At 64.1% G+C, this 51,955-nt stretch carries 18 protein-coding genes and 2 rRNA genes (1 of these 20 only partly in view); 10 read left to right on the forward strand and 10 right to left on the reverse strand.

Annotated elements, in window-relative coordinates:
- The 5 genes from AD659_RS17670 to AD659_RS17690 all read right to left on the reverse strand — a co-directional run.
- Positions 1–478, reverse strand: partial view of an alpha/beta hydrolase gene (locus AD659_RS17670; protein WP_053123570.1) — the start only. Its footprint begins 485 nt before the window's first position; 478 of the gene's 963 nt are visible here — the first part of the coding sequence; its start codon is at positions 476–478; its stop codon lies off the left edge, out of view.
- Positions 479–664: 186 nt separating this feature from the next.
- Entirely contained in the window at positions 665–13,174 is a 12,510-nt protein-coding gene (locus AD659_RS17675) for a non-ribosomal peptide synthase/polyketide synthase (RefSeq protein WP_053123572.1), read from the reverse strand.
- Positions 13,174–24,261, reverse strand: a complete 11,088-nt coding sequence (locus AD659_RS17680; RefSeq protein WP_053123574.1) for a non-ribosomal peptide synthase/polyketide synthase — start codon at positions 24,259–24,261, stop codon at positions 13,174–13,176. Before AD659_RS17680 ends, AD659_RS17675 begins: the two co-directional genes overlap by 1 nt.
- The gene (locus AD659_RS17685) at positions 24,262–36,801 is read right to left on the reverse strand and encodes a non-ribosomal peptide synthase/polyketide synthase (RefSeq protein WP_053123576.1); all 12,540 of its coding nucleotides are present in this window, start codon (positions 36,799–36,801) and stop codon (positions 24,262–24,264) included.
- Between the two features lie 234 nt (positions 36,802–37,035).
- Positions 37,036–37,770 carry a thioesterase II family protein gene (locus tag AD659_RS17690; RefSeq protein WP_053123578.1) on the reverse strand — a complete coding sequence of 245 codons (735 nt, stop codon included), beginning with the start codon at positions 37,768–37,770 and terminating at the stop codon, positions 37,036–37,038.
- A gap of 201 nt (positions 37,771–37,971) precedes the next feature.
- Between AD659_RS17690 and tam the strand changes: the two genes are divergently transcribed.
- From tam to AD659_RS17720, 6 genes are all read left to right on the forward strand, one after another.
- Positions 37,972–38,742, forward strand: coding sequence for a trans-aconitate 2-methyltransferase (gene tam / locus AD659_RS17695; protein ID WP_053123580.1), 771 nt, complete (start codon positions 37,972–37,974; stop codon positions 38,740–38,742).
- Between the two features lie 91 nt (positions 38,743–38,833).
- Positions 38,834–39,967 (forward strand): cupin-like domain-containing protein, encoded by a 1,134-nt coding sequence (locus AD659_RS17700; RefSeq protein ID WP_053123581.1) that lies wholly within the window; start codon positions 38,834–38,836, stop codon positions 39,965–39,967.
- A gap of 208 nt (positions 39,968–40,175) precedes the next feature.
- A complete protein-coding gene (locus tag AD659_RS17705) occupies positions 40,176–40,976 on the forward strand; it encodes a glucose 1-dehydrogenase (protein ID WP_053123582.1) in 801 nt (266 codons plus the stop codon).
- On the forward strand, positions 40,969–42,792 hold the full coding sequence (locus tag AD659_RS17710; protein WP_053123583.1) for a glycoside hydrolase family 15 protein: 1,824 nt from the start codon (positions 40,969–40,971) through the stop codon (positions 42,790–42,792). The genes AD659_RS17705 and AD659_RS17710 overlap by 8 nt, the downstream gene beginning before the upstream one ends.
- A 256-nt stretch (positions 42,793–43,048) precedes the next feature.
- A complete protein-coding gene (locus tag AD659_RS17715) occupies positions 43,049–43,426 on the forward strand; it encodes a hypothetical protein (protein ID WP_053123584.1) in 378 nt (125 codons plus the stop codon).
- Positions 43,427–43,454: 28 nt separating this feature from the next.
- On the forward strand, positions 43,455–44,357 hold the full coding sequence (locus AD659_RS17720; protein ID WP_053123585.1) for an alpha/beta fold hydrolase: 903 nt from the start codon (positions 43,455–43,457) through the stop codon (positions 44,355–44,357).
- Here the strand turns inward: AD659_RS17720 and AD659_RS17725 are convergent.
- Positions 44,326–45,318 (reverse strand): GlxA family transcriptional regulator, encoded by a 993-nt coding sequence (locus AD659_RS17725; protein ID WP_053123587.1) that lies wholly within the window; start codon positions 45,316–45,318, stop codon positions 44,326–44,328. The genes AD659_RS17720 and AD659_RS17725 overlap by 32 nt on opposite strands.
- 99 nt (positions 45,319–45,417) lie before the next feature.
- Between AD659_RS17725 and inhA the strand changes: the two genes are divergently transcribed.
- Entirely contained in the window at positions 45,418–46,104 is a 687-nt protein-coding gene (gene inhA / locus AD659_RS17730; RefSeq protein ID WP_053123589.1) for an isonitrile hydratase, read from the forward strand.
- Positions 46,105–46,287: 183 nt separating this feature from the next.
- On the opposite strand, the gene AD659_RS17735 is transcribed toward inhA, so the two are convergent.
- Positions 46,288–47,025 carry an SDR family oxidoreductase gene (locus AD659_RS17735; RefSeq protein ID WP_053123591.1) on the reverse strand — a complete coding sequence of 246 codons (738 nt, stop codon included), beginning with the start codon at positions 47,023–47,025 and terminating at the stop codon, positions 46,288–46,290.
- A gap of 204 nt (positions 47,026–47,229) precedes the next feature.
- Here AD659_RS17735 and AD659_RS17740 point away from each other — a divergent pair, with 204 nt between their 5' ends.
- Positions 47,230–48,177 (forward strand): AraC family transcriptional regulator, encoded by a 948-nt coding sequence (locus AD659_RS17740; RefSeq protein WP_053123593.1) that lies wholly within the window; start codon positions 47,230–47,232, stop codon positions 48,175–48,177.
- 177 nt (positions 48,178–48,354) lie between these two features.
- Entirely contained in the window at positions 48,355–48,690 is a 336-nt protein-coding gene (locus AD659_RS29385) for a hypothetical protein (protein ID WP_082343581.1), read from the forward strand.
- Positions 48,691–49,153: 463 nt separating this feature from the next.
- Here AD659_RS29385 and AD659_RS17750 read toward each other — a convergent pair whose 3' ends face one another.
- Complete coding sequence (locus AD659_RS17750; protein ID WP_053123597.1) at positions 49,154–49,612, reverse strand: SRPBCC family protein; 459 nt, start codon at positions 49,610–49,612, stop codon at positions 49,154–49,156.
- 154 nt (positions 49,613–49,766) lie between these two features.
- On the opposite strand from AD659_RS17750, the gene AD659_RS17755 reads away from it, so the two are divergent.
- Positions 49,767–50,168 carry a lysozyme inhibitor LprI family protein gene (locus AD659_RS17755; RefSeq protein WP_053123599.1) on the forward strand — a complete coding sequence of 134 codons (402 nt, stop codon included), beginning with the start codon at positions 49,767–49,769 and terminating at the stop codon, positions 50,166–50,168.
- 121 nt (positions 50,169–50,289) lie between these two features.
- Here the strand turns inward: AD659_RS17755 and rrf are convergent.
- Positions 50,290–50,405, reverse strand: a 5S ribosomal RNA gene (rrf, locus tag AD659_RS17760).
- A gap of 153 nt (positions 50,406–50,558) precedes the next feature.
- Positions 50,559–51,955: ribosomal RNA gene (locus AD659_RS17765) — 23S ribosomal RNA — on the reverse strand; the annotation flags it as partial.

The raw sequence follows: 51,955 nt of genomic DNA on the forward strand, positions 1-51,955 counted from the left end.
CGAACGCCACGCGGCTGAGGTCCAGGCCTTCGGCGTGGCCCTGCCGGGCCAGCCAGTCGAGGGCGTCGGCGCCGTCGTTCAGCGGGGTCGGAAAGGTGTGCTCCGGGGCCAGGCGATAGCCCACCGACAACACCGCGCACGGTGTCCGGGCGCAGAATTCGCGGCAGACGCCATCGTGGGATTCAAGACTGCCGACCACATAACCACCGCCATGAAAGTACACCAGCACCGGCAGCGCCTGGGCCGCAGCCGTGGCGGGACGGTACAGACGCAGCGCCAACGTCGCGCCGTCACGGGCCGTGAATGAATGCGCGGCGCACTGCACATCCGCCGGAGCGTTCCAGCGCAATTGCCCAGTGGTGCGCTCGAACGCCTCACGGGCCTGGGCCGGCGTCGACAGGTGAAACGGCCCGGGGCCCTCGGCCTGGCTTTCTTCGGCCAGGTCGAGGAAGGCATTGAGTTCCGGATGCAGCGACATCGCAGGGGTTCCTTGTGAAAAACCATGGGTAAAAGATGAGCCACTCAGGCTCATGCAAAACCCTGTGGCGAGGGAGCTTGCTCCCGCTGGGTCGCGAAGCGGCCCCAAGCATTTTGTCTTGGAACAAAAACTTGGGCCTGCTGCGCAGTCCAGCGGGAGCAAGCTCCCTCGCCACAGGGGCACGTTTTAAGCCGCCTGCGCCACGCAGTGCTCGATCAACGCTTCGAGCTCTTCCTGGTACGCACGCATCAAACCCTCGACAGTCTCGGCACGGTAGCGGCGGGTGCTGAAGATGCAACGCAGCGCCAGGCGCCCGTCGTACACCTGCCCCACCACTTCCAGCCAGTTGCCCAGCGCGGCGTGCGGGCTGTAGCAACTGCCGTAGCTTTCCGCCGCCGGCACCAGCAACGCCTTGTCGTCGAAGCTCTGGTCGAACTGCCCCAGGTAGTTGAACGTCACCCGTGCCTGAGGGGCACGCCCCAAGGTAGCGGCCATCGGCTCGCCGCTCATGTAGCGCAACACGCCGTAGCCCAAGCCCTTGTTCGGCACCGCGGCCAACTGCCGTTGCACCGCCCGCACCGACGTGCCGATATCGGCTTCGGGGCTCGGGGTCAGGCGCACCGGGAACATGCTGGTGAACCAGCCCAGGCTGCGGCTCAGGTCGATGTCCTTGACCAAGTCCTCGCGACCATGTCCTTCCAACTGGATCAGCACCGAAGGCTGCTGGCTCCAACGGCACAACACCCGACTCAGCGCCGCCAGCAACACGTCGTTGATCTGCGTCTGGTAGACCGCCGGCACTTGCTTGAGCAATTGCTGGGTGTGCTGCTCCGACAGGCTCAGATGCGCCACCGACTGGTACTGCACCTGGTTCTTGCCGCGCAGGTTGTCACACGGCAACTCGCTGCCCGGCTGGTCGATCTGCTCCAGCCACCAGGCTTTCTCTTGCGCCGGATAATCCAGCGCATAGGCTTGCAGGCCCTCGGCCCAGGCCCGGTAGCTGCTGGTGCGAATCGGCAGGTTCGGCGCCTGGCCTTCACTGTAGGCCGTATAAGCGGTCTGCAGATCCTGCAGCAGCAAACGCCACGACACCGTGTCGATGACCAGGTGATGAATGACCATCAGCACGCGGATTTCACCGTTGCCCAAGGTCACGTGCGCCGTGCGCCACACCGGGCCGTTGTGCAGATCGAGGCTGCGTTGCACCTGTTCGGCGTACAACTCCAGCTCGGCTTCATCGGCCACGCTGTGCTGCCACAACAAGGGTTCGCTGGCCCACTGCGCCTGCATGTCTTCCAACGCCTGGTAATGCTGCAGATGACGCCCGCCGACTTCGCTGAAGCGCAGGCGCAAGGCATCGTGCTGTTGCATCATGCCGCGCAACGCCAATTCCAGCGCGGTCAGGTTCAACCCCTGACGGGCCCGCAGCATCAATGCCTGGTTGTAATGATGGGGTTCGCTCATGCGCTGGTCGAACCACCACTGCTGGATCGGAATCAGGTTGAACTGCCCTTCGGCCGCCACCTGGGTCACGTCCTCGGCCGTCACGGCGACCGCGTTCGAACGCTGGTCGAAAATCGCCTCGATGGTCTGGCCGCGCATCAGGTCCCGCAGCTTGAGCTCCATCTTCAGCTCGCCATGGTTGCGCACCCGCGAGACCACTTGCAGGCTGAGGATCGAGTCACCGCCCAATTCGAAGAAATTGTCGGTGATGCCCACCCGCTCGACTTGCAACACCTCGGCCCAGACCTCGGCCAGCAGTTGCTCGTCGCGGTTGCGTCCCGGCACATACTCGGCGCCCTTGAATTCCGGCTCCGGCAGGGCCTGGCGATCGAGCTTGCCGTTCGGCGTGACCGGCAATGCCTCCAGACAGATGACCTGGGCCGGCACCATGTAGTCCGGCAATTGCGCCCGCAGTTCAGCCTTGAGCCGGTCGCCGATGGCCACACCGTCGGGGGTGACCACGTAGCCGATCAGTTGCTTGCCCGAGGCACTGTCGCGGGCGATCACCAACGCATCGCTGACGTCGTCCAGTTGCCGCAGGCTGGCCTCGACTTCCCCCAGTTCGATGCGGAAGCCGCGCACCTTGATCTGGTGGTCGATACGCCCGACGTAATCGAGCACGCCGTCGACGCGCTGGCGCACCAGGTCGCCGCTGCGGTACAGGCGGTCGCCCGGCTGGCCGAACGGATCCGGCACGAAGCGCTCGGCACTCAGGTCCGGGCGACGGTGATAACCACGGGCGATGCCCGCGCCACCGATGTACAACTCGCCGGCGATGCCCGGCGGCAACGGGTTGAGGTTATCGTCGAGCACATACAAGGCGCGCTCGCCCACCGCACGCCCGATCGGCGCGTAGGCGGCCTCGCAACGTTCGCTGGCCGGCACCTTCCACAGCATGGGGGTGACCACGGTTTCCGTCGGGCCGTAGCCGTTGGTGAAGAATTGCGGACGCAGCGCTGCCTTCACCTGCTCGAAGGTCTGGTCCGGCACCGCATCGCCGCCGAAGCAGTACACCCGCACCGACGGTGGCGCCAGTTGGCTGTTGGCGGCGTATTCGGCCAGTTGCTTGAGGTAAGCCGGCGGGAAGCAGGCGATGGTGATGCCGTGACGGTGCAAGGCATCGAAGGTTTGCTCCGGCGTCCACAGCGCACCGTCGCGGATCACCAGGGTGCCGCCGCTGAACAACGTACTCAACCAGCGTTCATGGGCGCCGTCGAAGGCGAATGACATGAAGTGCAGCTCTCGGGTGTGTTCGTCCATGTCATACAGCCCGGCGATGGCCTGGCAATGCATGCTCATCGGCCCGTGTGCCACGGCGACGCCTTTGGGTCGACCGGTGGAGCCCGAGGTGTAGATCAGGTAGGCCAGGTTGCCGCCGAGCAAACCGCTGCGCGGCGGCAGGTCGCTGTAGCCACGGCTGTCGAAACCGTCGATGGCCAGGCGCGGCAAACCGTCGACGTCAGGCAGGCGCCCCTGCACCCGGCTGTGGGTCAGCAACAGCGCCATGGCCGAATCTTCGATCATGAACGCCAGGCGCTCGGGCGGATAATCAATGTCGAGCGGCACATACGCCGAGCCGCTTTTCATCACCGCCAGCAGCGCCACGACCATGTCCACAGAACGCTCAAGGGCCACGCCGACCACCACTTCCGGGCCGGCGCCGAGTTCGATCAAGCGGTGGGCCAGGCGGTTGGCCCGCCGCTCCAGTTCGCCATAGTCCAGCGCGTCGTCGCCACACACCAGCGCCGTGGCCTGCGGACGCGCCTGGGCATGCCGGCCAATCAGTTCCGGCAACAGCTGCGACTGATAGCAGCCGTTCGGCGTCGCGCTCCATTGTTCGAAGGCCTGCCACTGTTCCACCGACAAGCGCTGCAGGTTGCCCAGGCACGCGTGGGGCGCATGGATCATCGCTTCGAGGGTGTCTTCCATGGTCCGGCGGATGCGCTCCACCGCTTCGACGCTGAAGGCGTTGCGCAGGAACAGGTACTCGATGGACAGCGTTTCGCCCAGGTTGACCGCCAGGTCCATCGGGAAGTTGGTCACGTCATGATTGCGCGACTCGCCGAAGCTCAGGCCGGTGTCCTGCTGGTCGCCCAGGCGTTCGTCGATGGGGTAGTTTTCGAACACGATGATGCTGTCGAACAAGCCCTGCCCGCCCAGGCCCGACCAGCGTTGGATGTCCGCCAGCGGTGCATGGGAATGCTCACGGATATCCGTGTTGTAGGCCTGCAACTGTTGCAGCCATTGATCCAGTGGCTGCTCGGGATCCAGGGTCTGGATCACCGGCAAGGTGTTGATGAACAGGCCGAGAATGTTGTCGGCGTTGACCAGCCCCGCCGGACGCCCGGCGACGGTGGCACCGAAGACCACGGTGTTCTGCCCGGTGAAGCGTTGCAACAACAGCAGCCACGCCCCTTGAATCAACGTATTGGGGGTGATCTGCAAGGCGCGGCAGGCCTGTTGCAGGCGAGCGGTCTGCGTCACGTCCCAGCGCGAATACAACGCCTCGTGCCCCGGCAATGCCTCGACGTGCCGCGGGAACATCGCCTGGTTGAGGGAGGTCGCCTGTTCCAACGAATCGAGTCGGCTGCGCCAGAAACGTTCCAGTGCGCCCTGGTCCTGGCGTTGCAGCCATTCGATGAACTCGCGGTAGCGACCATTGCGGCTGGGCACCTGCCCGTGGGCGTAGAACTGCATCACCTCGCCAAACAACCGTGAACTGCTCCAGCCGTCCATGAGGATGTGATGACAGGTCCAGATCATCTGGTAGCGATCGTCTCCCAGGCGCAGCAACAGCACCCGTTGCAGGGGCGCACGGCTCAAGTCGAAACCGGCCAGGTAATCGGCGGTCGCCCGGGCGCCGATCGCCTGCTCGCTGATGTCCTGTCCACGCCAGTCTTCGATCTGCAACGGCAGCTCAACGCGACGATGGACGATTTGCACCGGCGCGCTCAAGCCATCCTGCCAATGGAAACTGGTGCGCAGGATGTCCTCGCGTTCGATCACCGAGGTCCAGGCCCGGGCGAAACGCTCGGTGTCCAGGCCATGCACCGGCAGGCTGATCTGGTTGATGTACAAGCCGGAGCTGTCGTCGGCCAGGGTATGGAACAGCATGCCGTCCTGCATCGGCGACAGCGGATAGATGTCTTCCACCTGCGCCACCGGCACCGGCAAGCCGTTGAGTTGCGCCTGGCTCAGGCGCGCCAGCGGGAAGTCCGAAGGGGTCAGGCCCAAGTGCCCGTCGGTGCAGCAATGGTCGATCAGGCGCTGCAACGCCACGGCGTAGGCATCGGCCACCTGCTGGAGCGTAGCCTCGTCGAAGACATCGCCACTGAAGGTCCAATCGAGGGACAACTGGCCGTTGAAGATCCGCCCGTCAATGGTCAGCCAGTTGCCCAGCGCCACGTCATCGCCGTGCCCTGCGCCACTGCCCTCCTCACTCGGCACGAACAGCGCCTGTTCATCGAAGCTCTGGTCGAACTGCCCCAGGTAGTTGAAGGTGATGCGCGCTGGCGGCAGTTTTGCCAGCCGCTGTTGGACCGCTTCGGCGCCGAGGTAGCGCAGGACGCCGTAGCCCAGGCCCTTGTTCGGCACCGCGCGCAGCTGTTCCTTGATCCGCTTGATCGACTCGGCGGGGTCGCTGGCCGGTGTCAGCAACACCGGGAACAGGCTGGTGAACCAACCAACGGTGCGACTCAGGTCGATGCCATCGAACAGCTCTTCGCGGCCATGGCCTTCGAGCTGCACCAGGCAGGCCGGTTGCCCGGTCCATTGGCAGACCACTTGCGCCAGGGCGCTGAGCAGCAAATCGTTGACCTGGGTGCGATAGGCCGTCGGCGCTTGCTTGAGCAAACGCTGGGTCTGGGTGGCGTCCAGGCGTGTGCTCACCGAACGGCCATGGGCCGCGGCCTGGCTGCCTTCGGGCCGGGCCCGTGGCAACGGTGGCAGAGGCTGATCCAATTGCCCGACCCAATAATCCAATTCCTTGTTCAGGGTTTCGCTGTGGGCGTAATCCTGCAACTGAGCGGCCCAGGCCTTGAACGCCGTGGACTTGTCCGGCAAGGCCGGCGTCTGGTTCGCCCGCAGTTGGCGATAGACGTTCTGCAGGTCTTCCAGCAGCACCCGCCACGACACGCCGTCCATGACCAGGTGATGAATCGCCAGGTGCAGGCGCGAACTGCCGTCCTGCACCGCGATCAGGCTGCAGCGCAGCAATGGGCCGTGTTGCAGGTCGAGGCTGCGTTGCGCCTGGTCGGCGATGGCGACGATCTCGGCGGCGTCCTGGGCGGTGCGCTGCCAGATCTCCAGCGGTTGCTCATCCACGGCCTGATGGCTGGCGTGCCAGCGGCCATCGTCGGCCTGGGCGAACCGCAGGCGCAGGGCATCATGATGGGCCACCACCTGCTGGAGGGCCTGTTGCAGAGGGGCGATCTCCAAGGGTTCGCGCGGGGTCAGCAGGACCGATTGGTTCCAGTGATCGCGGTGCGGGATATCGCTGGCGAAAAACCAGTGCTGCATCGGCACCAGCAAGCTGTCGCCGGTGACCGGTCCCTGGTCGATCACCGCCTCATCGGCCACCGTGGCGACCCGCGCCAGGGCCTGGATGGTCTGGTGCAGGAACAGGTCCTTGGGAGCCAGGCCGATGCCTTGGGCACGCGCCCGGCTGACCACCTGGATCGAGTTGATCGAGTCGCCGCCCAGGGCGAAGAAGTTGTCGGCTGTGCCCACCCGCTCGACGCCGAGCACCCCTTGCCAGATCTCCACCAGCGCCCGCTCGATGGCGTTGACCGGTGCCGTGAATGCTTCTTGACGTTCGGCCAGGTCCGGCGCCGGCAACGCCTTGCGGTCGAGTTTGCCGTTCGGGCTCAGCGGCATGTGTTCCAGGCGGGTCAGGTGCGTCGGCACCATGTGCTCCGGCAGGTTCAGGCGCAAATGGGCCAGGAGCGTCTCGCGCAGCAGCGTCCAGTCGCCGGTTGCAGCGGCCTGGGCGACCACGTAGCCGCTCAGCACCTTGCCGCTGCGGCTGTCCTGGGCCACCACCACCGCTTCGCGCACCGTCTCATGTTCAAGCAGGCGCGCTTCAATCTCGCCCAATTCGATACGGAACCCGCGGACCTTCACCTGATGGTCGATCCGGCCGATGTAGTCGATCACCCCGTCCGGGCGATAGCGCGCCAGGTCGCCAGTGCGGTATAGCCGCTCGCCGGCCACGAACGGACTGGCGACGAAACGCTCGGCGGTCAGTTCGGGACGACGGTGATAACCGCGGGCCAAGCCCTGGCCGCTGAGGTACAGCTCGCCGTTGACGCCGTTCGGCACCGGGTTCAGCTCATCGTCGAGGATGTAGGTCAGCAGGTTGGCAATCGGCTCGCCAATCGGCACCGCATCGCGCCCTTCGTCGCGGCAGGTCCAATGGGTCACGTCGATGGCCGCTTCGGTCGGACCGTAGAGGTTATACAGCCGCGCATTGGGCAACTTGGCGAACACCCGTTGCTGGGCGTCCACCGGCAGGGCTTCGCCGCTGCAAACGATGCGGGTCAGGCGGGTGCAACGGCTGACATTGGCGTCGAGCACGAACGCTTGCAGCATCGACGGCACGAAATGCAGGGTGGTGATGGTTTCCCGTTCGATCAGGCTGACCAGTTTTTGCGGGTCGCGATGATCGCCCGGTGCCGCGACGACCAGGCGCACGCCGGTCATCAATGGCCAGAAGAATTCCCAGACCGACACGTCGAAGCTGAACGGCGTCTTTTGCAGGACACTGTCGCCTGCGCCCAGGCCATAGGCCTGTTGCATCCAGCACAAGCGGTTGGTCAGCGCGCCATGGCTGTTGCCGGCGCCCTTGGGCTTGCCGGTGGAGCCGGAGGTGTAGATCACATAGGCGAGGTTCTGGGCGCTGACCCGGGATGGCGGATTGTCGGTGGCGTTGTCCCGCAGCCAGTCGTCATCCCCATCCAGCACCAGCGTGGTGACACCACCCTCTGTGGGAGCGAGCCTGCTCGCGATGAGGCCATCACATTCAACATCAATATCGACTGTCAGGCCGCCATCGCGAGCAGGCTCGCTCCCACAGAACTGGCTGAGCAGCGATTCCTGGGTCAGCAGCCATTGAATGCCGCTGTCCTCGATCATGTAGGCCAGGCGTTCCGGCGGGTAATCCGGGTCCAGCGGCACGTAGGCGCCGCCGGCCTTGAGGATCGCCAGCAGGCCGACGACCATTTCCACGCTGCGCTGCACCGAGATGCCCACCAGCACATCCGGGCCGACGCCACGGGCGATCAAGGCGTGGGCCAACTGGTTGGCGCGGGTGTTGAGCTGGGCATAGCTCAGCGATTGTCCTTCGAACACCAGCGCCTCGGCATGGGGATCACGCTCGACCTGGGCTTCGATCAGATGATGGACCGGGACATGGTTCGGGTAAGCGGCGTAGGTGCGGTTCCAGTCCTCGACGATCAAGCGTCGCTGTGCCCCGTCCAGCATCGGCAGTTCGGCGATGCGCTGGGTCGGGTTGGCGACGATGGCGCGCAACAGGTTCAGCCAGTGCTCGCCGAGGCGGGCGATGGTGCTCGGCTCGAACAGGTCGCTGGCATAGGTCAACGCGGCACTGAGGCCTCCGGCATACTCGAAGGTGTCCAGGGTCAGGTCGAACTGGGCGGTGCCTGAATCCCAGGTCAGTTGCTCCAGGCTCAGGCCCGGTAACGCCGACAGGTCCCGGCGGGCATCGCTGGCATGGTTGAACATCACCTGGAACAGCGGCGTGTGGCGCAGGTTGCGCGCCGGGGCCAGCAGTTCCACCAGTTGTTCGAACGGCAGGTCCTGGTGGGCCTGGGCACCCAATGCGCGTTGCTTGACTTGATCGAGCAACTGGTCGAACCGCAGGTTGCCGTCGATGTCGGCCTTGAGCACCTGGGTATTGACGAAGAAGCCCAGCAAGCGCTCGGTTTCCACCCGGTTGCGGTTGGCGATCGGCACGCCGACGCGGATGTCGTCCTGGCCGCTGTAGCGGTGCAGCAAAGTCTGGAAGCCGGCGAGCAAGAGCATGAACAGCGTGCTGTTGTGCTGCTGGGCCAGGCGCTTGAGGCCTTCGGCCAGGGCCGGTTCGATGACGATGGGCAGCCGTGCGCCGCGATAGCTTTGCTGGGCCGGGCGCGGATGGTCGGTCGGCAGTTCGAGAATCGGTTGCTCGCCGCCCAACTGTTCGATCCAGTAGTCGAGTTGACGCTGCTGCTCCCCCGCCGCCAGCCATTGCCGCTGCCAGTGGCCGTAGTCGGCGTACTGGATCGGCAGCGGCGCCAGTTCTACCGCCTGGTCCTGGCTGAAACCTGTGTACAACTGCAGCAGGTCGTCGACCATGATCTGCATCGACCAGGCATCGGACACGATGTGGTGCTGGGTCAGGATCAGCACATGATCATCAGCGCCCAGTTGCAGCCACTTGACCCGCAACAACGGGCCGCGCTGCAAATCGAACAGTTGCCGGGTTTCGGCTTCGATCAGGCCGCGCAAGACTTGGTCATCGACAGTGGCGTCGATCGACTCGATCGCCAGGGCCAGCGGCGCCGGTTCGTCGATCACTTGCAGGGGGTGTTCGTTATCGAGCACGAAGCGGGTCCGCAGGCTCTCGTGACGCGCCACCAGCGCATCGAAACTCCGTTGCAACGCGGCACGGTCGAGGGCACCGCGCAAACGCAGCGCTGCGGGAATGTGGTAGGCGCTGCTGGTGGGTTCCAGTTGCCAGAGGAACCACTGCCGTTGCTGGGCGAACGAGAGCGCCAGCGGCTGGTCGCGAGCAATGCGCGGGATGCTCGCTTCATCCTGCGCCGATGCCGTGCCCATAGCCTCGACAAATGCCCGCAGGCTGTTATGGGCGAACAACAGGCGCAACGGCAACTGGACGTTCAGTTGCTGGCGGATCCGCGACACCACCTGGGTCGCCAGCAGGGAGTGGCCACCCAGTTCGAAGAAATTGTCCTCCAGACCGACCCGCTGGACCTTGAGAATATCGGCCCAGATCGTCGCCACCGCCTGTTGCGCGGGCGTCTGCGGCGCGACATAGGTTTTCTGCCACTGGTTGGCATCGGGCTTGGGCAACTGCTTGCGATCCAGCTTGCCGTTGGGCGTCAGTGGGAAGCGCGGCAACAGCACCATGTGCGCCGGCACCATGTAGTCGGGCAGGTTGACCTTGAGCCGTGCGCTGAGGCTGTCGCGCAGGCCGCTCTGGGCGGTGGCGTCCAGGTCGCTCAGTTCCGCGCTCGGCACGATGTACGCCACCAACGCCTGGCCGCCCGGCGCCTCCTGGGCCAGCACCGCCGCTTCACGCACGCTGTCCTGTTCCAGCAGGCGCGCTTCGATCTCCCCCAGTTCGATGCGGAAGCCGCGGATCTTCACCTGATGGTCGATGCGCCCGAGGTACTCGAGGATGCCGTCGGCACGCTGGCGCGCCAGGTCACCGGTACGGTACAGGCGCTCGCCGGCGACAAACGGATGAGGCACAAAACGTTCGGCGGTCAGTGCCGGACGTTGGAAATAACCACGGGCCAGGCCCTGGCCGCCGATCAGCAATTCGCCGGCCACGCCATAGGGCACCGGCATCAGGTCGGCACCGACAATGTACAGCGCGGTGTTGTCGATGGGTCCGCCGAGCCACGGTTGTGGGGCCTGGGTCTGCAACGGGTGCAAGGCCGACCAGATGGTGGTTTCCGTCGGGCCGTAGAGGTTCCACACTTCACCGCCGAGGGCGAGCATGCGCACGGCCAGTTCCTGGGGCAGCGCCTCGCCCCCGCACAGGCATTTGCAGCCGCGCAGACCCTGGGCGTTTTCATTGTCCAGCAACATGCGCCATGTGGACGGCGTGGCTTGCACCACATTGACCTGCTCAGCCGCGATCAGCGCCAACACCGCATACGGGTCCTGGGCGACGTGCTGGCCGGTCAGCACGATGCACGCGCCGACCATCAGCGGCACGTAGATTTCCAGGCCGAAAATATCGAACGAGAACGTGGTCAGCGACAGCGCCCGGTCCCCGGCCGTCATGCCCGGTGCCTTGGCCATGCTCGCGACGAAGTTGGTCAGCGCGCCGTGGCGCACCATCACGCCCTTGGGCTTGCCGGTGGAACCGGAGGTGTAAATTGCGTAGGCCAGGTGCTCCGCATCCAGGCGCGTCACGGGTGCCTCGCAGCTATAGCCGTCGAGCCAATCACCCGCCTGATCCAACACCAATGTCTTAACGCCAACCCCCGCCCCTGTGGGAGCGAGCCTGCTCGCGATAGCGTCGGCACACCCACCATCGCCATCGACTGAACCACCGCCTTCGCGAGCAGGCTCGCTCCCACAGGGTGGTGAGAATTGGTTGAGAAGCGAACGTTGGGTCAGCAGCAGCTCGATGCCGCTGTCTTCGATCATGTACGCCAGGCGGTCCTGGGGGAACGCCGGGTCCAGCGGCAGGTAGGCGCCGCCGGCCTTGAGGATCGCCAGCAGGCCCACCAGCATGTGCGCGCTGCGCTCCACGGCAATGCCCACCAGCACGTCGGAGGTTACGCCGAGGCTCTGCAGTTTCCCCGCCAACTGGTTGGCCCGGGCATTGAGTTGGCCATAGCTCCAGCGCTCGCCATCAATCACCAGCGCCGGAGCGTCCGGCGTGCGCGCTGCTTGTCTTTCGAACAGTTGATGGACAAAACCCGCCTCGGGCGCTGGCGCCGCGGTGCGCTGGCCATCGTCGAGCAGCGCCTGGCGCTCGGCTGCGTCGAGCAGCGGCAATTCACCGATGCGCTGCGCCGGGTCGGCCACGACCGCCCGCAACAGGTTCTGCCAATGCCCGGCCATGCGCGCAATTGTTTCGGCGCCAAACAGGTCGGTGGCATAGATAAGTGCAGCCGAAAGGCCTTCGCCATGCTCGACGGTTTCGAGGGTGAGGTCGAATTGTGCCGTGTGAGAATCCCAGCTCAGCCCCTCGACTTTCAAGGCACCGACCGGCCCCTCGCCCGCCGGGCCTTGGGTCCGGTGGTTGAACATCACTTGGAACAGCGGGCTGTGGCTCAGGTTGCGTTCCGGCTGCAACGCCTCGACCAGTTGTTCGAACGGCAGCTCCTGGTGAGCCTGGGCACCCAGGGCTGTGTGTTTCACTTGTTGCAGCAGGGCACCAAACGAATCCTCGCTCTGCACATCGCTGTCGAGCACCTGGGTATTGACGAAAAAGCCGATCAGGCGCTCGGTCTCGACCCGGTTGCGGTTGGCCGTTGGCACGCCGACACGAATATCGTTCTGGCCGCTGTAGCGATGCAGCAGCGCCTGGAACGAGGCCAGCAAAATCATGAACAGGCTGACGCCCTCACGCTGGGCCATCTGCTTGAGGTCACCGGCCAGTACCCCGTCGATGGCCAGCTCCAGCCGCGCGCCGCGATAGCTCATCACCGCCGGACGCGGAAAATCGGTCGGCAATTCCAGCACCGGTTGCTGGCCACCCAGACGTGCGGTCCAGTATTCCAACTGGCGCTCGCGCTCGCCCGCTTCCATCCAGTGCCGCTGCCAGATGGCGTAGTCGGCGTACTGGATCGGCAGCGCTGGCAGTTCCGGCGCGTGGCCCTCGCTGAAGGCGGCGTAACCGTTGACCAATTCCTCGACCATCACCTGCATCGACCAGCCATCGGCAACGATGTGGTGCAAGGTCACGATCAGCACATGATCATCCGCCGCCAACCGCAGCAGGCGCGTGCGCAGCAATGGCCCCTGTTGCAGGTCGAAGAGCTGGCGGGTTTCTGCTTCGATCAACTGGCGCAGTTGCGTCTCGTCCGGCAATTGCTCCAGGGTGTCTGCCTGCAAACGCACCGGCGCCGCCGCGTGCACCTGCTGCACGACCTGCTCGCCATGGGTCTGGAAAGTGGTGCGCAAGCTCTCGTGACGCGCCACCAACGCCGTGAAACTCCGCTCCAGCGCAGCGATGTCCAGCGGCCCGCGCAAGCGCAGGGCCGTGGGCATGTGATAAGCCGCGCTCTCGGGGTCCAACTGCCACAGGAACCATTGGCGTTCCTGGGCAAACGACAGCGACAACGTGTCGAACTCGGCACTGACGGGCGCAATGGGCAGGTTCGCCGGGGAAACGTTCTCTTCGAGCATTTTCTGCAAGTACAAGCGACGTTTTTCCAGCGGCAGCGTTATGAAGCGCCTGGCAATACGTTGTGCGACAGCGGTGTCCATCAAACCTCCTCAAATTCATCGAGCAGCGCTTCAAGCTTGCTCAATTTCGACGTACTCATGGGTTCGCCGGCAGGCTCGAGTTGCGCCACGAACGCGCCGAGTACCGGGAATTGGAAAATCAGTTGCGGGGTCAAGGTCAGGCCCAGCTCCAGTTGCAGGCGCGAAACCACGCTCACCACCAGCAGCGAATGCCCGCCCAGTTCGAAGAAGTCGTCGCCCAGCCCGACCTGCTCGACCTTGAGCACGTCTTGCCAGATCGCCGCGACCCGGCATTCCAGATCGCTCTGCGGCGCCAGGTAGGCCGATTGCAGGGCACGGGTGTCCGGCGCCGGCAAGGCCTTGCGATCGAGTTTTCCGTTGGGGGTCAGCGGCAAGCGGTCGAGGAAGACCCAATGGGTCGGCACCATGAAGTCCGGCACCTGGACCGCCAGTCGCGCCTTGAGCTGTTCGCCCAGGCTGGCCGTGTCGATCATGCTGTCTTGGCCGACCAGATAGGCCACCAGGTTCGGCCCGCTCACGTCGTCCCGCGCCAGCACGACCGCATCGCGCACATCGGCATCGGCCTGCAGGCGCGCTTCGATTTCCCCCAGCTCGATGCGTAAGCCACGGATCTTCACTTGGTGATCGATCCGGCCGACGTATTCGATCACCCCGTCCGCGCCATAACGCGCCAGGTCACCGGTGCGGTACAGGCGACCGCCCGCAACGGGAGCGAACGGATCGGGAATGAAGCGCTCGGCAGACAGTGCCGGTCGTTGGTGGTAACCACGGGCCAGGGACTCACCGGCGATGTGCAACTCGCCGATGGCGCCCACGGCGCAAGGCTGCAACGCCGCATCCAGGACGTAGGTGCGCACGTTATCGATGGGACGGCCAATGGCGATGATTCGCTCGGCGTCGTCTTCGCTGTCGCGCACCACGGCATGGCTGCTGGTGTCGATGGTCGCTTCGGTCGGGCCATACAGGTTGCGCAGTTCGCCATCGAACAGCGCCATGACCTGGCGCGACAGGTGCGCGCTGAGGGCTTCGCCGCCGCACAGCAGCAGCCGCAGGGAGGCCAGTTGTTCGCGGGTCGCCAGTGGCAGCAAGGCCTGCAACAGCGAGGGCGCCATTTGCAGCACGCTGATGCGCCACCGCGCCACGTCGGCCCAGAGGGTGGTCAGGTCAAGGTTCAGGTGCGGGCTGGCGAGCACCAGTTGCGCGCCGCTCATCAACGGCAGCCAGAACTCCCAGACCGAGGCATCGAAACTGATCGCGGTTTTTTGCAGGACGCGGTCGGCGGTCGTCAGTTTCAAACAATCTTGCATCCACGCCATGTGGTTGCTCAGGGCAGCATGGCGCAGGGTCACGCCCTTGGGCTTGCCGGTGGAGCCGGAGGTGTAGATCACGTAGGCGAGGTTTTCGCCGTCGATGACCACGCCAGGGTCGCGCTCGCTGTAGTCGGCCAGCCATTGCCCGGGTTGATCCAACAGCAGCGCGGCCACGGCAGCGTCGCCGAACAGCGGCAGCACATCGGTTTCAGTGAGCAACAAGGCGATGCCGCTGTCCTCGACCATGTACGCCAGGCGGTCCCGGGGATAGGCCGGGTCCAGCGGCACGTAGGCGCCACCGGCCTTGAGCACCGCCAGCAAGCCGACCACCATCTGCACGCTGCGCGACAACGCCAGGCCCACCAAGACATCGGGGCCGATGCCGCGTTCGATCAAGCCATGGGCCAGGCGATTGGCCCGGGCATTGAGCTCGGCGTAAGTAAGCGTTTCCTGCTCGCTGACCAGGGCGACTGCGTTGGGGCTGCCTTGGGCCTGGGCTTCGATCCATTGATGAACCGGGCGCCGAGGCGGCTCCACCACCGAAGTGGCGTTCCAGTCGCCCAGCAGCCTGTCGCGGGTCACCGTATCCAGCAGTTGGATATCGCCCACGCAACGGCCAGCCGGCAAGCTCACCATCTGCGCGAGCACGTGTGCCACCTGCTCAGCCAGGCGCTCGACGGTGTGTGTAGGGAAAGCAGCATGGGCATAGGTGAAGTGCAGGCTCAGGATGTCAGTTAGATTGACGGCCAGGGTCAACGGGAAATTAGTCTGTTCCTGGCTGGCCACGCTGCCGAAGCTCAAGCCCGAGGGCGCCTGCTCTTGCAGGGCCTGGGACACGGGGTAGTTTTCGAACACCAGCAAGGTGTCGAACAAACCGTCGCCGCCCTGCCCGGCCCAGCGCTGGATCTCGAACAGCGGCGTGTGCTCGTGCTCGCGCAAGGCCACGTTCTGGCCCTGGACCTGTTGCAGCAATTCGCTCAGCGCTTGCTCCGGGCGCGGGCTGGCGATGACCGGCAAGGTGTTGATGAACAGGCCGATCTGCTGCTCGACCCCTTTGAGCTCGCTCGGACGCCCCGACACAGTGGCACCGAAGGCCACGGTGGCGTGCCCGGTGTAGTGCTGCAGCAGCAACAGCCAGGTCGCCTGGACGACGGTGTTGAGGGTGACTTTCTGCTGGCGGGCGAACTCGCTCAGGCGTTGGGTCTGCTCGGGCGTCAGGTCGTGATAGTAGCTGGCGTGGCTGCTTTCCAGCGCCGCTTGCAGCGGCGCGAAACGGGTCTCGGCCAGACGGGTCGGCGCCTCCAGGTTTTGCAGTTGCGCCAGCCAGAAGGTTTCGCTGGCCTGGGCGTCGCGGCCTTGCAGCCAGGCGATGTAGTCCCGATAACGCCCGGCCGGGCGTGGCAGGGCCTGGCCGTCATAGCGTTGCAGCACTTCGCCGAGCAACTGCGAGTTGCTCCAGCCGTCCATCAGGATGTGGTGATGGGTGTAGACCAGGTGATAACGCTGCTCACCCGTGCGCACCAGCACCAGGCGCAGCAACGGCGCGCAGGCCAGGTCGAAGCCCTGCTCGCGCTCGGTGCCCGCCAACTCGTCCAGGGCCTGGCTGACATCGGCACGGGCGCTCCAGTCCAGGGAGGTGAATGGCACGCGCACCTGTTTGTGCACCACTTGCACCGGACGCTCGCTGCCCTGCCAGATAAAACTGCTGCGCAGAATGTCATGGGCATCGACCGCCGCTTGCCAGGCCGCCTCGAACCACCGCGGATCGAGGCCTTCGATGTCCAGGCGCATCTGGTTGATGTACTGGCCGCCGCCCGCCTCGTAGAGGCTGTGGAACAACATGCCCTGCTGCATCGGCGCCAGCGGGTAAAGGTCTTCCACCCCGCGCGCCGACAGCGCCAGGCCATCGAGTTGCGCCTGGGTCAGGCCGGCCAGGGGGAAATCCGCCGGCGTCATGCCCTCGCTCGTCGGGTCGCAGCAATGAGCGATCAACAGCGCCAGCTCATGGGCGTAGTCATCGGCCAACCGCTGGATGGTCGCCGGCTCGAACTGTTGCGCACTGAACGTCCAGCCCAACCGCAGCGCGCCATCGAACACCTGGCCGTTGAGCGTCAGCCAGTTGCCCAGGGTGGTCAGCGGGCTTTGCTCGTCACCGGCGCTTTCGCTGGCCGGGCTGAAGAGCGCGCCTTGGTCCTGATCGAAACTGCCGTCGAACTGGCCGAGGTAGTTGAACGTGATGCGCGGCACCGGCAACGCCTCCAAGGCTGCCCGGCTGGCGTCGTCGCCCAGGAAACGCAGCGCACCGAAGCCCACGCCTTTGTCGGGAATCGTCCGCAGCCCTTGCTTGATCGACTTGATCGAGTCCGCCAGTTCCATGGCCGGCGACAACCGCACCGGGAACAGGCTGGTGAACCATCCCACCGTGCGGGTCAGGTCGACGTTGGCGAACAGCTCTTCGCGGCCATGGCCTTCGAGCTGGAGCAACAGGCTGTCGTGACCGGTCCAGCGGCAGATCACCCGGGCCAGGGCCGTGAGCAACAGATCGTTGACCTGGGTGCGATAGGCCGCGGGCGCCTCTTGCAGCAACTGCCGGGTCAAGTGCGCATCCAGTCGTGTGTGAACGGTGACGGCCTCGCGGTTTTGCGCGGTCGCCTTGGCGTCGAGGCACGGCAGGTCGGTCGGTGCGTCGTGCAGTTGCGCTTGCCAATAGGCCAATTGCTGTTGCAGTTGCGCACTGCGAGCGTGGGCCTGCAATTGCTCGGCAAACGCCTTGACCGAGCTGGTCTTGGCCGGCAGTCGCAACGGCTGTCCGGCGAGCAATTGCTGGTAAGCGGTTTGCAGGTCGTCGAACAGAATCCGCCACGACACACCGTCCACCGCCAGGTGATGAACCACCAGCAACAGGCGCTGGCTGCCATCGGCCAAGGTCGCCAGGACACCGCGCATCAATGGCCCGGCGTGCAGGTCGAGGCTGCGCTGAGCCTGATTGGCGAGGGTTTCCAACGCGCTGGCATCGGCCACGTCACGCTGCCACAGCAAACCGTTGTTCGCCCAAGCTTGCTGTTGCGCCGCCACTTCACGGTGCTCGGCGCGCCAACCTTCGGCGGCTTCAATGAAGGACAAACGCAAGGCGTCGTGGTGCAGCACCAACGCCTGCAAGGCCTGCTCCACCACCGACGCTTGCAACGCACTGGCCGGTTTCAGCAGCACCGACTGGTTGTAGTGGTGACGCTCGGGAATCGCCTCGGCGAAAAACGCCTGCTGGATCGGCAACAACGGCGTCGCCCCTTCGGTCGGCGCCTGATCGATTGCCGGTTCTTCCCCACCGGTCTGGGCGATGCTTGCCAGTGCCTGCACGGTCTGGTGCTGGAACAAGTCCTTGGGGGTAAAGCGGATGCCCGCCTGACGGGCGCGACTGACCACCTGGATGGAGACAATCGAGTCGCCGCCCAGCTCGAAGAAGTTATCGCTCAAGCCAACTTGCTCGACCTTGAGCACGTCTTGCCAGATCGCCGCGATCTGTTGTTCCAGCTCGCTTTGTGGCGCCACGTAGTCCTGCTGGACCTGGCTGGCGTCGGCGGTGGGCAAGGCCTTGCGGTCGAGCTTGCCGTTGGCGGTCAACGGCCATTGGTCGAGGAACAACAGGTGCGTCGGCACCATGTAGTCCGGCAGATCGGCCTTGAGCTGAGTCTTGATTTGATCGCGCAGGCCGGCGGGATCCTCGCCGATGTACGTCGGGATCACGTAGCCCACCAGTTGCTGGCCGCTCGGCCCTTCCTGGGCCAGCACCAGCGCTTCGCGCACCGCTGCCAGGGCGCTCAGGCGCGCTTCGATCTCGCCCAGTTCGATGCGGAAACCACGAATTTTCACTTGATGGTCGATGCGGCCGATGTACTCGATCACGCCATCACTGCGGTACTGCGCCAGGTCGCCGGTGCGGTACAGCCGTGCGCCGCTTTCGCCGAACGGGTCGGGGATGAAACGCAATGCGGTGAGGTCGCCACGGTTCAGGTAGCCCCGGGCCAGGCCGGCGCGACCGACGTACAGTTCACCGATGCAGCCTTTCGGCACGGGGTTCAAATCACCGTCCAGCAAGTACCACGACAGGTCGGCAATCGGCTCGCCAATCGGGCTGCTGGCGTCCTGCTCCAGGTCGGCTATCGATAGCGGACGGTAGGTCACGTGCACGGTGGTTTCGGTGATGCCGTACATGTTGATCAGTTGCGGCGCGGCATCGCCGAAGCGCTCGAACCACGGGCGCAGGGATTTGACGTCCAGCGCCTCGCCGCCGAACACCACGTAGCGCAAGGCGTTGGCCCGGTCATCGGCGCAGGCTTCGTGCATCAATTGCTTGAACGCCGACGGCGTCTGGTTGAGCACCGTCACCCCGGCGTCGCAAAGCAATTCGTGGAACTGCTGCGGCGAACGGCTGACGTCGTACGGCACGATCAACAGCTCACCACCGTGGAGCAGTGCGCCAAAGATCTCCCAGACCGAGAAGTCGAACGCGTAGGAGTGGAACAGGCTCCAGACATCCTCCGCGCCGAAGTTGAACCAGGCTTCGGTGGCCTCGAACAGGCGCAGCACGTTGTGGTGCGGCAGCAAGGTGCCTTTCGGGTTGCCGGTAGAACCGGAGGTGTAGATCACGTAGGCGAGGTTCGCTGCGTCCGTTGCTACGTGCGGATCATTGTCGGCGAACGCACTGACATCGGCGTCCAGCAGCAGCGTTTGCACGTCGGCCGGCACTGGCAATTGATCGACCAGGGCCGCTTGGGTCAGCAGCAAGCGAATGCCGCTGTCCTGCATCATGTAGGCCAGACGCTCCTGGGGATACGTCGGGTCCAGCGGCACGTAGGCGCCACCGGCCTTGAGGATTGCCAGCAGGCCGACCAGCATGTCGAAACCCCGCTCGGCCGCCAGCCCAACCAGCACATCCGGGCCGACACCGTGGGCGATCAACTGATGGGCGCGGCGGTTGGCCTGGGCATCGAGTTCGCCGTAGGTCAGGGTTTGCGCGTTGAAACGCAGAGCGATGGCGTCGGGACGCAAGCGTGCCTGCTCCGCGATGCGCTGATGCAGGCACATCTCGCCCGGGAAGCTGCGCGGGGCCGGGTTCCATTGGCCGATGTGCTGCTGTTGCTCGGTGGCGCTCAGCAACGGCAGTTCACCCACACGTTGATGGGGATCGGCGACGATGCCGCGCAGCAGATTCAGCCAGTGCTCGGCCAGGCGTTGCACCGTGCTGGCGTCGAACAGGTCAGTGGCATAGGTCAACGCCGCACCCAATTCGCCCTCGGCTTCCAGGGTGTCGAGGGTCAGGTCGAACTGGGCGGTCTGGCTTTCCCATTCCTGGGCCTTGATCACCAGCCCGGGCAGCGCCGGCAGTGCCTGGCGAGCCACGCTCTGGTGGTTGTACAACACCTGGAACAACGGGCTGTGGCTCAGGTTGCGTTCAGGCCGAAGTGCTTCGACCAGTTGTTCGAACGGCAGGTCCTGATGGGCCTCGGCGCCGATGGCCGCCTGTTTGACCTGCGCCAGCAATTCACTGAAACGCCGCTGCGGATCGACCTCGGCCTTGAGCACCTGGGTGTTGACGAAGAAGCCGATCAAGCCTTCGGTTTCCACCCGGTTGCGGTTGGCGATGGGCACGCCGACACGGATGTCCGACTGGCCGCTGTAACGGTGCAACAAGGCCTGGAACGACGCCAGCAAGACCATGAACAACGTGCTGCCTTCGCGCTGGGCCAGTTGTCGCAGTTGTTGGCCCAAAACCGGCGGCAAGTCGATGGCCAGGCGTGCCCCGGCAAAGCTCTGCCGGGTCGGGCGCGGCCGGTCGGTCGGCAGCGCCAGCAACGGTTGCTCGCCCCCCAGCACATCGGTCCAGTAGGCCAGTTGCCGTTCCCGCTCGCCGGCATCCATCCATTGACGTTGCCATACTGCGTAATCGGCGTACTGGATCGGCAGCTCGGCCAATGCCAAGGGCCCACCCTGGCGGCACGCGGCATAACCTTGCATCAGTTCCTGCACCAGCAATTGCATCGACCAGCCATCGGAGACGATGTGGTGCTGGGTCAGCACCAGCACATGCTCGTCGGCCGCCACCCGCAGCAGTCCGACCCGCAGCAGCGGGCCGTTTTGCAGGTCGAAGGGCTGGGCGATCTGCTGGCGGACGAAGGCTTGGATCTGTTCGTTACCGCCGTCGAGCATCTGCGGGATTACGACCGGATTCATCTGCGGGTGAATGACCTGGAACGCTTGCTCATCGACCTGGACGAAGGAGGTGCGCAGGCTCTCGTGGCGCTGCACCAGGGCGGCGAAACTTTGTTGCAAGGCTTGCAGGTCCAGGTCGCCCTGAATCCGCAGCGCTGCTGGAATGTGGTAAGCCGCGCTGTCGGGCTCCATCTGCCAGAGGAACCACTGGCGTTGCTGGGCGTAGGACAGCGGCAGCGGCGCCTGGTCCCGGGAAAGCCGCGGGATGCTCGCCGGCCGAGCCACTTCGCCGTCCACCAGCGCCGCCACACAGGCTTCAAGGCTGGCGTCTTCGAACAGCTGGCGCAGTTGCAGATTCAGGCCGAGGGCCTGGCGAATGCGCGACACCATCTGCGTCGCCAGCAGCGAATGGCCGCCCAGTTCGAAGAAGTTATCGCTCAAGCCAACCCGCTCGACTTTGAGCACGTCTTGCCAGATCGCCGCGATCTGTTGTTCCAACTCGCTTTGTGGCGCCACGTAGTCCTGCTGGACCTGGCTGGCGTCGGCGGTGGGCAAGGCCTTGCGGTCGAGCTTGCCGTTGGCGGTCAACGGCCATTGGTCGAGGAACAACAGGTGCGTCGGCACCATGTAGTCCGGCAGATCGGCCTTGAGCTGAGTCTTGATTTGATCGCGCAGGCCGGCGGGATCCTCGCCGATGTGCGTCGGGATCACGTAGCCCACCAGTTGCTGGCCGCTCGGCCCTTCCTGGGCCAGCACCAGCGCTTCGCGCACCGCTGCCAGGGCGCTCAGGCGCGCTTCGATCTCGCCCAGTTCGATGCGGAAACCACGAATTTTCACTTGATGGTCGATGCGGCCGATGTACTCGATCACGCCATCACTGCGGTACTGCGCCAGGTCGCCGGTGCGGTACAGCCGTGCGCCGCTTTCGCCGAACGGGTCGGGGATGAAACGCAATGCGGTGAGGTCGCCACGGTTCAGGTAGCCCCGGGCCAGGCCGGCGCGACCGACGTACAGTTCACCGATGCAGCCTTTCGGCACGGGGTTCAAATCACCGTCCAGCAAGTACCACGACAGGTCGGCAATCGGCTCACCAATCGGGCTGCTGGCGTCCTGTTCCAGGTCCACTATCGACAGAGGACGGTAGGTCACGTGCACGGTGGTTTCGGTGATGCCGTACATGTTGATCAATTGCGGCGCTGCATCTCCGAAGTGCTCGAACCATGGGCGCAGGGATTTGACGTCCAGCGCCTCGCCGCCGAACACCACGTAGCGCAAGGCGTTGGTCCGGTCATCGGCGCAGGCTTCGTGCATCAATTGCTTGAACGCCGACGGCGTCTGGTTGAGCACCGTCACCCCGGCGTCACAGAGCAGTTCATGGAACTGCTGCGGTGAGCGGCTGATGTCGTACGGCACGATCAACAATTCACCGCCGTGCAGCAGTGCGCCAAAGATTTCCCAGACCGAGAAGTCGAACGCGTAGGAATGGAACAGGCTCCAGACATCCTCCGCGCCGAAGTTGAACCAGGGTTCGGTGGCCTCGAACAGGCGCAGCACGTTGTGGTGCGGCAGCAACGTCCCCTTCGGATTGCCGGTGGAACCGGAGGTGTAGATCACGTAGGCGAGGTTCGCGGCGTCCATTGCTACGCGCGGATCGCTGTCGGTGAAGGCGCTGACATCGGCGTCCAACAGCAGCGTTTGCACGCCATCCGGCACCGGTAACTGATCGATCAGGGCCGCTTGGGTCAGCAGCAAGCGAATGCCGCTGTCCTGCATCATGTAGGCCAGACGCTCCTGGGGATACGTCGGGTCCAGCGGCACGTAGGCGCCGCCGGCCTTGAGGATCGCCAGCAGGCCCACCAGCATGTCGAAACCCCGTTCGGCCGCCAGCCCCACCAACACATCGGGGCCGACGCCGTGGGCAATCAACTGATGGGCGCGGCGGTTGGCCTGGGTGTTGAGTTCGCCGTAGGTCAGGGTTTGCGCGTTGAAACGCAACGCGATGGCGTCGGGACGCAAACGCGCCTGTTCGGCGATGCGTTGATGCAGGCACGTCTCGCCCGGGAAGCTCTGCGGGGCTGGGTTCCATTGGGCGATGTGCTGCTGTTGCTCGGTGGCCGCCAGCAGTGGCAGTTCACCGATGCGTTGGCTGGGATTGGCGACGATGCCGCGCAGCAGGTTCAGCCAGTGCTCGGCCAGGCGTTGCACGGTGCTGGCGTCGAACAGGTCGGTGGCATAGGTCAACGCCGCACCCAATTCGCCCTCGGCTTCCAAGGTGTCGAGGGTCAGGTCGAACTGGGCGGTGTGGGAACTCCAGTCGAGGCTCTCGACCTGCAACCCAGGCAATTGCAAGGCCTGGGCCGCGCCGTTGCTCTGGTGGTTGAACATCACCTGGAACAGCGGGCTATGGCTCGCCTGCCGCTGGGGGGCCAGTGCCTGCACCAATTGCTCAAACGGCAGGTCCTGATGGGCCTGCGCCCCCAGCGAAGCCTGCTTGACCTGCGCCAGCAATTGCTCGAAAGGCAAGTCACCTCGCACCTGGGCATTGAGCACCTGGGTGTTGACGAAAAAGCCGATCAGGCCCTCGGTTTCCGGGCGATTGCGGTTGGCGACCGGCACGCCGACACGGATGTCCGACTGGCCGCTGTAACGGTGCAACAAGGCCTGGAACGAGGCCAGCAAGACCATGAACAGCGTCGAGGCTTCGCGCTGGGCCAGTTGCTTCAGGCCCTGGGTCAGCGCGGCATCGAAAGTCAGGTCCAGGCGTGCGCCGCGATGGCTCTGCACCGCCGGACGCGGGCGGTCCGTCGGCAACGGCAGGACTTCGCCGCCGTCACCCAGCCGTTCGGTCCAATAGGCCAGTTGCCGCTCCAGCTCGCCGGCCTCCATCCATTTGCGCTGCCAGATCGCATAGTCGGCGTATTGGATCGGCAAGGTTGCCAGGGCCGGCGCCTGACCGCTGCGGTGAGCGGCGTAGAGCTGGACCAGGTCGTTGACCATGATCCGCGCCGACGCACCGTCGCAGATGATGTGGTGCTGGGTCAGCACCAGCACATGATCGTCCGCGGCGAGTTGCAGCAGCTTGACCCGCAGCAGCGGCCCTTGTTGCAGGTCGAACAATCCAGCGATCTCGTCATCGATCAGGGCTTTGAGCGCGGCGTCATCCACTGGCCCCGATACCATCTGGGGCTCGATCGCCAGGCTCAAACTCGCCTGCACCACCTGTTGGGGCCCTTCCGGGCTGTCGACGAACACGGTGCGCAGCACGTCGTGACGGGCCAGCAAGGCGTCGAAACTGCGTTGCAGCGCCGGCAGTTCGAGAGCGCCGCGCAAGCGCAGCGCCGTGGGCACGTGATAGGCGGCGCTGTGGCGGTCCAGTTGCCAGAGGAACCACTGGCGCTCCTGGGCGTAGGACAGGTCGAGCGTCGCGAACTCGTCGCGCATCGCCGGGATCGGCAACGCCGCCAGGCTCATGTGCTTGCTGTGCAGCTTGTGCAGGAACGCTTGCCGTTGGGCGAGCGGTAAACGGATGAATCGCTGAACCAGAGACAGGTTATCGAGCTGAGTCATTCAAAGGGTCTCCAGGTCTGCCAGGAAATCATGCATCTCACTCAGGTCGTCGCTGGAGTGAGGGCTCAGGTGGGCCGCCAGTTGGGCGGCGTAGTCGGCCAGGGACGTGGTGCTGAACAGCAAGTCCAGGGGCACCGCGGCGCCTTGCTGCATTTGCAGGCGCGCCGTCGCTTGCGTCGCCAGCAGGGAATGCCCGCCCAGTTCAAAGAAGTTGTCGTCACGCCCTACCCGTTCGAGCTTGAGCACGTCTTGCCAGATGTCAGCGATGCCCTGCTCGAGCGCGCCCTCGGGCGCCACGTAGGCACGCAGCAGTTGCTGGGCGTCCGGCAGCGGCAAGGCCTTGCGGTCGAGTTTGCCGTTGGGGGTCAGCGGGAAGCGTTCGAGCAACAGCCAGTGCGCCGGCATCATGTAGTCGGGCAGCAACGGCGCCAGCTGCGCCTTGAGGGCGTCGCGCAAGGCCGCCGGTTCCGCCGTCTCTGGATGGGCAGCGATCAGGTAGGCCACCAACTGCAGGCCGCCCGGCCCTTGTTGTGGCACCACCACCGCTTCGCGGATCGACTCTTGGGCCAGCAGGCAGGCTTCGATTTCCCCCAGTTCGATGCGGAAGCCGCGGATCTTCACCTGATGGTCGACCCGGCCGAGGTACTCGATCACGCCGTCGCCACGCTGGCGCGCCAGGTCACCGCTGCGGTACACCCGCGCACCATTGCCGAACGGGTCCGGCAGGAAGCGCTCGGCGGTAAGCGCCGCCCGGTCGTGGTAACCCCGGGCCAGGCCATCGCCGCCAATCAGCAGTTCGCCGATCAGCCCGACCGGGTTCGGCGCGAAGTGATCGCCGACGATGTACAACGCGGTGTTGGCAATCGGCCGGCCGAGGTACGGCAGGCGCTGCTCGGCGGTCAAGCGGTAGGCCGCCGACCAGATGGTGGTTTCGGTCGGGCCATACAGGTTCCAGACTTCACCGGCGACATCGAGCAGCCGCTCGGCCAGGTCCTCGGCCAACGCCTCGCCACCGCACAGGCATTTGCGCCCCGCCAGCAAGGCGGACGCCGGGTGGTCGAGCAACATGCGCCAGGTCGATGGCGTGGCCTGGACCACGCTGACCTGCTGCCGATCGATGGTCTTGAGCAGCGCCTCGGGGTCGTGGGCGCTCTGCTTGTCCACCAGCACCACGCAGGCACCGCTCAACAGCGCGCCGTAGAGTTCCAGGCCGAAGATGTCGAACGAGAACGTGGTCAGCGACAGCACCCGATCACTGGCGGCGATGCCCGGCTCACGGGTCATGCTGGTGACAAAATTCACCAATGCCCCATGGCGCACCATCACGCCCTTGGGCTTGCCGGTGGAGCCCGAGGTGTAGATCGCGTAGGCCAAGTGCTCCGCATCCAGGCGAGTCGCCGGCGCCTCGCAGGCATTACCGTCGAGCCAGCCACCCTCCTGATCCAACACCAGCGTGGTGACGCAAACTCCTGTGGGAGCGAGCCTGCTCGCGATAGCGTCGGCACTCCCACCATCACCATTGACTGAACTACCGCCATCGCGAGCAGGCTCGCTCCCACAGAATGCCGCGAATTGGTTGAGCAGCGAACGTTGGGTCAGCAGCAGTTCAACGCCGCTGTCTTCGATCATGTAGGCCAGGCGGTCCTGGGGGAACGCCGGGTCGAGCGGCACATAGGCGCCACCGGCCTTGAGGACCGCCAGCAGGGCGACAACCATCTCCACGCCACGCTCCAGCGCGACCCCGACCAATTGATCGGGCCCCACGCCTTGTTCGATCAAGCGATGGGCCAGGCGGTTGGCCCGGACGTTGAGTTCGGCGTAGCTCAGCGCCTGCTCGGCGAACACCAGCGCCGTGGCATTCGGCGTTTGGCGGGCCTGGGCCTCGAACAGCCGATGCACGCAACGCTCATCCGAATAGTCGGCCGCGGTGGCGTTCCAGCCTCGCACGTGCTGATGGGTTTCACCGTCGTCAAGCAAGCTCAACTCGCCCAGGGGACGTTGCCCAGCGGCGGTCATTTGCACCAGCAAGCGCTGCAGATGCACACCGATCTGCTCGACCGAGGCCTCGGCAAAACTGGCGCACTGGTAGCTGAACTGCACCGCCAACTCGGCACCGAGGCTGACCAGCAAGGTCAGCGGGTAGTTGGTCTGTTCCAGGTTATCCACGGCACCGAAACGCAAGCCTTCAGGCGCACCGTGTTCCAAGGCTTCGGAAATCGGGTAGTTCTCGAACACCAGGATGTTGTCGAACAACGCTTCGCCGCCCAGGCCCGCCCAGCGCTGGATGTCGAACAGCGCCGTGTGCTCGAACTCGCGCAAGGCTAGGTTCTGCGCCTGGACGCTGTGCAGCCAGTCGCCCAGCGCCTGTTCCGGGCGCGGGCTGGCGATGACCGGCAAAGTGTTGATGAACAGGCCGATCTGGCCCTCGACGCCCACCAGGTCCGCCGGCCGCCCCGCCACCGTCGCACCGAACGCCACGCTGGCCTTGCCGGTGTAGCGCTGCAACAGCAGCAGCCAGGCCGCTTGCACCAAGGTGTTGACGGTGACTTTGGATTCGCGGGCGAACTCGGCCAGGCGTTGGGTCTGCATCGCATCCAATTGCACGCGATGATGGCCGTACTGGTTCGCCGAGACGTCCTGCGCCGGGCGCGCAAACACCTGGGCCAGGCGCACCGGCTCATCCAGCGTGCGCAACTGTTGCGTCCAGAACCCTTCGCCGAGGCTCGCGTCCTGGCGTTGCAGCCAGGCGATGTAATCGCGATAACGACCCGCCGGACGGGCCACGCTGTCGCCGCGGTAATGCTGCAACACTTCGCCGAGCAACTGCGCACTGCTCCAACCGTCCATCAGGATGTGATGGTTGGTGTAGATCAGGTGATGCCGATCAGCCGCCGTGCGCACCAGCACCAGGCGCATCAGCGGCGCCTGGGTCAGGTCCACGCCTTGAGCCCGCTCTTCATCGGCGAGGGTTTGCAAGGCGCCATCGATTTCCGTCCGCCCGTTCCAGTCGAGCACACGGAACGGCACCTCGACCTGACGCTGGACGATTTGTACTGGCTGCTCCAGGTCGCCCTGCCAGAAAAACCCGGTACGCAGGATGTCATGGGCATCGACCACCGCTTGCCAGGCGGCGCGGAAACGTTGCGGATCGACGCCCTCGACGTCGAGGCGCATCTGGTTGATGTAGTCGCCACTGCCTTGCCCGAGCAAGGAGTGAAACAGCATGCCCTGCTGCATCGGCGACAACGGGTAGAGGTCGTCGATGGCCTGGGGTGCTTGGACCAGTGTGTCCAGTTGCGCCTGGGTCAGCCGCGCCAGCGGGAAGTCCGACGGGGTCACACCACGGTGCTGGTTGTCGCAGCAATGCCGGATGAGCGCGGAGAGTTCTTGCAGGTAGTCGTCGGCCAGCCGTTGGATGGTCGCGGCCTGGAACAGCTCGCCGCTGAAGGTCCAGCTCAAGTCCAGCTCGCCGCCGAAGACTTTGCCGTCCAGCGCCAGCGGGCTGCCGAGCGGGCCCTGCAGGTTCAGCTCGGCACCGCCATGCTCATCGGTGGGCACGAACAGGGCATCGTCAGTCGCGGCGAAACTGCCGTCGAACTGGCCGAGGTAGTTGAAGGTCAGTTGCGGCGTCGGCAAGGCCTGCAACGCTTGCCGCGCAGGCCCATCGCCCAGGTGCGCCAGGGCACCGAAACCGATGCCCTTGTTGGGGATGGCGCGCAACTGTTCCTTGATCTGCTTCAGCGAAGCGCCGAGGTCGGCTGCGGGCGTCAAGCGGGCCGGGAACAGGCTGGTGAACCAGCCGACCGTGCGGGTCAGGTCGATGTGCTCGAACAGCTCTTCACGGCCGTGGCCTTCGAGTTGCAGCAGCACACTGTCAGCGCCGGTCCAGCGCACCATCACCCGCGCCAGGGCGGTGAGCAGCAGGTCATTGACCTGGGTGCGATAGGCCGCCGGGGCTTCTTGCAACAGTTGCCGGGTGAGGGACTTGTCCAATGACGAGCGAATGGTCAGGGCCTGGCGATGTTGCTGTCCGCCCTGGGGGTTATCCCATGGCAACGCCGTGCAGGCGCCTTGCAACTGCTGCTGCCAGAACCCCAGCTCGGCCTGCAAGGATGCACCGCTGGCGTAGCCTTGCAACGCTTCGGTCCAGGCTTTGATTGGGCTGGTCTTGGCCGGCAACTGCACGGTTGCGCCGACAAGTGCCTGCCGATAAGCCGTTTGCAGGTCTTCGACGAGGATCCGCCAGGACACCCCGTCGATCACCAGGTGATGCACGATCAGCAACAGGCGCTGGGTGCCATCGGCGAGGTTCGCCAGCACCGCGCGGATCAGCGTGCCGCCGTCCAGTTGCAGGCTGCGCTGGGCCTGGTCGCCCAAGGCTTGCAGCGCGGCAAGATCGGCGACCTCGGCTTGCCAGACAATACCCTCGGCAACCTCGTCACGGTAATGTGCCGTCCAGCCTCCGGCCTGTTCGGTGAACGCCAGGCGCAGGCTGTCGTGGTGCGCGACCAGGCCGTTCAATGCCCGCTCCAGCGCCTGGGCGTCCAGCGCCTGCGTCGGCTTGAGCATCACCGACTGGTTCCAATGATGACGGTCAGGAATCGCCTGGGCGAAAAACCACTGGTGAATCGGCAGCAGCACCGTTTCGCCGGTGGCCGGACGTTGGTCGATCGCTTGCAGCGGGGCACCCATCTGCGCCACCGCCGCCAGGGCCTCGACGGTCTGGTGCTGGAACAAATCCTTGGGGGTGAAGTGGATACCGGCCTGGCGTGCGCGGCTGACCACCTGGATCGAGACGATGGAGTCGCCGCCCAGTTCGAAGAAGTTGTCCCGCAGGCCTACTTGCGCGAGCTTGAGCACGTCCTGCCAGATCGACACCAGTTGCTGTTCCAGCGCGCTGCGCGGTGCCACGTAGGTTTGCTGCAATTGACTGACGTCGGGCTTGGGCAGGTTCTTGCGGTCGAGCTTGCCGTTGGGGGTCAGCGGCAGGCGGTCGAGCAACAGCAGATAAGCCGGGACCATGTGCGCCGGCAACGTTGCCTTGAGTTGTTCGCGCAGGCGCTCGGCGAAATCCTTCGGCACCGGTTCATCGGCCACCACGTAGGCGACCAGGCGCTTGCCGCTGCCGGCGGTGCCTTCCTGGGCCACCACCACCGCTTCGCGCACGCCGTCGAGGGCTTGCAGGCTGGCTTCGACTTCACCCAGCTCGATGCGGAAGCCGCGGATCTTCACCTGGTTGTCGATACGGTCGAGGTAGTCGAAGGTACCATCGACGCGTTGGCGCACCAGGTCTCCAGTGCGGTAGAGCAAGCCGCCGCAGGTGCTGAATGGGTCGGCGACAAACCGCTCGGCCGTCAGGCCCGGACGGTTCAGGTAACCCCGCGCCAACCCGGTGCCGCCCAGGTACAGCTCACCGGCCATGCCTTGGGGCAGCAGGTTCAAGTCGGCGTCGAGCACGTAGGCGCTGCGGTCGCCGATGCGGCTGCCGATGGGCGCATAGGCGGCACCGCACGCCACGTCGCGGCCAGCCTTCCAGATCAGCGGGGTAACCACGGTTTCGGTCGGGCCGTAGCCGTTGATGATGAAGTCCGGATCGAGTGCACGCTTGACCCGTTCGAAACTGGCGTTGGGCACTGCATCGCCACCGAAGCAATAGATGCGCACCTTCGGCGGGTTGCCCTCGCGCTCGGCGTGCTCGGCCAGTTGCTGCAGGTACACCGGCGGGAACGCCACCACCGTCACGCCGTGCTCGCCCATGGCGTTATAGGTCTGTTCCGGGGTCCACAGGCTGTCGTCGCGAATCAGCAGCGAGGCGCCGTGGGTCAGGCTGGTGAGCCAGCGCTCGTGGGCACCGTCGAAAGCGAAGGACATGAAATGGAATTCGCAATCGCTGTCGCGCATCGCGTAGCGCTCGCCGATGGCCTGGCAGTGCATCGCCAGCGGACCGTGGGCCACGCTGACACCCTTGGGGTTGCCGGTGGAACCGGAGGTGTAGATCACGTAGGCGAGGTTCTGCGGATCGACGCTGACCGAGGGTGCATCCGCCGATTGCAGGCTCAGGTCCAGGCGGTCGAGTTCCAGCACTTGATTGGCGCCCTCCAGCGGCAGTTGCGCCGACACCCGGGAGTCGGTGAGCAACAACGCCAACCCGGAATCCTCGATCAGGTACGCCAGGCGTTCCCGCGGATAACTGGTGTCCAGTGGCACATAGGCGGCGCCGGCCTTGAGCACCGCCAGCAGCGCGACGATCACCCCTTCGCTGCGCGGCAGGGCCACGCCAACGCGGGTTTCCGGACCCACGCCACGGGCAATCAAGGCGTGGGCCAACTGGTTGGCGCGACGATCGATGTCGCCATAGCTGAAACGCTCGCCGTCGAAAATCACCGCCGTGGCGTGGGGCTTCTGCGCCGCCAGATGGGCAATGCGCTGATGCACGGCGATGTCGGTCGGGTAAGGTTGCGGGTGGTTGGCAGCCTGTTGCCGTGCCTGCTCCTCGGTGCTGACCAGGGCGATTTGCCCGAGGTTGCGCGCAGGCGATTCGGCGAAGCATTCCAGCAACTGCAACAGATGCGCGCTGATGTCTTCGACGGCCGCTTGGCTGAAATGCGCCCGGTCGAAGCTGTAGTGCAGCGCCAGGGTCTGGCCGAGGGTCACGGCCACGCTCAATGGGTAATGGGTTTGCTCCAGATGGCTAACGTCGCCAAACACCGCGCCCTGCCCGGCACCTGCTGCCAGGGCTTGGGCAATCGGGTAGTTCTCGAACACCAGGATGTTGTCGAACAGCGCCTCGCCGCCCTGCCCGGCCCAGCGCTGGATGTCCGCCAACGGCGTGTGCTCGAACTCCCGCAGGCTGAGGTTCTGTGCCTGCACGGCTTGTAGCCAGGCACCGACCGTTTGGTCCGGACGCGGCGCGGCGATCACCGGCAAGGTGTTGATGAACAGGCCGACCTGTTGCTCGATGCCCGGCAGATCTGCCGGACGCCCGGCCACGGTGGCACCGAAGGCGACGCTGTCATGGCCGGTGTAGCGTTGCAGCAGCAACAGCCACGCCGCTTGCACCAAGGTGTTGACAGTGACTTTCTGTTGGCGGGCGAACTGTTCCAAGGCCTGGGTGCGGGTCGCGTCCAGGGTCTGGAAGTGATCGCCATGGCCGCTGTGGATTTCACTGGCGGACATGACGCGCGCCAACCGCGTCGGCTCCTGCAGGGTTGCCAGTTGAGCGGTCCAGAAAGCCTCGCTCAGTTGGCCATCCTGGCGTTGCAGCCAGGCGATGTAGTCGCGATAGCGCCCGGCGTTGGCCTTGGGCAAGCGGCCGCTGTAGCGCTGCAATACTTCGCCGAGCAGTTGAGCGTTGCTCCAGCCGTCCATCAGGATGTGGTGATGGGTGTAGATCAGGTGCCAGCCGTCGGCCTCGGTCTGCACCAGCGCCAGACGCAGCAACGGCGCCTGGGCCAGGTCGAAGCCCTGACGGCGCTCGGCGTCGGCACGCTCATTCAGGGCCTCGGCGAGGTGATCGCGTCCGCGCCAATCGAGCGCGGTGAACGGCAATTCGACCTGGCGATGAACGATCTGCAACGGCTGTTCAAGGTCGCCCTGCCAGACAAAGCCGCTGCGCAGGATATCGTGGGCGTCGAGGGTCGCCTGCCAGGCGTCGGCGAAGCGCTGTGCGTCGATGCCCTGGACGTCCACCCGCAACTGGTTGATGTACTCCCCCGCCGTCTGCTCGTACAAGGTGTGGAACAGCAAGCCCTGTTGCATCGGCGACAACGGATAGAGATCGTCGAGCTGCCCGGCGGCCACCGGCAGGCTGTCGAGTTGCGCCTGGCTGATGCGGGCCAGGGGGAAGTCCGAGGGCGTGGCCTGGGGCGCTTCAAGCGCGCAGCAATGCTCGATCAACGCCCTCAGTTCGGCGAGGTAGTCCGCCGCCAATGCCTCGATGGTCTGCTGCTTGAACATCCGCTCGCTGAAGCCCCAGTTCAGGGACAGCTCGCCGCCGTAGACCTGGCCCTCCACTGTCAACCAGTTCGCCAACGGTGCCCGGGCATGTTGCGCCGCGCCACTGCCTTCGCTGGACGGCACGAACAGCGCGCCGTCGTCGAACTGCCGGTCGAACTGGCCCAGATAGTTGAAGGTGATGCGCGGTGCTGGCAAGGCCGCCAGTTCAGCACGCACCGAAGGTTCGCCCAGGTAGCGCAGCACGCCATAACCCAGGCCCTTGTCCGGCACGGCGCGCAGTTGTTCCTTGATGGCTTTGACCGACGCACTCAATGCCGGCGCCGGGCTGAGGCTGACCGGGAACAGGCTGGTGAACCAGCCGACGGTGCGGGTCAGGTCAATGCCCTCGAACAGGTCTTCACGGCCATGGCCTTCGAGCTGGATCAGCGTGCTGTCCTGGCCGGTCCAACGGCACACCGTACGAGCCAGGGCGGTCAGCAGCAGGTCATTGACCTGGGTGCGGTAGGCCTTGGGCGCTTGTTGCAGCAGTTGGCGGGTCTGTTCAGCGCCCAGCCGCACTTGCACCTTGCGCTCGTCACGGACCTCCAGCAGCCGCTCGGGGTAGTCGCACGGCAAGCCGTTGCCGGCCGGCGCATGACCCTGGGCGCGCCAGTAATCGAGGCTGCCCATGAAGCCATCGAGATGCCCCTGCAGGTGCGCGGCCCATTGCCCATAAGCGCTGGTCTTGGCCGGTACCTGGATCGCCTGGCCGGCCCGCAATTGACGGTAGAACTGTTGCAGATCGTCTAGCAGGACGCGCCAGGAAACACCGTCCACCACCAAGTGATGGATCGCCAGCAACACGCGTTGGCTGCCATCGGCCATGTCCACCAGCAAGGCCCGCAGCAGCGGTCCGTCTTCCAGGTCGAGGCTGCGCTGGGCGTCGTCGCACAGGGCGTTGAGCTGTTCGACCGACGTCGCCTGGCGCTGCCACAACAGGCTGGCCGCCGACGGCTCGGCATAGACTTGCTGCCAGTGGCCGTTCACTTGGGTAAAACGCAGGCGCAAGCTGTCATGGTGCTCCGCCAAACGGGCCAGGGCCGATGCCAATGCCACGGCGTCGAGGGGTTCGCCGGGCACTAGCAACAGTGACTGGTTCCAGTGTTGACGCTCGGGAATGTCACGCTCGAAGAACCACTGCTGCACCGGCGTCAACGGCACCGCACCACGCGCCAGGCCCTGATCGATTGCATGACTGTCGCCCTGGCGCGCGACCAGCGCCAGGCTGCGCAGGGTCTGATGTTGAAACAGCGCTTTGGGATTGAGCACGATCCCGGCCTGCCGCGCCCGGCTGACCACTTGCATGGAAACGATGGAGTCGCCGCCCAGCTCGAAGAAGTTGTCTTCCAGGCCGATGCTGTCGAGGTTCAGCACGTCTTGCCAGATCGCCGCCAGGGCTTTTTCCATCGGACTGTGGGGCGCGACGAATTCACGCTGCTGCTCACTGCCGTCAATGGCCGGCAGCGCCTTGCGGTCGAGCTTGCCGTTGGGGGTCAGCGGCAGTTCTGCGAGGAACACCAGGTAGGCCGGCACCATGTAGTCCGGCAGGTGTTCACGCAGGGCAGCCTTCAGGGTTTCGCGCAATTGCACTTGGCGCTCGGCCTCGGTCAGTACCGTGGCCTCGCTCGGCACGATGAAGGCCACCAGTTGCTGGCCGTGCTCGCCGTCCTGGGCCAGCACCGCCAATTCGCGCACCTGGGGTTGTTGCAGCAGGCGCGCTTCGATTTCGCCCAGTTCGATACGGAAGCCGCGGACCTTGACCTGATGGTCGATGCGGCCGACGTACTGCAAGGCACCGTCGGCCTGGTAACGGGTCAGATCGCCGGTGCGGTACAGGCGTTCGCCACGGCTGGAGAACGGATTGGGCACGTATTTCTCGGCAGTCATCGCGGCGCGGCCGAGGTAACCCCGGGTGATGCCCGCGCCGCTCAGGTACAGCTCTGCCGAAACGCCTTGGGGCACCGGTTGCAGGTCGACGTCGAGCAGGTAGCTGGCGGTGTGCTTGAGGGGCCGGCCGATGTTCGCCGTGCCGCCGGCGGTGCGGCGGGTCCAGGTGGAATAGGTGGTGTCTTCCGAGGGGCCGTAGAGGTCATAGACATGCGCTATCCCTTGTGGGAGCGAGCCTGCTCGCGATGGCGTCCTGTCAGTTGGCCCATGGGGGGCTGACCCGCCGCTATCGCGAGCAAGCTCGCTCCCACCGTACAGGGCGTCTACCAAACTTTGTTTCAAGGGCTCACCGGCCAGGTTGATGATCCGCACGCTGGCCGGGATCTCACCGCCGCGCTGCAACGCGGCAATCGCCGAGGGCACGGTGTTGATCAGGCGCACCTGGTCCCGGGCCGGCAGTTGCGACAACTCCAGGGCATTGCGGGCGATGATCAGTGAGCCGCCGTTGGCCAGGGTCACGAACAGTTCCCACACCGACAAATCGAAGCACACCGACGTGGAGGCGAGTACACCCTGGATGTCGTCGCGGCTGTAGACCGATCGGGACCAGTCGATCAGCGCCAGCACGTTGCGATGGGCAATCGCCACGCCTTTGGGCTGGCCGGTGGAACCGGAGGTGTAGATCACGTAGGCGAGGTTGTCTGGCGTGACGTGGGTAATCGGTGCATTGAGTGAGTACTGCCCCAACTCGATCCGATCCAGCATCAGTACGGCAGTTTCAGCCGGCACGCTGAGCGTCGCCGCCACCGCCTGTTCTGTCAGCAAGACCCGGGCGCGACTGTCGTCGAGCATGTAGGCCACGCGCTCGGCCGGGTAGTCCGGGTCCAGCGGCACGTAGGCGCCACCGGCCTTGAGCACTGCCAGCAAGGCGATCAGCAGATGTTCGGAACGCGGCATCGCCACGCCGACGCGCACTTCCGGGCCCACGCCCAATTCGATGAGCTTATGGGCCAGGCGATTGGCACGGCCGTCGAGTTCGCTGTAGGTCAGGCGCGTGTTGGCGAAGGTGACGGCCAAGGCATCCGGCGTGGCGTCGGCCTGGCGGGCGATCAACTGGTGGATGCACCGCGCCTGGTCGAACGGCGCGTCCACCGGGTTCCAGTCATGGATCAGGCGCTGATATTCATCGGCTTCGAGCAACGGCAACTCACCGACGAGCGCGCGGCTGTCGGTGACCATGCCTTGCAGCAGTCGTGTCCAGTGCCGGGCCATGCGCTCGACCGTGGCGGCGTCGAACAGATCGTTGGCGTAGGTCAGCGCCGCGTGCAGCTTGCCGGTCTTTTCCCAGGTGTCGAGGGTCAGGTCGAATTGCGTGGTGCGGCCCTGCCATTCCAGCATCGACAATTCCAGCCCCGAGGCAGTGCGAATGCTGGCGATGTCGGCCACTTGCGGCTGGTGGTTGTACATCACCTGGAACAGCGGCGTATGGCTGAGGCTGCGCTCCAGTTTCAGGGCTTCCACCAACCGTTCGAACGGCAGGTCCTGATGGGCCTGGGCGCCGAGCGCGGCTTCCTTGACCGTGCGCAGCAACTCATCGACCCGGGTCTGGCCGCCGAGCTCGGTGCGCAATACCTGGGTGTTGACGAAGAAGCCGATCAGCCCCTCGGTTTCGGCGCGGTTGCGGTTGGCGATGGGCACGCCGACGCGGATGTCGGTGTGGCCGGTGTAGCGATGCAGCAGTACGTTGAAGGCACCGAGCAGGAGCATGAACAGGGTGATGTTGTGTTGCTGGGCGGTAGCGCGCAGTTGCTCGGCCAGTGCCGGCTCCACGGCGAATTCAAAGCGCGTGCCGCGATAGCTGGGCATCGCCGGGCGTGGGTGGTCGATGGGCAGTTCCAGCACGGGATGCTCATCGCCCAGTTGCGCCTGCCAATATTCGAGCTGACGCGCCTGTTCACCGGCTTCCAGCCAGCGGCGTTGCCACAGGGCGTAGTCGCTGTACTGAATCGGCAAGTCGGCCAACTGCGGTTCCACGCCGGCTTCATGGGCGTCGTAGCAACGGATGAACTCGTCGATCAGCACGTTCATCGACCAGCCGTCGGAAACGATGTGGTGCAAGGTCAGCAGCAGTACATGTTCCTGCTCGTCGAGCGTGAGCAGTTCGACCCGCAGCAAGGGGCCGCTGGACAGGTCGAAGGGCTGCATCGATTGGGCTTCGGCGGCCTGGCGCACCGCCTGCTCGCGCTCGGCCGCCGGCAAGGCACTGAAGTCCCTGCGCCCGATCACCAGCGCGGCGCTGGAGGGCACTTGCAGCAGGCTATCGTCGGCCTGGCGCTGGAACACCGTGCGCAGGGTTTCATGACGGGCCATCAGGCTGGCGAAGGCTTGCTCCAGCGCCGGCAGGTTCAACGCGCCCTTGAGCCGCACCGCTCCCGGCAGGTTGTAGGCGCCGCTGCCCGGCTCCAGTTGCCAGAGAAACCACATGCGCTGCTGGGCATAGGACAACGCCTGGCGATCCTCGGCCTCGACGCCCTGGGGAATGGGAAAACCGCTGAACTCCACGCCCTCCTTGGCCAACGCGGCCAGGAACATCCGGCGCTTTTCCAGGGGCAACCCGATAAACCGGCGAGCAAGTTTCAAGGCGTCTTCAGCATTCATTTCTGGGGTATCCGGAATCAGTGGGCACAAGGCACAAAGGCAAGTCGTCCCTATGAAACGAATGCAAACCGGAAAAATTAGCGCTTGGGAATGTAGGAGCTGACGAGTGCAACGAGGCTGCGATCTTTCCCCTGCACATTGAGTCCCGAGCGAAAGATCAGCAGATCAAAATCAAAAGATCGCAGCCTTCGGCAGCTCCTACAGGGACCGATGAACCGCTCTGGAATCCGCAGGTCAGGCGCTGATCGCCAACCCATGCCGCCGATGATGCACGCTCAATTGATCCTTGATCAGCCGCAGCACCTTGGCCTCGTGCTCGTGAATGAAGAAATGCCCGCCCGCCAGCATGTCCACCGAGAAGCTGCCCGTGGTTTCCTGGCGCCAGCCCATCAACTGCTCTGTGGTGGCCTTGTCGGCCGTGCCGCCGAACACGTGCACCGGACACCTGAGCAGCGCTCGCTGCCGTGGCTGGAAGCGTCCACACATTAAAAAGTCGGCCCGCAGGATCGGTAGGGTCAGGTCCATCAGCTCTTCATTGGCCAGGATCTCCTCGCTCGTACCGTTGAGCGTGCGCAGTTGCTCGATCAATTCAGCGTCGGTTTTCGCCTGGGCGAAACCGCGATCGTAGTCGGCCCGCATCGTCGGCGCCGCCGTGCCGGAGGCAAACAGCGCCACCGGTTCCGGGCTGCCGAGTTCACGCAGGGCATGGGCGATTTCGCAGGCCAGCAGCGCGCCCAGGCTGTGGCCGAACAAGGCGTACGGGGCCTGGAGCGTCGGGTACAGCTCCCGCGCCAGTTGCATCGCCAACGGGCCCATGTCGGTGTGCAGCGGCTCGTCGAAGCGCGCCCCGCGCCCCGGCAATTCCACCGGTTGCACGTGCAGCCATTGCGGCAACGTGCGCCGCCAGCGGCTGTACACCATCGCGCTGGCGCCGGAATAAGGCAGGCACAGCAGGGTCAGTTGGGTCACTGCGGTTTTCTCCGATCGGTCGTGTAGGGAAGATAACGAAATCGTAACCCATGGAATTAGTCAAAACCGTGACGTTCGCTATGAAATGCCTGCCCCTTGTGGGAGCAAGGCTTGCCCGCGATGAACGATAACGCGGTTCATCTTCCCACACGACCTTATACTGGCGGCACCTCGACTCACTGCACCGCACAGGAGAACGCCATGGGCTGGTCCGCCAAGCAATACGTCACCTTCGAACAGGAACGCACCCGTCCGTCCCGGGACCTGCTCGCCGCCATTCCCCCCGTACAGGCCCGCACGGTGATCGACCTGGGGTGCGGCCCGGGCAATTCCACCGAACTGTTGGTGGAACATTTCAGCGGCGCCACGGTGCGCGGCCTGGACAGCTCCAGCGACATGGTCGAGGCCGCACGCAAACGCTTGCCCGCCGTGGCGTTCGATACGGCCGACATCGGTCAATGGGATGAACCCGGGCCGTTCGATGTGATCTTCGCCAACGCGGTGCTGCAATGGCTACCCGACCACGCCACCCTGCTGCCCTCGCTGGTCAACAAACTCGCCCCGGGCGGCAGCCTGGCGATCCAGATGCCCGACAACCTGCACCAGCCTTCCCACCGCTTGATGCGGGAAATCGCCGCCAACGGGCCTTGGGCCAGCCAACTGGCCGGGGCGGCTGATTCGCGTACCGAGGTGGCGGATACCAGCACCTATTATTCGATCCTCAAGCCCCACTGCAGCCGCGTCGATGTGTGGTGCACCACCTACCATCACCCCTTGGCCGGCGGTGCCGCAGGCGTGGTGGAATGGTTCAAGGGCAGCGGCTTACGACCGTTTCTGGAGCCGCTGGACGAGGCGCAGCGCGAGCAGTATCTGGCGCAGTATCTCCAGGCGATCGAACAGGCGTATCCGGCCCTGGACGACGGGACCGTGCTGCTGCCGTTTCCCCGAGTGTTCATGGTCGCGACGCGCTAGGGCGAGGGTCGATGATGCAGTAACGAGGCCTAAATTTTTGATTCGGGCCCTCGTTACCTGCTAAGACCAAAAACCCGCAAGAGTGACCGCCGTGGACCTGCAAACCATCCTGGGCAAGCTGTTCGCCAATGCCAGCGCCGTTGGTATCGAAGGCGTCTTCCAATTCGTGTTCGGCCCGCACCAGGCGTACTGGTCCGAGGTCAAGGCCAGCAGCCGCACCGAGGCTGGCCGCCACACCAGCCCTGACGTGACCATCGAGGTGGCGGAAAAGGACTTCCTCGGGATCATGGCCGGCATGGCCAATGTCGAGGAACTATTCGCCAGCGGTCGCCTGAAGATTGGCGGCAACATGGGCCTGGCGACGTTGCTGCCGCAGATCATCGACCATGCCCGGCATGGCGGTGGCGTGGTGGAAAAGGTCGACATGAACAAGCGGTATCCGACCCCGCCGCGCTTCAGCGAAAAACTCACCGCCAGCCTGCCGGCCCAACGCAGCGTGGAACGGCGGCCTCGCAGCGGGCTGTCGGTGCAGGAATTCCGTGCCCAGTACCTGCCCCACGGCATTCCCCTGGTCATCAGCGATGCCTTGCAGGACTGGCCGTTGTTCAAGCTCAGCCGCGAAGAATCCCTGGTGCATTTCGCCGAGCTGCAAGGCATCACCCGCCACGGCGACTACGTGAAGAAGACCTTCTCCACCGAGCGGGATTTTCGCTCCACGTCCATGGCCGACTTCATCGCCTCCCTCGACAGTCCGGCGGTCAAGGGCGCAGACGGCGAACCACCGGCCTACATGGGCAACAACATCCTGCCGGCGCAGTTGATGGAGCAGATCAAGTACCCGCCCTACTTCGACCCGTCGCTGTTCATCCCGCCGCGCATCTGGATCGGCCCCAAGGGCACCCTGACGCCGCTGCACCGCGACGACACCGACAACCTGTTCGCCCAGGTCTGGGGCCAGAAAACCTTCACCCTCGCCGCGCCTCACCACCGCGAAGCCCTGGGCACCTGGTCTACGGCGCCCCAGGGTGGGCTGGACGGCTGCGATTTCAACCCGGATGCGCCGGACTACCAACGCTTCCCCCATGCCCGCAACGTGACCTTCCTGCGCGTGACGCTGGAGGCTGGGGATTTGCTGTTTTTGCCGGAAGGCTGGTTCCACCAGGTGGAGTCGGTGTCGACGTCGTTGTCGGTGAATTTCTGGGTGAATTCGGGGCGGGGGTGGTAACAACCGCTTTCGTGGCGAGGGAGCTTGCTCCCGCTGGGCTGTGTAGGAGCTGGCGAAGCCTGCGATCTTTTGATCTTTCGCTTGAGACTCAAGTGTCAGGGGAAAGATCGCAGCCTCGCTTCGCTCGGCAGCTCCTACATCACCCAACTGAACTCCACCCACCTCCCACCAGTCAGCAGGTAAGGCCCTCAACTCAAGGTGCTAGACCATGCAGATATCCCTCGCCCGACAGGTTGCCTTGGTCACCGGCGCCAGCTCCGGCATTGGCGCGGGTTCGGCCAAGGCATTGGCAGATGCCGGTGCCGCGGTGGTGCTCAACTACCATTCCAACGCCGAGCCGGCGCAAGACCTGGCCCGTGAAATCAACGCCAACGGCGGCCGCGCCATCGCCGTGGGGGCCGATGTGTCGAAGGAACAGGAGGTCGAGCAACTGTTCGCCCGGGCCCTCGAAGCCTTTGGCACGCTGGACATCCTGGTGGCCAATTCCGGTTTGCAAAAAGACGCCGCCGCCGTCGATATGAGCCTGGAAGACTGGAACACCGTGATCGCCACCAACCTCACCGGCCAGTTCCTCTGCGCCCGCGCCGCCCTGCGGATCTTCAATCGCCAAGGCATTCGCCAGGGCGTGTCCCGGGCCGCCGGCAAGATCATCCACATGAGTTCGGTGCACCAGCGCATTCCCTGGGCCGGCCACGTCAATTACGCGGCGTCCAAGGGCGGTGTCGATCTACTGATGCAGAGCCTGGCCCAGGAAACCAGCCACCAACGCATCCGCATCAACAGCATCGCCCCTGGCGCCATCCGCACGGCTATCAACCGCGAAGCCACCGAGGGTGAGCAGGAACAGAAACTGCTGGAGCTGATTCCTTACGGTCGCATCGGCGACGTGGAGGACGTCGCCAACGCGGTGGTCTGGCTGGCCTCGGACTGGTCCGATTATGTGGTGGGCACCACGTTGTTCATCGATGGCGGGATGAGCCTTTATCCGGGATTTCGCGGCAATGGCTGATCATGACGAACCGCAAAGCCCCATCGAGAACCACGGCATCATCGGCGACATGCGCAGCGCCGCATTGGTCAACGACCGGGGCAGCGTCGATTTTTTCTGCTGGCCGGAATTCGATAGCCCGTCCATCTTTTGTTCGTTGCTCGACACTCCGGAGGCGGGCATTTTCCAGCTCGCGCCGGACTTGCCGGACGCCCGCCGCCAACAAATCTACCTGCCCGACACCAACGTGCTGCAAACCCGTTGGCTGAGCGACGGCGCCGTGGTGGAAATCACCGACCTGCTGCCCATCGGCGACAGCGAAGACGACTTGCCGGTGCTGATGCGCAAGGTCCACATGACCGTCGGCAGTGCGACGTTTCGCCTGCGCTGCGCGGTGCGGCATGACTACGCCCGGGCCACGACGACCGCGAGCCAGGATGGCAGCCACATCTGTTTCACCGCGCCGGGGCATCCGAGCCTGCGCTTATGCGGCGATCAGCCTATGACGCTGGACGGCAACGCCGCGGTAGCCGAATTCACCCTGGAACAAGGCCAGCGCGCCGAGTTCCTGCTGGGCGGCATCGACGACCCGCGGCTCCAGGGCGATGTCAGCGCGATGTGCCTGGAACGGACCCTGGCGTTCTGGCGCGGTTGGATCGGCCAATCCACCTATCGCGGGCGCTGGCGGGAAATGGTCAACCGCTCGGCCCTGGCGCTGAAACTGCTGACCTCGCGCAAACACGGCGCCATCCTCGCCGCCGCCACCTTCGGCCTGCCGGAAACCCGCGGCGGCGAGCGCAACTGGGATTACCGCTACACCTGGATCCGCGATGCTTCGTTCACGGTCTACGCCTTCATGCGCCTGGGTTTCGTCGAAGAAGCCAATGCCTACATGCGCTGGCTGCGCGGCCGAGTCAGCGATTGCTGCGACCAGCCGACCAAACTCAACATCCTCTACGGCCTGGACGGCAGGCAGGAACTGCCGGAAGCCGAGTTGCCGCATCTGCAGGGCTTCGGCAACGCGCAACCGGTGCGCATCGGCAACCTGGCCTACGAGCAGGTGCAATTGGATATTTTCGGCGAGCTGATGGACGCGGTGTACCTGGTCAACAAATACGGCGAAGCCATCTCTCACCAAGGCTGGAAACACACCGTCGAGGTCATCGACCAGGTTTGCACTGTCTGGCAGGACCAAGACGTGGGCATCTGGGAGATGCGCGGCGACAAACAGCATTTCCTGCACTCGCGATTGATGTGCTGGGTCGCCGTCGACCGCGCCATCCGCCTGGCCGAAAAACGCTCCCTACCCGCCCCGTTCGCCCGCTGGGACGAGACGCGCCAGGCCATTTACCAAGACATCTGGACAAACTTCTGGAACGACGAGCACCAGCACTTCATCCAGCGCCTGGGCAGCACCGCCCTGGACGGTTCGATGCTGCTGATGCCGTTGGTGCGCTTCGTCAGCGCCCGCGACCCGCGCTGGCTCTCGACACTCGATGCCATCGAAAAAAGCCTGGTGCGCGACGGCATGGTCTATCGCTACCGCAACGACGACAGCCCCATCGACGGCCTCAGCGGCATCGAAGGCTCCTTCGCGGCCTGCTCGTTCTGGTACGTCGAATGCCTGGCCCGCGCCGGCCGCGTGGAAAAAGCCCAGCTGGAATTCGAACAACTGCTGCGCTACGCCAACCCGCTGGGGCTGTACGCCGAAGAGTTCGACAGCCACGGCTACCACCTGGGCAATACTCCCCAGGCCCTGACCCACCTGGCGCTGATCAGCGCGGCGAGCTTCCTGGATCGCAAGTTGAGTGGGGAGAAAAATCATTGGCAGCCGTGAGTTGCCCTTCAGCCTGAACGCGATTTCTGTGGCGAGGGAGCTTGCTCCCGCTGGGTTGCGAAGCGACCCCCGGATTTTTGCGCCTGCTGCGCAGTCGAGCGGGAGCAAGCTCCCTCGCCACAGAAGCAATCACCGCCAGTCACCCATTTATTGTTACGCCCCCTTTCGAGTTGCCAGCCCCGCCAACCCCTCCTAAGATCGATGCTCTCACGGGTGCAGCGGAGCTGCCCGATAAAACCCGACTCAAGGACCTGACATGACCCATATCAAACGCCCCATCACCACCCCACCCCGAACAGGCCTGACCCGCGAAGACCTCTGGGAGGGCCAGGACCGGGGCCTGATCAAATGCTGGGAAATCGGCCGCGACCGGGCGGTGCGGTTTCCCGAACTGGCGCAACGTTGCCTGGCCGGGGAGTTGCCGGTGCTGGGCTGGAAAGGTGGCGTCAGCCGCAGCCTGAAGAAAAACGAAAAATTCGGTTGCCTCAAATACCTCGCCCAATGGCAGGGCCTGCGCGGTGAAGACCTGGACATCGACCTGACCCAGGAACGCACCCTGACCTGCTCCAGCACGAACATGATCGTGACGTTCACCCCGGATCGGGCCAAATACGTCAACCAGGAACCCGCCTGAGCACCAACGCACACTGCCGGAGGCCGACATGAACCTTGAGCCCAAGATCAACTTCGCCGTCACGCCGTTGCTGCGCATCGCCTACGAAGAGCACGGTCCCGCCAGCGGCGACCCGATCATCCTGCTGCACGGTTTTCCTTACGACCCCAGGGCGTTCGATGAAGTCGTGCCGGCTCTGGCCCAACGTGGCTACCGGGTCATCGTGCCCTACCTGCGCGGCTACGGCCCGACCCGCTTCAACAACCCGGCCATCCTGCGCTCCGGCCAGCAAGCGGCCCTGGCCCAGGACCTGCTGGACCTGATGGAGACACTCTCCGTCCCCCAAGCGGCGCTGTGCGGCTACGACTGGGGTGGGCGGGCGGCGTGTATCGTCGCAGCACTGTGGCCCGAGCGCGTGCGCTGCCTGGTGACCGGCGATGGCTACAACCTGCAGGACATTCCGCGCTCGACGCAGCCGCTGGACCCGGAAACCGAACATCGCCTGTGGTACCAGTACTACTTCCACACGGCCCGGGGCGTCGAGGGCCTGACCCGGAACCGGCGCGAACTATGTGAATTGCTCTGGCGCCTGTGGTCACCGTCCTGGAAACGCGGCGCCGAACTGTACCCCCTCAGCGCCACGTCGTTCGACAACCCGGACTTCGTCGACGTGGTGATCCACTCCTACCGTCATCGCTTCATGTGCGCACCGGGCGACCCGACGCTGGAGTGGATGGAGGAAAAACTGGCGGCGCAACCGACCATCAGCGTGCCGAGCATTTCCTTGTGCGGCGCCGACGACGGCGTAGGGCCCGCACCGGAACATGATCAAGACGTCGAGCATTTCACCGGTTTCTATGAGCGCCGAGTGCTGGCCGGTGTCGGCCACAACATTCCCCAGGAAGCCCCGGAGGCCACGCTCAAGGCATTGCTGGATTTGCTTGAGGGCTGACGGCGAACCGCTCGCGATAAGCCTGGGGCGTCACGCCCATGGCCCGTAGAAAACTGCGGCGCAAGGTTTCCTCGCTGCCGAAGCCACATTGCACCGCCACCCGTTTGATCGACACGGCGGTGTCGGACAACAGGCGGCGAGCGGTTTCCACGCGAATCAATTCCACCGCCCGCGCCGGGGTCTGGCCGGTGTCGGCGCGGTAGTGACGCACAAAGCTGCGCTCGCTCATGCCCACCTCGGCGGCCAGGTTCGACAAGCCCAGGTCGCGGGTGAGGTTTTCGGCGATCCAGGCATGCAGGTCATCAAACCGACTGCCCTGTTTTTGCAGCGACAAGGTCACGCTGAACTGCGATTGCCCGCCCGGACGCTTGAGGAACACCACCAGTTGCCGGGCAACCTCCAGCGCCACCGCGCGGCCCAAGTCCTCCTCGACCAACGCCAGGGCGAGGTCGATGCCGGCCGTGACCCCGGCCGAAGTCCAGACCGGACCGTCATTGATGAAGATCGGGTTGGGTTCGACCCGCAATTGCGGATGCTGCTCGGCCAGTTGTTCGCAGCGGGTCCAGTGCGTCACCACGCGCCGCCCGTCCAACCAACCGCTGGCGGCCAGCAGGAACGCCCCGGTGCACACCGACGCCACCCGCCGCGAACGCAGGCCGTGATCCTTGACCCAGGCCACCAGCGCCGGGTCCTTCGCCGCTTCGTACACGCCCCAGCCACCGGCGATCAACAGCGTGTCGCTGCCTTCGCTCGGCAGCGGCTCGGCCATCAGCGCCAAGCCCGCCGAGGACATGACCGCCCCGCCACCCACGGCAATGACCGTCGGCGTGTACGGCAACGGCAGGCCTTGCTGGCGGGCCAGGTCGTTGGCCGAGGCGAAGACCTGCAAGGGCCCGGTAACATCCAGCACCTGCACGTTGGCGAAGGCCAGGACACGGACGGTTTTCGGTGGGTTGAGCATATTGGCGTGATTCGTGGGCTTATTGGCGTATACGCCAGAGCCTACGGATCTAAAGTCAAACCGTCCACCCCTCGGGCATTATCCAAAGGAGAACGCGACATGACGTTGCAGATCGGTTTGTTGTTATTCCCCCAAGTCCAGCAGTTGGACCTGACCGGCCCTTATGACGTGCTGGCCTCGTTGCCGGACGTGAAGGTCCACCTGATCTGGAAAGACCTGGCGCCGGTCACCGCCAGCACCGGGCTGGTACTGTTGCCCACCACCACGTTCGAGGACTGCCCGAAGCTCGACGTGATCTGCGTCCCCGGCGGCAGCGGCGTCGGCCCCCTGATGGAAGACGAGCAGACGCTGGCCTTCATCAAGCGGCAAGCCGCCGAGGCGAAATACATCACCTCGGTGTGCACCGGTGCGCTGGTGCTCGGTGCGGCGGGCCTGTTGCAAGGCAAGCGCGCCACCACCCATTGGGCCTACCACAGCTTGCTGCAAACCCTGGGCGCGACAGCGGTCAAGGATCGCGTGGTCCGCGACGGCAACCTGCTCACCGGTGGCGGCATCACGGCCGGGATCGATTTTGCCCTGACCCTGGCAGCCGAACTGTTCGACCAGGACACCGCCGAACTGGTCCAGCTGCAACTCGAATACGCCCCTGCCCCACCGTTCAACGCCGGCAGCCCGGACACCGCGCCGACGCGCGTGCTGGAAGAAGCCCAACTGCGTGCGGCCGAGTCGTTCCGAGTGCGCTCGCAGATCACCCAGCGTGCTGCGGCGCGGTTGGAACGGGCTTAGCGATCTATTGCCGACACACAGGCTATTGTGCGGCTGGACACACGCTTGAGGCAGTCACCATTGTGGCGAGGGAGCTTGCTCCCGCTCGACTGCGCAGCAGGCGCAAAATCCTGGGGTCGCTTCGCAACCCAGCGGGAGCAAGCTCTCTCGCCACAAAGGGTTTTGCTGTCGGGCCACCTCGATTCAGAACGGGCTGGCGGTGGGCCGCACGATCAGTTCGCTGACGTCTACATCCGCGGGCTGTTCGATGGCATAGGCGATTGCCCGGGCGATGGCTTCGGCCGGAATGGCGATACGGCGGAACTCGCGCATTTCGGCACGCCCACCTTCATCGGAAATGCTCTCGGCCAGTTCCGATTCGGTCACGCCGGGGGAAATCACTGTCACGCGTACATCGCCCCCGACTTCCTGGCGCAAGCCCTCGGAAATCGCCCGCACGGCGTATTTGGTGGCGCAATACACGGCGGCCGTCGGGCTGACGGCGTAGGCACCGATGGACGCGATGTTGATGAACTGGCCGCTGCGCTGGCCCTGCATCAGCGGCAGGCCGGCGGCGATGCCGTGAAGCACGCCACGGATATTGACGTCGATCATGCGATCCCACTCTTCGACTTTCAGCGCCTCAAGTTTGGAGAGCGGCATGACCCCGGCATTGTTGATGATCACGTCGACCCGACCGAACCGCTCGACCGCAAAATCGACGAAGTCCTGGACATCCTCACGACGAGTCACGTCCACCGCCTTGCAGACCGCCTGCTGACCGGCGGTTTCGAGCTCCTGCACCAGTGCTTGCAAACGATCGATGCGCCGTGCGCCCAATACGACACGAGCACCGCGAGCCGCAAGCAACCGCGCCGCCGCTTCGCCAATCCCGCTGCTGGCGCCGGTGATGACCACGACTTTGTTTTGAATATCGGACATGATGGTTCCCTCGTCTGGATGTGTTGGCCCCCCGGTGGGAGCGTTTTGACAGGTCCAGATTAGGGAACCGACCTTCGCCTGGGTTAGCCGGATCCTCCTGCGCACTTGCACGATCCTGTAGCGATGAAACCGACTCTGGCCGACAGCCGCGCAATCGGCTTTACTAGCGCGGTCCACTCGATTTGGCCTGGGAGATTGATCGGCATGTCGGTATCCACGTCCATCCACATTGCGCCAGATGACGGCGTCAATCAGCGTCGCGCCGAACTGGCGAGCCTGATGATGCGCTTCGCACCGGAATTCGGCGTCCACCCCACGGCCATCGAAGCCTTGCACCTGATCCGTAGCGACCAGCCGACCGAAGCCCTGCACACCGTGCACAAGCCTGGTTTGTGCGTGATTGTCGAAGGGCGAAAGGAAGTGCGCCTGGCGGACGAATGCTACGTGTATGACCCGCTCAATTATCTCGTCGTCTCGGTGACCCTGCCGTTGGCCGGCCAGGTGATTGAAGCCAGTCCCGAACGCCCCTACCTGTGCATTCGCCTCGACATCGATCCGGCACAGATCTGCCGCCTGATTGCCGACGCCAGCCCTATTGGTGTGCCGACCGAAAGAACCGGACGTGGATTGTTCCTGGATCGCATCGATGCGCCGTTACTCGACGCGGTGTTGCGCTTGCTGCGGCTGCTGGACAGCCCGGACGATATCGCCACCCTTGCGCCGCTGGCCCAACAGGAGATCTTCTATCGGCTGCTACGTGGCGCCCAAGGCCAGCGTTTGCATGAAATCGCCATTCCCGACACCCAGACCCATCGCATCAGCCGCGCCATCGAGTGGCTCAATACCCATTATGCCGAGCCGCTGAGCATCGACAGCCTGGCACAAATGATCAACCTCAGCCCTTCGGCCCTGCATCACCGCTTCAAGGCCGTGACCGCCATGAGCCCGCTGCAATACCAGAAACAGCTGCGCCTGCAGGAAGCCCGACGGTTGTTGTTGGCGGAGAACAGTGACGTTTCATCAATCGGCTACAAGATGGGGTATGAAAGCCCTTCGCAGTTCAGCCGCGAATACAGCCGTCTATTTGGCGCCTCGCCGAGCAAGGACATTGCGCGTTTGCGTGCCCAGGCACTGCAAGCCAGTAGCGCCTGATCTTGCACACAAACAGGATCAGGCAAAACCAGGACAGTATCCGTCTAACGCCCGTCCCCGCCTCGCCCTTAATCTGAACCCATGCAGCAAGACAACCGTCCCGGCTGCAACGGGTTCAGCAGATCACGACATCTGAACGACCCGGCACTCAACCCTGATATGACCGGAGTCTTTACCATGAAAACGTTCAACACCTTGATTGCCGTTACCACTTTCGCCCTGAGCGCCAGTGCGTTTGCCTTGCCGAGCCAGCAGCAAGACCGCTTCTTTACCCAGGCTGGTGATTACCAGCAGCCTGTGGCCGCTGATGGCGCAGATCGTACGCCTGGTGGGCAGACTCTCGCTGCCGATGGTGCTGACCGCACGCCTGGGGGCCAGGCCTTGGCTGCTGATGGTGCTGATCGTACCCCCGGAGGACAGACACTCGCTGCCGATGGTGCCGATCGCACGCCTGGGGGCCAGACCTTGGCTGATGATGGTGCTGACCGCACCATGACACGGCGTCTGGCCTGATCAGGCCACTTTTTCAAGACGAAAAAAAACCCGCCTAAGCGGGTTTTTTGAGGACCAATTTGACTCCCTGTCCGGCATTCCATGCCTGGTCCAATCATCCATGACCCTGAGCACTCCCTGCACCCAGTGGATAAACATAGATTAGGCCTGCCGTTGTCCTGGGAAAAGACGAGAAAGCAGCAACGCCGTGTAAGCGTTTCGCTATAAAAACTTTCAAGACTTTCCAGCAGGCGAAAAAAAACCCGCCGAAGCGGGTTTTTCCAAGACCATTACGACTCCCTGTCGATAGCTAATCCTTGCATGGTCGATCGTCCCTGATCCTGAGCACTTCCTGTGCTTCAGTGGATGAGTCCAGATTACGCCTCGGATCCAAAATGAAATAGACGACATAGCTACCATCTCGTGTAAGACATTCGCTATACCTGCCCTTCCGAAAACCCTTAGTCCCATCAGCCATCCAAGCTCAAGCCTTGCTCAGGAAGTTTTCAATATTGGCCATTTGCTCATCCCAGCCACGGCTGTCCATGCGAAAAGCCTTGAGTCGGCGAGCCTCGGGGATGTTGTTGAAACCCGACTCCACGACTTTGAGCAAGGTGCCGCCATCCATGTCTTCGAGTTCGAATAACACCCGGGTTTCAGATTCTTGGGAATAGTCCACCTGCGGCTCGACAGCGTAAGGATGCCAGCGAAACGAGAACACTCGCTCGGGCTCCACCCGCTCCACCGCGACATCCCAGATAAGGTGTTCGTAACCTGGGTAAGTGATTTGCCCCTGGGTACGCTCACCTGCCACAAACCGTTTCCCCTCAAGGGCGACACCGAACCATTGGCCGAAGGCTTCGGCATTGGCCAGGGCGCGCCAGACTTGGGAGCGCGGGGCCTTGAGCAGGATCTTTCTTTCGATGCGGTCGGATGAATGCATGAGTCACCTCCTGTGTTTCAACAGTAGGCTTGTAAGACCACGAGGCCAACCGGAAAGTTGTATCAGACCGTTGTTTAGCGCTCGCCCACGTTAAAACAGCACGGAGCGATGTAAACTTCCCCGGCGTTTTCAACCTCTCAAGGAGAGACCCGACATGTCCCCTCGCCTGCTTCTGGCCCTGACACCGCTGCTTTTTGTCGCCGTTGCCCAAGCCGACGACTGCGCCAACGCCATCACTCAAGGCGAAATGAACCAATGCGCAGCCAAGGAAAACAAGGCCGCCGACAGCGAGCTGAACAGCTTATACAAGCAGATCACCGCACGCCTGAAGGACAATCCCGAGGCCAAGCAAATGCTGGTCAAGGCACAGCGTGCCTGGATAGGCTTCCGTGACGCCGAATGTGAATTCTCCGCCTCTGGGGTCAAGGGCGGCAGTGTCTACCCGCTGATCTACAACGATTGCATCACGGCCCAGACCAAAACCCGGATCGAGGCGTTCAAGACCTATCTCAAGTGCAAGGAAGGGGATCTGAGCTGCCCGGTACCCGAGGCCTAACGGCCTGCTGGATGTAAAAAGGATGGCTGCTACAGGTCATCCTTTTTTTGGTCAAAACTTTTTATGGCGGGCAAAAACAAAACCCCTACCTGCATCAGCAGATAGGGGTTTCGGAATTTAATCTTGACGATGACCTACTCTCACATGGGGAAACCCCACACTACCATCGGCGATGCATCGTTTCACTGCTGAGTTCGGGATGGGATCAGGTGGTTCCAATGCTCTATGGTCGTCAAGAAATTCGGTAGCCGGTGCGTGCCTTGCGGTCACGTGCCAGCGAATGGGTATGCGATAGTTTGGTGCTTGTGAGTATCTCGAACTTTCGGTTCGTTTCGTCTTCACACACCGCAATCTGGTCTCTCTCGAGTTCACAAATTGCTTGGGTGTTATATGGTCAAGCCTCACGGGCAATTAGTACAGGTTAGCTCAACGCCTCACAGCGCTTACACACCCTGCCTATCAACGTCGTAGTCTTCGACGGCCCTTCAGGGGACTCAAGGTCCCAGTGAGATCTCATCTTGAGGCAAGTTTCCCGCTTAGATGCTTTCAGCGGTTATCTTTTCCGAACATAGCTACCCGGCAATGCCACTGGCGTGACAACCGGAACACCAGAGGTTCGTCCACTCCGGTCCTCTCGTACTAGGAGCAGCCCCTCTCAAATCTCAAACGTCCACGGCAGATAGGGACCGAACTGTCTCACGACGTTCTAAACCCAGCTCGCGTACCACTTTAAATGGCGAACAGCCATACCCTTGGGACCGGCTTCAGCCCCAGGATGTGATGAGCCGACATCGAGGTGCCAAACACCGCCGTCGATATGAACTCTTGGGCGGTATCAGCCTGTTATCCCCGGAGTACCTTTTATCCGTTGAGCGATGGCCCTTCCATACAGAACCACCGGATCACTAAGACCTACTTTCGTACCTGCTCGACGTGTCTGTCTCGCAGTCAAGCGCGCTTTTGCCTTTATACTCTACGACCGATTTCCGACCGGTCTGAGCGCACCTTCGTACTCCTCCGTTACTCTTTAGGAGGAGACCGCCCCAGTCAAACTACCCACCATACACTGTCCTCGATCCGGATAACGGACCTGAGTTAGAACCTCAAAGTTGCCAGGGTGGTATTTCAAGGATGGCTCCACGCAGACTGGCGTCCACGCTTCAAAGCCTCCCACCTATCCTACACAAGCAAATTCAAAGTCCAGTGCAAAGCTATAGTAAAGGTTCACGGGGTCTTTCCGTCTAGCCGCGGATACACTGCATCTTCACAGCGATTTCAATTTCACTGAGTCTCGGGTGGAGACAGCGCCGCCATCGTTACGCCATTCGTGCAGGTCGGAACTTACCCGACAAGGAATTTCGCTACCTTAGGACCGTTATAGTTACGGCCGCCGTTTACCGGGGCTTCGATCAAGAGCTTCGCGTTAGCTAACCCCATCAATTAACCTTCCGGCACCGGGCAGGCGTCACACCCTATACGTCCACTTTCGTGTTTGCAGAGTGCTGTGTTTTTAATAAACAGTCGCAGCGGCCTGGTATCTTCGACCGGCGTGGGCTTACGCAGCAAGTGCTTCACCCTCACCGGCGCACCTTCTCCCGAAGTTACGGTGCCATTTTGCCTAGTTCCTTCACCCGAGTTCTCTCAAGCGCCTTGGTATTCTCTACCCAACCACCTGTGTCGGTTTGGGGTACGGTTCCTGGTTACCTGAAGCTTAGAAGCTTTTCTTGGAAGCATGGCATCAACCACTTCGTCACCCAAAGGGTAACTCGTCATCAGCTCTCGGCCTT

Source organism: Pseudomonas thivervalensis (assembly GCF_001269655.1).
Lineage (GTDB): Bacteria > Pseudomonadota > Gammaproteobacteria > Pseudomonadales > Pseudomonadaceae > Aquipseudomonas > Aquipseudomonas thivervalensis.

What these genes read in the sequence shown, in the direction of transcription:
- AD659_RS17675 (WP_053123572.1), bottom strand. Translation starts at nt 13,174, where the DNA reads ATGGACACCGCTGTCGCACAACGTATTGCCAGGCGCTTCATAACGCTG.
- AD659_RS17755 (WP_053123599.1), top strand. Translation starts at nt 49,767, where the DNA reads ATGTCCCCTCGCCTGCTTCTGGCCCTGACACCGCTGCTTTTTGTCGCC.
- AD659_RS17705 (WP_053123582.1), top strand. Translation starts at nt 40,176, where the DNA reads ATGCAGATATCCCTCGCCCGACAGGTTGCCTTGGTCACCGGCGCCAGC.
- inhA (WP_053123589.1), top strand. Translation starts at nt 45,418, where the DNA reads ATGACGTTGCAGATCGGTTTGTTGTTATTCCCCCAAGTCCAGCAGTTG.
- AD659_RS17735 (WP_053123591.1), bottom strand. Translation starts at nt 47,025, where the DNA reads ATGTCCGATATTCAAAACAAAGTCGTGGTCATCACCGGCGCCAGCAGC.
- AD659_RS17740 (WP_053123593.1), top strand. Translation starts at nt 47,230, where the DNA reads ATGTCGGTATCCACGTCCATCCACATTGCGCCAGATGACGGCGTCAAT.
- AD659_RS17685 (WP_053123576.1), bottom strand. Translation starts at nt 36,801, where the DNA reads ATGAATGCTGAAGACGCCTTGAAACTTGCTCGCCGGTTTATCGGGTTG.
- AD659_RS17720 (WP_053123585.1), top strand. Translation starts at nt 43,455, where the DNA reads ATGAACCTTGAGCCCAAGATCAACTTCGCCGTCACGCCGTTGCTGCGC.
- AD659_RS17750 (WP_053123597.1), bottom strand. Translation starts at nt 49,612, where the DNA reads ATGCATTCATCCGACCGCATCGAAAGAAAGATCCTGCTCAAGGCCCCG.
- tam (WP_053123580.1), top strand. Translation starts at nt 37,972, where the DNA reads ATGGGCTGGTCCGCCAAGCAATACGTCACCTTCGAACAGGAACGCACC.
- AD659_RS29385 (WP_082343581.1), top strand. Translation starts at nt 48,355, where the DNA reads ATGAAAACGTTCAACACCTTGATTGCCGTTACCACTTTCGCCCTGAGC.
- AD659_RS17680 (WP_053123574.1), bottom strand. Translation starts at nt 24,261, where the DNA reads ATGACTCAGCTCGATAACCTGTCTCTGGTTCAGCGATTCATCCGTTTA.
- AD659_RS17710 (WP_053123583.1), top strand. Translation starts at nt 40,969, where the DNA reads ATGGCTGATCATGACGAACCGCAAAGCCCCATCGAGAACCACGGCATC.
- AD659_RS17715 (WP_053123584.1), top strand. Translation starts at nt 43,049, where the DNA reads ATGACCCATATCAAACGCCCCATCACCACCCCACCCCGAACAGGCCTG.
- AD659_RS17725 (WP_053123587.1), bottom strand. Translation starts at nt 45,318, where the DNA reads ATGCTCAACCCACCGAAAACCGTCCGTGTCCTGGCCTTCGCCAACGTG.